Source organism: Pediococcus acidilactici (assembly GCA_024970065.1).
Classification (GTDB): Bacteria; Bacillota; Bacilli; order Lactobacillales; family Lactobacillaceae; genus Pediococcus; species Pediococcus acidilactici_A.
In genome coordinates this window covers 1,095,758-1,153,428 of the sequence record CP103908.1, presented here as the reverse complement: position 1 = coordinate 1,153,428, position 57,671 = coordinate 1,095,758, and the positions used below count along the sequence as shown (strand labels likewise).

Genomic DNA, 57,671 nt, shown 5'->3' with positions numbered 1-57,671 from the left:
CACTTTCAGTACTAAATAGGGGAACGATTACTAAAATTGCGGCAATGAGGAAGCCGACCGATATAATAATTTGTAAGGTGTTTCGTTTAATGAAGTTAAAAATAATCTCTTTGTTCATATTCCGCTCACTTAAACATTTTATTGATTCACTTCATCCATTATATCAAAGATATGACGGAGGTTTATGAAAGAATCTGGCTTGACTAACCAGCGTTTTTTTAGTACTTTTAATAATAAAGTTAATATAAATCGGTGAAAAGGACTATTAAATATTGATTACATGTTGTAGAGAGCTCGGCGGATGGGAAAGAGTACATGGATCGTATTGAAGACACCTTGGAGATGGGTTGGCAGCCGTTATGATGCTATAGAGTACAATCTAAGGTGGTACCGCGTTTAACGCCCTTGTTTATACAAGGGCGTTTTTTATTTTTCTAGAGAAGCGGCTAGAAGGTGATCGCGTTTTTACCACTAAACGCCCTTGACGGCGTTTAAATTTTTGCCTATGTTCCTTATTTACTGACTTAAAAACTAGTTGAGGTGATTTATATGAAGTATCAAAAGCCTAAGGGGACGGCGGATATTCTCCCGCCATACTCCAAAGAATGGCAATTTGTTGAACAAAAAGCGCGGGAAACCTTTGCGCTTTATAATTATGAAGAAATTCGGACACCGATGTTTGAAAAATTCGAAGTCTTTTCGCGTAGTGCGGGGGATACTTCGGATATCGTTACAAAAGAAATGTACGATTTTGACGACAAGGGTGGTCGGCACATTGCCTTGCGCCCCGAAGGTACTGCTGGGGTAGTCCGGGCTTTCGTGGAAAATAAGTTGTACGGTCCTGAACACCAAAAACCAGTTAAGGTTTACTACATGGGGCCAATGTTCCGTTATGAACGTCCCCAATCCGGACGGTTACGCGAATTCCACCAAATTGGGGTCGAAGCCTTCGGTAGTGACAGTCCTAAAATCGACGTAGACACCATTACCATGGCAATGGACTTCCTTAGTCAATTAAAAGTCGCGGGCTTAAAGCTGGTAATTAACACCCTCGGTGACCAAGCCAGTCGGCAACAATACCGGCAAGCTTTAATCGATTACTTAGAGCCGCACTACGAAGAACTCAGTGATGATTCTAAGGAACGGTTACATAAAAATCCGTTGCGGGTTCTAGACAGTAAGGACGCGACTGATCAAGCAATCGTTAAGGATGCTCCAAGCATTTTAGACTATCTAACTGAAGACGCACAGAAGCATTTTACTCAAGTAAAGGAACAACTTGATGCCCTGGAAATTCCGTACGTGATTGATTCATCAATGGTGCGGGGGTTGGATTACTATAATCACACCATTTTTGAAATTATGGTGGCTGATTCTGCCCTTGGAAAGGGTGACGTTACCGTTTGTGCGGGAGGTCGTTATAACGGGTTAGTTAAGGAATTAGGCGGCCCGGAAGTTTCTGGAGTTGGCTTTGGTTTAGGTGTGGAACGGCTTTTATTGCTGTTAAATGAACAAACTCAAGCAGCATTACAAGCTAGTCGCCTAGATTTCTACGTGGTGGGCATTGGCGAAGCTGTCCAAACCGAAACCCTTAAGATTGTTCACGAATTGCGTAAAATGGATTTCGTTACCGAACAAGATTATTTGGAACGGAAGCCAAAGGCGCAGTTTAAGTCAGCAGACAAGCTTAACGCTCGTTATGTAATTACGGTGGGTGAAGCTGAAATGCAAGCGCACGTCTTCAAGCTAAAGGAAATGGCGACGGGGACGGAAAAGACCTTATCACTTGATGAATTAAAAGATTTAAAAAATGATTTAAAGTAAGGCGAGGAGAAAAAGATGAAGAGAACAACGTATGCGGGATTAGTTGATCAACAATATCTTGATCAAACCGTTACCCTCAAAGGCTGGGTACAAAAGAGACGTAATTTAGGACAATTGATTTTTATTGATTTACGGGACCGGGAAGGGATCGTTCAATTAGTTTTTAGTAATGAATTTTCAGCGGATGCCCTTGCCGTTGCGGACCAATTACGTAGTGAATACGTAATTGAAATTACCGGGGTGGTTAAACAACGTAAGCCCAAGGACGTTAACCCAAAGATGAAGACGGGTGAAATTGAAGTCGAAGTTCACGAAGCTAAGATTTTAAACAAGGCTAAAACTCCCCCGTTCGATATTGAAGACGGGGTGAACGCATCTGACGAATTGAAGATGAAGTACCGTTACCTAGATTTACGTCGTCCAGAAATGCTGAAAGGTCTCAAAATTCGGAATCGAATCACTCAGGCGGTACACAGCTACCTAGATGAACAAGGCTTCTTAGATATTGAAACACCAGATCTAACTAAGTCGACTCCGGAAGGGGCACGGGATTACCTAGTACCTTCCCGGGTTTATCCAGGTCACTTTTATGCTTTGCCACAATCGCCACAACTTTTCAAACAATTACTGATGGGAGCGGGAATTGACCGTTACTACCAATTGGCACGCTGCTTCCGTGACGAAGATTTACGTGGGGATCGCCAACCTGAATTTACTCAAATTGACTTAGAAACTAGTTTTTTGACTGCTGAAGAAATTCAGGACATTACCGAAGGACTAATTGCCCGGGTAATGAAGGATACTTTAGATATCGACGTTAAACTACCATTTGATCGGATTTCCTGGCAAGAATCGATGGACCGTTTTGGTACTGATCAACCCGACGTACGCTTTGGAATGGAACTAAAGGATATCAGTGAAATTGTTGCTGATTCTGAGTTTAAGGTGTTTAGTGGAGCAGTTGCAAACGGCGGGGTAGTAAAAGCAATTGCCGTCCCTGATGGGGCTGCTAAACTTTCTCGGAAGGAAATTGATAAACTTGCTAAATACGTAGAACGTTTCGGCGCGAAGGGCTTGGCTTGGTTGAAGATTACGGACCAAGGCTTTAGCGGACCAGTGGCGAAGTTCTTCGATGAAGCTACTGAAAAGCAAATTATGGCTAAGACGGGTGCTAAGGTAGGCGACTTGCTATTATTTGCCGCGGATCGCAAGAAAGTGGTTGCGGATACGTTAGGTTACTTACGGGTAGAACTTGCTAAACGCTTCGACCTCATCGACGAAGACCAATTTGCATTCCTATGGGTCGTAGATTGGCCGCTCTTTGAATACGATGAAGGTGACGAACGCTGGGTTGCGGCACACCATCCGTTTACCATGCCTAACGAAGAGGACTTGCATTATCTAGACGAGGGTGAAGATCCTCATAAAGCACACGCACAAAGCTATGACATCATCTTAAATGGTTTGGAACTTGGGGGTGGCTCCATCCGGATCAACACCCGTGAAGTTCAAGAAAAGATGCTAAAGGCCCTTGGATTTACGTTAGAAAAAGCCAACGACCAGTTTGGTTACTTGCTTACGGCGTTGGACTACGGTTTCCCACCACATGGCGGACTTGCAATCGGGTTGGACCGCTTTGCTCGTTTGCTAGCTAAACGGGATAATATTCGAGACGTAATCGCCTTTCCAAAGAATTCTAAGGCTTCAGAGCCAATGACGGAAGCACCAACTCCGGTATCGGAAGAACAGTTGGCAGAACTATCTTTGGACGTTGACGTGCGTAAACCCGAAAAATAATTAAAAAGGTCGTTAAGGCTTTTGATGTAATGAAAATTCCTGGCTAGGATAGTACGTTGGGTTAGCCTACAGGATGTTTTCATAACTTCAAAGGGGTCTAACGGCCTTTTTTGTTTATAAACGAGGTTAAAATCATTATTGGATTAGCATTTAAAGTCTAAACGGGAAGATATTTTAAAAATATCCAATAACCACTTTAAAACCTTCATTTTAGCCGTAGTAAAATGTTATATTAAATGTTGAATTTAAATAAAATATGAAAGTGATTGATATAGGGAAATGGGTCATCAGATAAATAAAATTGTTAAACGGCATCAATACGTTGCACGAATTTCTACAGCGTTTATTTACGCAGTGTTAGTTTCGATCGCGATGAATTTATTTTGGACACCGGGGCACATTTACGCTTCTGGAGTTACGGGAGCGGCACAGGTAGCGGCAACAGTTTTGAAACGATTTTTTTCGATGGATGTTTCGGTCGCCATTTTGCTTTTCGCCTTAAACGTCCCGCTATTTGTGTTAGCTTGGAAGGCGATTAGTCCGCGTTTTACTATATTTACCATTATCTCGGTTGGGTTAGCCAGTATCATGATTAAATGGATCCATCCGGTCACGTTGACTACCGACCCAATTATTTGTGCCCTCTTTGGTGGAGCGGTCAACGGATACGGCACGGGGTTGGCACTTAAAAGTGGAATTTCAACCGGAGGATTAGATATTTTAGGGATCACGATTCTTCGAAAAACGGGCCACAGCATCGGAAATATCAACATTGCCTTTAATATTTTGATTGTGACGGCCGCGGGTTTCTTATACGGTTGGCCTTACGCGTTTTATTCCGCAATCGGCTTAATTGTTAATGCAAAGGTGATGGACATGACCTATACGCGGCAACAAAAAATGCAGGTGATGATTATTACGGATCGGCCTAAGAGCGTAATTGATAGTATCCAAAATAATATGCGACGGGGGATTACCATTGTCCACGGGGCGGAAGGTGCCTATAACCATAAGGAAAAGACGGTTCTCTTTACGATTGTTTCGCGGTATGAAATGCCGGAGCTAGAAGCGGCGATGGAGGTTTCCGATCCCCACGCTTTCGTAAGTATCACGGATACGATTAAAATTCTGGGTCACTTTTACGAGCCGACCTTATAAGGGGTTATTTTCTTGAAGAAGTTTTATTTACTACTAGTGCGGCTGGTAGATTGGTTGTTCCAACGACGGCCAGCGCGATTTAAAATTGCCTACTTTATGAGTTTTACGGGCAACACCAAGTTTATTAAGCAGCTAACCGCTCACTTTGGTAAGGATGCGGTACTGCTGGTTTACGAACCGGCTGTAAATACAGAGGTACAACGTTTAAAAAAAGCTGGGGTGGTTTGTCACACTCTTGAGTTTCGAAAATTCCAAATAACTAGTTTTGTTAGGGGAATCCGGGCTGCCCGGGTTGCCCTATTTGATAATTATTATCCCGAATTGAGTGCGGTTGCCAAATTAAAGGAACAGTACTTTATTCAAATCTGGCACGCTAATGGAGCGATTAAGGCGTTTGGTTGGGAAGATCCTAGCACGTATCACCGTTCACCAGCTGACCAGCAACGGTTTCAACAAGTTTACGATAGCTTTGACGAAATTGTGGTGGGTTCCGCTAAAATGGCGGAAGTGTTTCAGCGAAGTTGGAAGGTGGGGCCGGCCAAGCTTGCCGAGATTGGCTATCCACGTTCCGACCAGTACTTTGACGAGGATTGGATAAAAAAGGCGCGCACCAAAGTCTTTCAATACCACCCACGGTTTAAAAAACAACGGGTACTTCTATACGCCCCAACGTACCGCAAGGACGTCACGTTTAAATTACCTGCGAACTGGTCGCAATTAGAAGTTCCCGAAGATGCCGTCTTAGTGGTCCGGTTGCATCCTCATTTAAGTGAGTTAGAACAACAACTAGTGGCAAATTCACCAGCTCGGGTTGTTACGGTTGACCGTCGCGTTACCACTCAAGAGTTGCTATGCGTTGCGGATACGGTAATTACTGATTATTCTTCAATTGCGTTTGACTTTAGTTTACTGGACAATGCCAATGCGGTGATTTTTTTTACGTATGATCTTGCGCAATTCGAGCAAACGGTGGGCATCCAAGCAAGTTTTAAACAAATGTTTTTCAACGAATTAATTGGGGACGTGGCGGAATTGAACGCGGCGCTTCAGAACCACCATTCTAGTAAAAATAGCCTGCGAAAAATAAACCAACAGTGGAACGAGTTGAATGATGGACATGCCGGTACCCGATTGATTCAGCAAATTGAAGGGATTTTGACGAATGCGTAAGTTGAAACAAGTACTTAAAATTATAATTCGATACGGGCTAATTCTGGTTAACGACTGTTTGATTCAGTTGCCAGTGCATCGAGGAAGGGTATTATTTGAAAGTTTTAATGGTAAGGGGTTAACGGATAACCCGAAGGCCATTTACGATGAATTGCTTCAGGAATATCCAAATCGACGGCCTGGATTAATTTGGGGAGTTAAGGGCGAGTTTTACCAAGAAATGGTCACCCGGTTTCCGGAAGCTCACGTCGTTAAACGTTGGTCGTTTGCGTGGCTTTGGGCTTCGGCCACTGCAGAATATTGGATTTTTAATTCGCGAATGCCGACCTGGTGGAAAAAGAATCGGCAAACCACTTACGTGCAGACCTGGCACGGGACGCCGTTAAAGCACCTCGCTTTAGATATGGACCAAGTCAAACTCCCTGGAAACAGTCGGGAACGTTACCTAAAAGAGTTTGTTAGGGAATCGGATCGTTGGGACTACTTGGTGGCGGCCAACCAGTACTCGGCAGACATTTTCAAGCGGGCGTTTAGTTTTCACCACCATTTTTTAAAAACCGGTTACCCGCGTAACGACGTGCTATTTCAACAAAATAATACCTCTACAATTGCCCAATTGAAGCAAAAAATTATTGGTAGGCCGGATTGTCGGGTAGTTACTTACGCACCAACTTGGCGGGAGGATGATTTTATTAAGGTGGGACAGTACCACTTTCGTTGGCATTTTGATTTAGGAGAAATGCTGCAAGTTCTCCCAGAAGACGTAGTTCTACTAGTGCGTCCCCACTACCTAGTAACGGACCATATTGATGTTTCAGGATTTGAGGACCGAGTTGTCGTAGATTCTACTAGTGACATGAGTGAAATCTATTTAATTACCGATTTACTGATTACCGATTATTCCTCGGTAATGTTTGACTTTGCTAATTTACGGCGTCCGATGCTATTTTTCGCCTACGATCTGGATTACTACCGGGATGACCTTCGGGGTTTTTATTTCGATTATTACCATGAATTGCCCGGACCGATAGCGACCACGGCGCCCGAGTTATTACAAGAAGTTCGCAAGTTAGCGCAAAATGACTTTGCTATTTTGGATTGGCAGCAGTTTGACCGATTCGCCCAGCGTTTTGTGCAGTGGGAGCAAGGCGATGCAGCGCAACAAATTATTAAGAAAATCCACTACGGGAGGAATTAACCATGATCATCGGATCACACGTAAGCATGAGTGGCAAAAAAATGTTTCTAGGTTCCGTAGAAACTAGCGTTGCCAACGGCGCCAACGCATTAATGATTTATACCGGGGCACCCCAAAATACTCGGCGTAAACCAATTGAGGAACTAAAAATCGCGGAAGGTCGAGCGCTTTACCAACAACACAATTTTCAAGCCACGGTCATCCATGCTCCGTACATTGTAAATTTAGGGAACACCTTAAAGCCCGCGAATTTTAAATTTGCGGTTGAGTTTTTACGGGAAGAAGTTCAACGAGCAGACGCGTTGGGAGCTAGCCAACTAGTACTCCATCCGGGAGCCCACGTCGGGGCGGGAGCGGATGCGGCGATCGCATCGATTATCGAAGGTCTTAACCAAATCATTACGCCGGAACAACGAGTTCAAATTGCATTAGAAACAATGGCCGGGAAGGGTACCGAAGTTGCCACAAATTTTGAACAAATTCGACAAATCATTGACGGGGTAACCCACGCTGAAAAATTGTCGGTATGCTTTGATACATGCCATACTAACGATGCAGGCTACGACGTAAAGAATCACTTTGATGATGTGCTAGCTGAATTTGACCGAATAATTGGGTTAGAACGGTTGGGAGTAATCCACTTAAACGACTCGAAAAACGAACTGGGGAGTCACAAGGACCGACATGCCAACCTTGGATTCGGGACAATTGGTTTTGAAGCCTTGTATCGCATTGCTCACGATCAACGCTTAGCGGAGGTTCCAAAGATTTTGGAAACCCCACAAGTTAAGGATCCGGATGGCAAGAAGCACGCCCCATACCGGCTTGAAATCCAAATGCTCAAATCTGGTGACTTTGATCCTGATTTATTAACGAAGGTTATGCATGAGTAGCAATTGTTTTTAGCGGGTAAGTTTAAATTTGCATGGACCATTATAAAAAAGGAACTAGTTTTCTTTCGAATTGAAAGAAGGCTAGTTCCTTTTTTATGATTGTGAAAATTATCGTGAGTTGCTTTTCAATACACTGTATTTTTTAAAATTCTGTTTCAAATAAATTATGCCAGACTTTCCATAATAATCGTTGCGGTTTCTTCAATTGATTTATTTGCCGTATTAATTACTAGACAGCCAATTTTTTTAAAGAGGTCGTCGGCAAACTGAAGTTCCTTATTGATACTATCCATATCGGCGTAAGAAGAATCGGGATTCAATCCGTAAGAAATCATTCGTTGCCGTCGGATGCCGTTGAGCACTTCCTTAGTGGTGGTCAAGCCGAAGATCTTGTCACGATCAACCTGCCAAATTTCTTCTGGAATTTGGGTTTTAGGTACTAAAGGTAAATTAGCTACCTTGTAACCCTTATTTGCAAGGTAAAGCGACAGAGGTGTCTTAGAAGTACGGGAAACCCCGAGGAGTACAATATCAGCTTTTAAAAAACCAGCAGGGTCTTTGCCGTCATCATAGGTTACGGCAAACTCCATCGCCGAAATTTTGTCGAAGTAATTTTCGTTGAGGGAATGCCGCCTTCCAGGGGTGTTAGAAGAGGTTAAGCCGGTTTCTTCAGCAAAAAGTTCGATAGCTGGGGTTAAAACGTCAAAATATTTCAAATTTTTTTCTTGGCAAAATTCCTTGGTGCGCCGGTTAAGTTTAGGGTCTACAAAGGTAGAAAAGATCATTGCGTGTTCCCGTTCAGCTTTTTTTAAAATGCTATCTAATAAAGAGATGGTCTGGGTGAAGGGGTAACGCGAAAATCGCAAGTGGGCCTCTAAAAATTGGGCAGCGGCGGCCCGGGCCACTTGGTCCCCGGTGTCACCCACGGAATCGGAAATAATAAAAACGTTAGTAGTTTGGCTTTTTTCTGTCATAAGTAAATCGCTCCTGTCGTCCTTTTATATGATAGTAACATAACTTTAAAAGGCAAGAAAACGGTTTCGATAAACAAATTGTTATGCAACTAGTTAATTATTTGTTGTTGACGGTATGATTTAGTTCAGTTATAATGGTTAAGAAACATGAGTACTAAGTACGAATTGTTATTTCAAAGCTCGGAGGGAGGGAATCACATTGTCAAAAACAGTTGTTCGCAAAAACGAGTCACTTGATGACGCTCTTCGTCGCTTTAAACGTACGGTGTCAAAGTCTGGTACTCTACAAGAATATCGTAAACGTGAATTTTACGAAAAACCTAGCGTAAAACGCAAGTTGAAATCGGAAGCTGCAAGAAAGCGCAAGAACAAAAAACGCTTCTAATCCGATCATCGCTCCTGAATTTCAGGAGCTTTTTTTGTATACTAAAAGGAGAATTAAAATGGATTTTACAAAACAAATTAACGACGATTTAAAAGCAGCCATGAAGGCCCACGATAAATTAAGCTTAAGTGTAATTCGGATGATCAAGTCAGAACTTCTAAATGAACAGGGCCGGGTTGGTCACGAATTAACTGAAGACGATTTTGCAACGGTAATTAACCGCGCTTACAAGCAACGGAAAGATTCCATTGCGGAATTTAAAAAGGGTAATCGCGATGATCTTGTAAAGGAAACGGAAGCTGAATTGAAGGTTGTTGAAAAATACATGCCTAAACAACTAAGTGATGACGAATTACAAGAAATCATCAACCAAGTAATTGAAGAGACCGGGGCAACTTCTAAGGCAGATTTTGGAAAAGTAATGTCGACATTGATGCCTAAAGTAAAGGGTAAGGCAGACGGTGCCAAAGTTAATGAAATTGTAAAAAATACCTTAGGTTAGGGGAAGGTAACGTGTCTGAAGAGTTGTTCGAAAAGAATCTCATATTATCAGATCCAAATATAGAAATGTCGCTGCTTGGCAATCAGGAGCGCTTTGTACCGATTATTGAAGAAGGAATGAATGTGAAGGTGCTTCCCTTTGGCGAACGTATTACCGTAAAGGGAGCGCAAGCCAATGTTGAACAAACCATTGCAATTTTGAAAACGCTGGTTCAAGTGTTAAAAACCGGGGTGCAACTTAGCAGCACCGATTTCGTTAGCGCTATGAAGATGGCTGAAAAAGGTACGTTAAGTTACCTTCCGGAACTTTATTCCACCGTTTTGATTAAAGATGCAAAGGGTAAGCCAGTTCGAATCAAAAATTTTGGACAACGACAATATGTGGAATCGGTCAAAAATAACGACGTCACCTTTGGGATTGGTCCAGCCGGGACTGGTAAAACTTATTTAGCGGTGGTTATGGCCGTTGCAGCCTTAAAACGGGGCGACGTTGAACGAATTATTTTAACCCGGCCAGCTGTGGAAGCCGGCGAAAGCCTGGGCTTTTTGCCAGGTGATTTGAAGGAAAAGGTCGATCCGTACCTCAGACCGGTTTATGACGCGTTATACCAAATTATTGGAGCAGAGCACACCACCCGGCTATTAGATCGGGGAGTGATTGAAATTGCTCCACTAGCTTACATGCGTGGACGGACCTTGGATAACGCATTTGTAATCCTTGATGAAGCGCAAAATACCACTAATCAACAAATGAAAATGTTCTTAACCCGTTTGGGATTCGGCTCTAAGATGATTGTTAACGGGGATGTGACCCAAATCGACCTACCACGGGGAACCCGGAGCGGGTTGAAGGAAGCGCAAGTTGTATTAAGCAACGTTAATAAGGTGGCTTTCGTTAACTTTACCGCCAACGATGTTATTCGCCACCCCGTTGTTGCGAAGATTGTTAAAGCTTACGACGAAAAAGAAGCGAAAGGATAATATGATGGATATTCAAATATTTGATCATACTGAAGAAGTACCCCAACAACATTTGGATTTAATTGCGAACATTTTAGACTTTGCTGGAAATTATTTGAAACTAGACGTGGCCACTGAAATTTCAGTCACTTTAATGCATAATGATGAAATTCAAAAAATTAATCGTGAATATCGTAATGTGGACCGCCCCACGGACGTAATTAGTTTTGCGATTAACGACGAAGATGAAGATATCATTATGGACCCTGAGATGGCGGAAGAAATTCCGGATAATATTGGCGATTTAATGATTTCGGTTGATAAAGTTGCTGAACAGGCTGAATTTCTAGGTCACTCTTACGAACGGGAACTGGGCTTTTTATGCGTACATGGGTTTTTGCACCTTAACGGTTATGACCACATGAAGAAAGAAGACCAAGAAAAGATGTTCCCACTCCAAAAAGAGATTATGAGTGCTTATGGTCTTGAAAGATAAACGCCAAACCGAGAAGAATCGCTCGTTAATTCAGTCGGTTGCCCACGCAATGTACGGGGTTAAAGATATTTTTTTGCGTGAACGCAACTTTCGCTACCACTGTGTAATTGCAATATTAGTGGTGGGATGTGGTTTAGCAGTGCATCTATCACTGATGGAATGGATTGCGATCGTGGTTTGTATCGGGGCAATGTTTGTGGCGGAAGCCTTTAATTCAGCAATTGAGCGACTTGCAGATTTTACCTGTAATGGTAAGTACCAGTTCTTAGTCAAACAGGCTAAGGATGCTGCGTCAGCAGCCGTTTTATTAACTGCTGTTTTTACCATTTTGATTGGATTACTAGTCTTTGCTCACCACTTTTTTTAAAACTAAGGAAACGGAATCGTGATTATGGAAGAAAATAAACAAGCTTTTCATTCGGGTTTTGTAGCCATCGTTGGACGACCTAACGTTGGTAAATCGACCTTTTTGAACTACGTTGTTGGTCAAAAGGTTGCAATTATGAGCGACGTGCCACAAACCACCCGGAACAAGATACAAGGTATCTACACTACGGACCGTGAACAGATTGTCTTTATTGATACGCCAGGTATTCATAAAGCTCACAATAAATTAGGGGACTTTATGGTACAATCGGCAATTTCTTCGTTAAACGAAGTTGATGCGGTTATGTTTATGGTTAACGCGGACCAAAAACGGGGTGCCGGGGATAACTACATTATCGAGCGCTTGAAGAAAATTAAGGACCGCCCAATTTACTTGGTGATTAATAAAATTGACCTCGTTCATCCTGACGAACTGTTGCCAATTGTTGATTCATACCGGGACGCTTTAGATTGGACCGAAGTTTTCCCAATCTCTGCTTTACAAGGTAATAACGTTAACGAACTGCTGGCAACGTTAAGTAAACAAATGCCCGAAGGCCCGCAATATTACCCAAGCGACCAAGTTACCGACCATCCCGAACGGTTCGTAGTTTCCGAATTGATCCGGGAAAAGGTGTTGCAGCTAACGCGGCAGGAAGTTCCACATTCTGTAGCGGTAGTCATTGAGTCGATGAAAACTGGAAAAGACGATCTCGTTGACATCAGTGCCACGATTATCGTTGACCGACCAACCCAAAAGGGGATTATTATTGGTAAGGGCGGTCGGATGCTAAAAGAAATTGGCAGCCGGGCGCGAGTGGACATTGAACATTTACTAGGTAGCCGGGTTTATCTTGAACTATGGGTCAAAGTTTCTGAAGGATGGCGCGATAAACAAGGAATTTTGCAATCCTTCGGTTATAAAAAGGACGAATATTAAATATGAGCCAATTGGTGAACGCGGACTTTACTGGCATGGTGATGTTTGCCAAAAATCACCGAGAAAACGATTTGTTGGTTAAATTTCTTACCAGAGAATATGGTAAACGGATGTTTTTCATCAAGAATGCCAAAAAGAAGGATTTTAAGTTGCGTTCGGCAATTTTGCCGTTTACCCATGGTCGTTATTCGGGGTTAATCCGAAGCAACGGGCTGTCGTATATTAACGCCGCCTTAGACGTGAAACAGTTTGAAAATATTTTTCAAGACATTGAATTAAATGCCTACGCCACTTTTTTATTAAATTTGGTAGATGCTGCATTTGACGATAATTTTAAGATTGAAGCTTGGTTTGACCGGTTAGCGCGGGCGCTAACTTTAATCGACGTTGGCAACGATGCGGAAGTGGTTACCGATTTAATTCAAATCCAATTACTGAATTCCTTTGGGATTGCAATCGTTTGGGATCACTGCGTAGTTTGTGGACGTCGCGATTTGGCATTAGATTATTCAGAGTCGCGTGGCGGGATGCTTTGTCAGAATCACTGGCATTTGGACGAACATCGGTGGCATCTCAGCCCTAAAGCTGCAAAGACCATGGCTATTTTAAGTTTAGTTAGTATTTTTAAATTAGGACAGATTTCGGTTTCACCGGAAACTAAGCGAGAAATTTGGCAGTTAACTGAACGGATTTACCAAGATCAGGTGGGGATTAACCTTAAAAGTCGCCATTTTATTGATCAAATGCAAAATTGGGCGCATTAATTATATTGACAACCAATTAAAAGTTTTTTATTATTATCTCTGTTAAATCGGACAGTGAAGAACAAAGCGGATTTTCCGTACTATTAGCGAGACCAGGGTAGTGAAAGCTGGTTAGGAGCGGTTCCGTGGGGCATTTGGAGTCCTTAAGAGATTAAATATTTAAGCTGCCGGTAGAATTGTTTGCCGGAAGTAGGGTGGAACCGCGATAAACATCGTCCCTACGTAGTGTATTTTATGCTACGTAGGGGCTTTTTTTGTCCGTAAAATTTAAAGGAGGAACTTATGAATAAGAAGCTTTCGGTCCAAGAAATTATTTTAACTTTACAAAAATATTGGGCAGATCAAGGCTGCATGTTGATGGAAGCCTACGATACTGAAAAGGGTGCGGGAACGATGAGTCCCTATACTTTTTTGCGGGCGATTGGTCCTGAACCATGGAACGCAGCTTATGTAGAACCATCTCGGCGTCCAGCAGATGGCCGTTACGGGGAAAACCCTAACCGGCTTTACCAACATCATCAATTCCAAGTAGTGATGAAGCCGTCCCCAGAAAATATTCAAGAGCTTTATCTGGGCAGTTTAAAGGCTTTGGGAATTGACCCGTTAGAACACGACATTCGGTTTGTAGAAGATAACTGGGAAAATCCTTCCATGGGCTGTGCTGGTGTTGGTTGGGAAGTTTGGCTTGATGGGATGGAAGTTACCCAATTTACGTACTTCCAACAAGTTGGGGGCCTCGAAGTACACCCAGTTACTAGTGAAGTAACTTACGGACTAGAACGGCTATCCTCCTATATCCAAGACGTTGAGTCAGTTTTTGATTTAGAGTGGGGAAATGGCGTTTCATACGGCGATATTTTTAAAGAACCGGAATACGAGCACTCCAAGTACTCGTTTGAAGAGTCCAACCAAGCAATGCTCGAAACGATGTTTAACGATTTTGAAGCTGAAGCTAACCGTTTAATTGAAAAAGGACTCGTACACCCGGCTTACGACTACATTTTGAAATGTAGCCACACCTTTAACTTACTCGATGCCCGGGGCACGGTTTCAGTTACTGAGCGAGCAGGATTCCTATCTCGGATTCGGAACATGGCTCGTAAAGTAGCTCGAGCATTCGTCGAAGAACGGGAAAAACTTGGTTTCCCATTATTGAAAAATGACGACAAGGAGGCAAAATAATGGCTCACAGTTATTTATTAGAAATTGGTTTGGAAGAAATCCCTGCGCACGTGGTGACGCCAAGCATTCAACAGCTAGCGCAAAAAGTTGCTAAATTTTTGAAGGAAAACCGGCTTAGTTACGATTCAATTGAGCAATTCTCTACGCCTCGTCGTCTAGCAATTCGGATTAACGGACTTGGAGATCGGCAACCAGATATTGAAGAAGACGCTAAGGGACCGGCTCGAAAGATTGCCCAAGATGCAGACGGCAACTGGACTAAAGCAGCAATTGGTTTTACTAGAGGACAAGGTCTGACGGTGGATGATATCACCTTCAAAACTATTAAGGGTACGGAATACGTTTACGTCCACAAGTTAATCCAAGGGAAGACTACCAAAGAAATTTTGCCTGGTATTAAGGACGTGGTGGAATCTTTGAATTTTCCAACCATGATGAAGTGGGCAAATTACGACTTTAAGTTTGTAAGACCAATTCGTTGGCTGGTTTCCATTTTGGATGAAGAAGTGCTGCCTTTCCAAATTTTGGACGTTCCCGCGGGAAGAGAAAGTCAAGGTCATCGTTTCTTAGGTAAAGCCGTTGAATTGGCTAACTCAAGCGAATACGAAGAAAAATTACAAGACGAATTTGTGATTGTTGACGCGCAAAAGCGGAAGGCATTGATTCGGGAACAAATTCAAGCAATTGCTCAAAAAGAAAACTGGGAAGTAACGCCTAATCCGGACTTGCTAGAGGAAGTAAATAATCTAGTGGAATGGCCAACGGCATTTAGCGGGAAATTTGATCCTAAGTACTTGGCAATTCCTGAAGAAGTATTGATTACTTCCATGCGGGACCACCAACGGTTCTTCTTCGTACGGGATCACGATGGCAAGCTATTGCCAAACTTTATCTCCGTTCGGAACGGTAACAAAGAATATTTAGAAAACGTTGTTCGCGGAAACGAAAAGGTTTTAACTGCCCGACTTGAAGATGCCGCCTTCTTCTATGACGAAGACCAAAAGAATTCGATTGATTACTACGTTGATCGGCTTAAAAAAGTTAGTTTCCACGATAAGATCGGAACCATGGCGGAAAAAATGGCGCGGGTCGGTTCGATTACTCAGGTAATTGCTAAAATGCTTAACTTGGATACGGTCGTAGCGGAAGACCTGCAACGGGCTGCTGCAATTTACAAGTTTGACTTGGTTACCGGGATGGTAGGAGAGTTCCCTGAATTACAAGGAGTAATGGGTGAAAAATACGCCTTACTAAAGGGTGAAAAACCAGCCGTAGCCCAAGCTATTCGGGAACACTACATGCCAAATAGTGCGGAAGGCGAGCTTCCTGAAAGCACCGTTGGGGCAGTGTTGGCCCTAGCAGACAAGTTTGACAATATTTTCAGCTTCTTTAGTGCAGGGATGATTCCAAGCGGTTCAAACGACCCGTACGCTTTACGTCGTCACGCATACGGAATTGTTCGAATTCTCGCCCAACGGAACTGGTCATTAGATTTAAATGCATTTGAAGGGGCCGTTAAGCAAGCATTGACGGACGATCAAACTAGCTTTGGGGTAGACGTAGATCAAAACTTTGCCGAAGTAGTGGAATTCTTCAACGATCGCATTAAGCAATATCTTGACCATCAATCGGTGAGCTATGATATCGAAGACGCCGTGCTTGCGGGAAGTCAACATAACGTAACGACAATCATTGCGGCTGCTGAAGTACTAACAAGTGCGAAGTCTGCAGATTCCTTCAAAGATGAGATTGAAGCATTAACTCGTGTACAGCGAATTGCTACCAAAAATGCTGCAGATGGTGACTTAACGGTTGATCCACAATTGTTCAATAACGAAACTGAAGGTAAGCTCTTTGACTTAATCACTAAGATTGAAGCAATGAATGATGCAGATATGGCCACCTTCTTTAAGGGATTGACTAGTTTAACGCCAGCAATTACCGAATATTTTGACGCTACCATGGTAATGGACAAGGATGCAAAAATTAAAGCTAACCGCTTAAACATGATGAGCCGTTTGGCAAACCTAGTTTTACGTGTTGGAGACTTAACTAAGGTAATGGTTAAATAAGTTTAAGCAAACCATGAGTTTGTTAATTGATTCAGCAGTAATAGTCTTTATAAATCTGTTATCAATAATCGATATTTGATTATTGATAACAGATTTTTTGGTGGGGTGAAAAAATTAGTAGGTCTGCCGGTGTTTTTACTAATTTTTAGAATTTTTTGTGGGATTTTTGTGGGATTTTGAGATAGCTTAGTCTATAAATGAAGGAGTCCCAATGTTCAGGTATTTATTTTACATACTTGACAAAAGTGTTAAATATAGGTGCATTTCGATTGCTTATTAATAGGGAGTGCTGTAATATACTATCGTATGAGTCTATCTTACGGAAGTGGGTGATAGAATGGCTGGTATGATTCCAGAAGAAGTCATCGACAACGTCCGGTCCGCCGTGAACATTGTTGATGTGGTTAGTCGATACGTTCAGTTAAGAAAAGCTGGAAAAAATCTGTTTGGCATTTGCCCATTTCACGATGAAAAAACACCTTCTTTTTCAGTGTCCGAAGATAAGCAAATTTTTCACTGTTTCAGCTGTGGACGCGGAGGAAACGTATTTAAATTTTTGATGGATTTGGAAAAAATCAGTTTTCCAGAAGCTGTTCGGCGCGTAGCTGAGTTTGGTAACGTTCCGCTAGATGATAAATACGTTAAAAAGGCATCCAAATCAGCATATTCAGCTGCCCAAAGTGAAATGATCACTTTATATGAAAAGGCTGCTGAACTTTACCACCACGTGTTGGTAAATACGCAACTAGGTGAAAAAGCGCTGGCTTATTTAAAAAAACGCGGAATTACTGAAGCAGAGATGGAGGATTTTGAGCTCGGGTTCGCGCCCGCGGATCAAGACCTATTACTAAGCTTCCTTAAAGAGCAACGGGTCGAGCAAAAACAAATGCAAGATTCGGGTTTATTTATCGAGACGGCAGACGGTTCGTTAAAGGACCGGTTTTTTAATCGCATCATGTTTCCGATTAAGGATAATAATGGTAAGATTGTTGCTTTTTCAGGAAGGAGTTTGGTTAAGGATGACCAACATCCGAAATATTTAAATAGTCCCGAAACCAGTATTTTTAACAAAGGAAAGGTACTCTATAATTTTTCGCAAGCACGTTCTGAGATTGTACAACAAAAAACCGTCATTTTATATGAAGGGTTTATGGACGTAATTGCCGCTCACCGGGCTAAAGTAACTAATGGAATCGCAACAATGGGAACGAGTTTGACGGAGGATCACGTTAAAGCTCTCCAACGGGTGGCTTCCCGAGTGGTAATTTGCTTTGACGGTGATGAACCCGGGCAACGGGCCATTGCTAAGGCGATTGCGTTAATTAAGCAAACCAGTGATTTACAAATTAGCGTAATTTTTATCCCGGATAATCGAGATCCTGACGAATACGTGCGGGATAAAGGGATTGAATCTTTCCAAAGGTTAATGAAGCAAACTGGGGAATCTAGTACGGCATTTTTATTGCAATATGACCGAATCGGGTTAAACTTAGCTAACGAAAACGATCAGTTGGAATACCTTAAAAAAGCACTTCGGCGAATTGCGGAGTTAAATGACGCTTTGGAACAGGATTTATACCTTAACCAGTTGGCCGAAGAGTTTAACATCGATAAACGAGATCTAAAAAATCAGCTGCGCGAAAGCGTGGCTGATCGAATTGCACACACGCCTCGGCAGTTTGATCCGGGACCGGCTCCTGCGCCGCCACCCACTTTTGAAAATCAAGTTGAGAAAACTGAAAATACTCCTAAAAAATTATCGTGTGTTGATATTTCACAGTACCGGTTATTAGCCCGGGCGCTTAACCACCATGACGTATGGTTAAAGTTGCAAAGTTTACCGGACTTTTATTTTCCAAATGAACAGTTGGAAACCATTTATATGTTGGCCGGGGGGTATTTAGCTAAAAATCAAGCATACGACGCGGCAGATTTTATGGATTATTTGAAGGAGCCGGAGTTACAGTCGGTAGTTGCTAATATCGAGTCGATTAATTTAAGCCCCGATTATACGGAAGAAGAAATTGAAGACTACATTAGTTTGATTAAGGACGTGGCCCCGCTCAGTGAACAAATTTCAAAAGTTAAGGCAGATTTAAATGAAGCTACCAGATTAGGTAACCAGGAGTTACAGCAGCAATTAACGCTAAAACTTATTTCTCTTTATCAAAAACAACAACAGCTCCAAAATTAGAGGGGGAACAGCTAACTATGGCAAGTAAAAAGAGTGAAATCAAACGCAAGAAGAGTGAAAGTATCATTTCTTCACCAGAATTCAAAAAGGCAGTTAACCAAATTATTAAGGCACAAAAGAGTGAGCATAAGGTTAAGTACACCAAGCTTACCCGAGATTTGATTGATAAATTTAAGTTAACGGATGAAGACGTGGACGACTTGATCCAACGCATTGAAGACGCGGGAATCAGCGTAGTTGATGAAAACGGTGATCCAAGCGAAAAAGCTTTGAAAGCACAAGAAATTTCAAAAGAAGAACTAGACGATACTAAGGCTCCTGCCGGTGTTAAGATTAATGATCCGGTACGGATGTATCTGAAAGAAATTGGTCGAGTTTCACTATTAACTGCCGATGAAGAAGTTGCCCTTGCCCTCCGAATTGAAAAGGGCGACGAACGTGCAAAGCAAGAACTTGCCGAAGCAAACTTACGGTTAGTAGTTTCCATTGCTAAACGGTACGTTGGCCGGGGAATGCAATTCCTAGACCTCATCCAAGAAGGAAATATGGGCTTAATGAAGGCCGTTGAGAAGTTCGATTACCAAAAGGGATTCAAATTCTCCACTTACGCAACATGGTGGATTCGTCAAGCAATCACCCGGGCCATTGCTGACCAAGCACGGACCATTCGAATTCCAGTTCACATGGTGGAAACCATTAATAAATTAATTCGGATCCAACGGCAACTACTCCAAGACTTAGGTCGGGAACCGATGCCTGAAGAAATCGGTGCAGAAATGGACATGCCTTCGGATAAGGTACGTGAAATCCTTAAGATTGCACAAGAACCAGTTTCATTGGAAACTCCAATCGGTGAAGAGGATGATTCACACCTAGGAGACTTCATTGAAGACCAAGAAGCAACTAGTCCTGCTGACCATGCGGCTTACGAGTTGCTTAAAGAACAGCTGGAAGGCGTCTTGGATACCCTAACGGACCGGGAAGAAAATGTTTTACGACTCCGCTTTGGGTTAGATGATGGTCGGACCCGCACTCTTGAAGAAGTAGGAAAGGTCTTTGGCGTAACTCGTGAACGGATTCGGCAAATTGAAGCAAAAGCCTTACGGAAACTTCGTCATCCATCACGTTCAAAACAATTAAAAGATTTCTTAGATTAACTTCTTAAAGAGGTTCCATACAGGTCACGGATTTGTATAGGGCCTCTTTTTGGGTTAGCATAAAATAAATACAAAAAATACCGGGAGTTTATTTTCATGAATTCAAATAATTTATCACCGCGACTAAAGGTGGTTGCAAGTTTAGTTCCAAAGGGATCAAAAATTGCCGATATTGGTTCGGATCATGCGTATTTAGCGATTAACTTAGTAAAAAATCAAATTGCCACCGCGGCAATTGCTGGAGAAGTAGCTCCAGGCCCGTTAACTAATTCCAAAGTAGAAATTGAAAAAAATCAGGTTAGCGACTTGATCGATGCGCGATTAGGCGACGGATTGGCAATTTTAAACCCGGAAGACCAAGTTGACGTAATTTGCATTGCGGGAATGGGTGGACTGTTAATTCGACGAATCCTTGAAGAGGGGCAATCAAAATTGTCCGGCGTGCGACGATTAGTGCTCCAGCCTAACGTTGGCGAATATGAGTTGCGGGAGTGGCTTATTAATCACCACTACCGAATTGTCCACGAAGATATTGTGGCTGAAGATTACCATCTTTACGAAATTATCGTTGCGGAACCAGGTGAAATGAAGTTGACGGAATCTGAATTGACGTTTGGTCCGATTTTGATGCAAACCACCAACGCCACTTACATGCGGAAGTGGCAACGAGAGTTGAACCGCTTAAGGGGGATCAAAGATAATTTAGAACAACATCCGCAGCACGGCGGTGATAAATTGACCGAAGTAACGAAAAAAATTGCGCAAATTGAGGAGATGTTGACCAATGTTGGCAAAACAATTAATTGAACGCTTTGAAGAAATGGCTCCTAAGGAAATCGCTTTTCCTAAGGACCCGGTTGGGATACAAATTGGGGATTTAAACCAGCCAGTTCACCGCGTGTTAGTGACCCTAGATGTTCGTCCAGAAGTTGTGGAAGAAGCAATTGACAAACGGTGTGACTTTATTTTTTCTCACCATCCGCTGATTTTTCGGCCGGTCCGCAATTTAGACTTGACCGTACCGCAAAATCAAATGTACGCAAACTTAATTAAACATTCAATTGGGGTCTATTCTGCACACACTAACTTAGACGTTGCGGCGGGAGGAATGAACGATTGGCTATCCCGTGCAATGTCCCTTGCCGAAGTGCAACCCGTTTATTCTGCTCACTACGACCGCAACATCGGCCGAATCGGTAAGTTACCCCAACCCCAAACGGTGAGGGAATTTGCTCAGACTTTAAAAAAAGCTTTCCAACTTGATGGTTTACGGGTGGTTGCCGAAGATAATCAGGCATTGGTCCAGAATGTAGCGGTTGTGGGCGGTGATGGAGGTAAATTTTACCCAGAAATGATGGCAGCCGGAGCGGACGCGTTCGTTACTGGTGATGTTTATTACCATACTGGTCATGATATGCTAGCGGACCACCTTAACGTTTTTGACGTGGGTCATAACGTAGAAAAAATTTGCATTAAAGAATTAACAAAATTGTTTAGCGAATGGAAGGCGGACAACCAATGGGAAGTGGAGGTTTGTCCATCGACGGTAAATACTAATCCTTATCAATTTATGTAGGGGGTAATCGTATGAATCCTGAAAAAATGACTACTGCATTGCAAGAAGCACTTGGCGAAGCCCAGCAAATTGCGGTTAACCGCCAACACCAAGAAATCGGGATTCCCGAATTATTTAAATTTTTAACTCAACCAGATCAAACGGTGGGGACTTTGCTGTCAGAGTTGGGGATTAACAACCAGGCGATCCAAAGTGAGTTAGATCGTGAATTGGATCAAATCAGCATCGTCAGTGGTAGCCAAGTTAGTTATGGTCAATCAATATCTGCTGAGCTAAACCAGTTATTAATTCAAGCAGAACAACGTCGCCAGAAGTTACAAGATGAATTTATTGCGGTGGATACGGTGTTTTTAGCGTTATTTGATTTGAGCAATAACGAACTAGTTAACTTTTTTCAACGACAAGGAATTACCGCTAAAAAAGCACTTGCAAAAATTGAAGAATTTCGTGGGGGTGAAAGAGTGACGTCCAAAGAACAAGAAAGTGGCTACAAAGCATTAGAAAAGTACGGGACGGATTTAGTAAAGCGAGCGCATAACGAAAATCCAGATCCGGTAATTGGTCGTGACGAAGAAATTTTAGACGTAATTCGAATTTTGTCACGGAAAACTAAAAACAACCCGGTTCTAATTGGGGAACCCGGCGTTGGAAAAACGGCGATTGTTGAAGGGTTGGCACAACGGATCGCCAAAGGGGACGTGCCTAGCAATTTGGCCAACAAGACCATTATTTCCTTAGATATGGGATCTTTGATTGCCGGAGCAAAATATCGGGGTGAATTTGAAGAACGGTTAAAGACGGTCCTCAAAGAGGTCGCAAAAGCGGACGGCCAGATTATTTTGTTCATTGACGAAATTCATACAATCGTCGGCGCAGGTAAGACCGAAGGCAGCATGGATGCAGGGAATTTACTTAAGCCGATGTTGGCGCGCGGTGAGCTTCACCTAATCGGAGCTACAACGTTAGATGAATACCGGGAAAATATCGAAAAGGATAAAGCTTTAGAACGGCGGTTCCAGCGGGTCTTAGTAAAGGAGCCTTCGGTCGAAGACACCATCAGTATTTTACGGGGGCTAAAAGAGCGCTTTGAAATCCACCATGGTGTGCGAATCCATGACAATGCTTTGGTAGCGGCAGCTAAATTGTCCAGTCGTTACATTACTGACCGTTATTTGCCAGATAAGGCAATTGACCTAATTGACGAAGCTTCCGCAAAGATTAAGGTCGAAATGAATTCCAACCCTACCGAGCTCGACCAAGTTAATCGCCAATTGATGCGGTTGCAAGTTGAAGAACGGGCGTTAAAGAACGAGACTGATGAAGAATCTGCCAAACGGTTGAAAGCCTTGCAAAAGGAATTAGCAGCTACTAAAGAGGAAAAGGTTAAGTTAGAATCTCGTTGGGCTGCCCAAAAAGCAGAAATTAAAAAGATCAGTGATAAGAAAAACGAACTTGATAAGGCTAAGCATGATTTACAAGAAGCAGAAAGTGCTTATGATTTAGACCGGGCAGCGGTTCTCCAACACGGTACCATTCCAACTCTAGAAAAAGAATTGCAAGATTTGGAAAATGAATCCGAGAATACGCATCAAGAATGGCTCGTAGAAGAATCGGTTACCGATAAGGAAATCGCGCGGGTAATTAGTCAAATGACGGGGATTCCCGTAGCTCGGCTAGTGGAAGGTGAAAGGGAAAAGTTGCTTCACTTAGCTGACAAATTGCATCAACGGGTAATTGGTCAGGACGAAGCAGTTCAATCCGTAGCGGATGCGGTTTTGCGTTCTCGTGCAGGATTACAAGACCCCAACCGGCCCATTGGTTCGTTTATGTTCCTAGGTCCAACTGGAGTAGGGAAGACCGAATTGTCGAAAGCTTTAGCAGAGGCATTATTTGATTCGGAAGACAACATGGTGCGCATCGACATGTCCGAATACATGGAAAAAGAATCGGTTTCCCGGTTGGTGGGGGCAGCTCCAGGTTACGTTGGTTATGAAGAGGGTGGCCAGTTAACTGAAGCCGTTCGTCGGAACCCATATTCGATTGTCCTCTTTGATGAAATTGAAAAGGCTCATCCAGAAGTTTTCAATATTTTACTGCAAGTCCTTGATGACGGTCGTTTAACGGACGGTCAAGGACGCACGGTTAACTTCCGGAACACAATCCTAATTATGACTTCAAACCTAGGGTCGGAACTCCTGCTAAAGAATCAATCGGAAAATTCCATTGACGCAGATATTCGACAACAAGTTCGTGACGTCTTACAAAGCTATTTTAAGCCAGAATTTCTTAACCGGGTGGACGATATCATCATGTTTACGCCGTTGAGTAAGACGGACGTACGGAAGATTGTTCAAAAACTAGTTACTCAACTATCTGATCGGTTGGCAGATCAGGAAATCAAGCTGAATATTTCAGAACCTGCCCAAGATTACATTGTGCAACAGGCTTACGACCCGGCATTCGGGGCACGACCGTTACGGCGCTACATCATTAAAAATGTAGAGACTCCGTTAGCTAAGGAAATCATTAGTGGCCGGGTAAAACCGAAGTCAGCCGTGATGATTGACGTGCTTAATGACCAACTTGTTTTCCAAAACGAAGCACAAAAATAAAGCCAAGTGGAATAAAAAACAGGCTAGAATTATTGCATTCCAGCCTGTTTTTTGCGTTTTATAGGGTTGCTATCCGGATTTTTAAAGATAGCTCTTTAGCTTAATTACCGATATTTTTTAGAAATCCACGGAATTAAGTTAGAGGTGATGAGGGCGGTAATGGCAGCCATCGTACCAATTTCAAGGCTACTGTAAGGTAGTACTTCTAGGGCACCACCGATATAACCAAGTACTTCGCCAAAAATAAATGCCCAAAAAATAACTACGATTTGTTTCATCATTATTAATTGACCCCTTTCTCGAACAAAGCTATTCTAGCACAAACTTAGCGGAAAATAAATTAATCTTGAATTTTGGATATGGTGAATACATTTAGTATAATTAAGAAAAACACGGGAGGGAAAATAATGGCTTTTGTACCGCTACATGTCTTGAGTTCGTATAGTTTGTTGACGAGTCCAACAAAAATTGCTGAACTGGTTAAAACTGCCAAAGATCGCGGATATTCCGCGATGGCCCTCACTGATAATAATACGATGTATGGCGCGATTGAATTTTACCAAGCCTGTTTAAAAAATGATTTGAAACCGCTCGTTGGTTTGACAATTTGGCTTGATAGTACTCGCGGCATCGATAATCAATTTGCATTAGTTTTACTGGCCAAAAACCTTAACGGCTACCACAATCTGTTGCGGATCAGTTCCGCACGGATGACGGGAGGCGCGGCAAAAGCTACGCTCACGTTTGATGATTTACGGAAATATTGGCAAGACTTAGTGGTGATTGTACCGCCGGTTCGTTCTGAGGTTAACGAGTTGTTAGAGCGGGGAATGGCAAATGATGCTCAGTCTTTAATTGAAGAATATCAGCAGACAATTACACCAGAAAATTTATTTTTGGGAATTAATGGCCAACAAACGCACGTGATGCGACAAACGTTGACGCAGATGGCCCAAAAGGCGGGAATCGGTTGTTTACCACTGCCTAGCGTAGAATATTTAAATGAGGAAGATCATTTTGCAACCCAAGTATTGCGTGACATTGAGTCTGGGAAGGTTTTGCAACATCCAGAGCTTTTAGCAAATGGTGGGGGTAATAACTGGTTAAAACCGCCAACTGAATTTGTTCGTGAATACACCCCGATGGTTGACGTAAAGGTATTCGAGCAACTCGATAAAGTGGTCGCAGAAATTAATTTGGAGATTCCGATTGTTAATCCACGGCTTCCCCAATTTGCAACCCCCAATCATCAAGATTCCATTACGTACTTGACCCAACTGTGTCAGCGAGCTTTAGAGCCGCTCAAAAAAACGTTGCAGGATGGCGAACGTTATCAAGCACGCCTAGATCATGAGTTGGCCGTCATCAAGGAAATGGGGTTTGCCGACTATTTCTTAATCATTCATGACGTGGTCCAGTTCGCGCATCAAAATCAAATCCTCACGGGGCCGGGGCGGGGATCTGCCGCTGGTTCCCTAGTAGCGTATCTATTAAAAATTACGAGCGTGGATCCTTTGCAGTATGGCCTCTTGTTTGAACGATTTTTGAATCCGGAACGGGCCCAAATGCCCGATATTGACCTTGATATACCTGATGATCAGCGTGAAGTAGTTTTGCAGTACGTCCACGACCGCTATGGTCACCAACATGTAGGACAGATCATTACTTTCGGTACTTTAGCTGCCAAACAAGCTATTCGGGACGTGGCCCGGGTGTTTGGCGAGATGCCCAATAAGATTAACCAAATTAGCGCGTTGATTCCAAACAAATTAAACATCACGTTAAAACAAGCGGCCCAAACTTCCCACCGGTTGCGGGACTTTATTGAGAGTTCACCGAAAAATCGATTTATGTTTGAGACGGCGTGCCGCCTAGAGGGACTTCCGCGCCATTTTTCAACGCACGCTGCCGGAATCGTTTTAAGTCAGGATGAACTGGTGGAAAGTGTGCCCGTGCAGGATGGTAACGAAGGGATGCTGATGAGTCAGTATTCTAAAAATTTTGTTGAACAAGTAGGGTTGTTAAAAATGGACTTCTTGGGCCTCCGTAACCTGTCTTTAATGAACAATATCTTGCAATTAGTTCGTCGTACGGAGCCCAAGTTTGAAATTGAGCAAATCGATTTAAACGATCCGCAAACCTTACAACTATTCCAACGGGGCGACACTAGCGGAGTTTTCCAATTTGAGTCTGCAGGGATTCGTAACGTTTTACGAAAAGTACACCCAACTAATTTTGGCCTTGTGGTAGCAGTTAACGCTCTTTATCGGCCAGGGCCGATGGAAAATATTGACCGGTTTGTTAAGCGCAAGGACCATTTAGAACCGTATCATTTCCCAAATCAAGTACTAGAACGGGTATTAGGGGAAACGTATGGAATTTTGGTTTATCAAGAGCAGGTAATGGAGGTGGCCTCTGCGATGGGAGGCTTAAGCCTTGGTCAAGCGGATTTGCTGCGGCGGGCAATGAGTAAGAAAAAGCACGCCGTAATTGAGCAAATGCGGACCAATTTTATTCAAGGAGCTCTGCAAAAGGGTTACAGCGAAAAAATTGCTCAACAGGTTTACCGGTATATTGAAAACTTTGCTAACTACGGTTTTAATAAATCTCACGCAGTTGCCTATAGTAAGTTGGCATTTCAGTTAGCCTACCTAAAAGCGCACTATCCGGGAGATTTTTACACGGCGCTATTAAATTCCGTGGTGGGAAACGACGCAAAAACCAAAACCTACATTCAAGAGCTAAAACGTTTAGGCATTTCTACCTTAGCTCCGGACATTAACCAAAGTAGTGCCACCTACACCTATCAAGGCGGGCAAATCCGGATGGGGTTCACCGCAATTAAAGGACTGCGGCGTGACTTTATTCAACACTTGTTGGCGGAACGCGAACGTGGTGGACGTTTTAAAACGGTTGACGACTGGTTACGTCGAATGGGCGACCAGGGCATTGACGAAGATGTGATTGACAAATTGATCTTTGCGGGCGCTTTAGATAGTTTTGGCTATAACCGGGCGGAACTGGATGAATATTTGCCAGAGCTGCTTAAGGGAATTACCTTTAGTGGACAAAATGTTGACCTCTTTCAAAAATTAATGCCAACGATTAAAAGTCGTCCAGATTTACCGTTAGACGAAAAACTGGACCGCGAAGAAGAGCTCCTGGGAACTTACGTATCTGCCCATCCGGTAGAACGATTTGCCGCATTAATTAAACAACGGCATTTTATCCCGATTCAACAGTTTAAAGCGGGAGAAAAGGTAACTTCCATAGTCTACATCCGCAGTATCCGCACAATTCGAACGAAGAAGGGTGAACCGATGGCGTTTGCCAAAATCAGTGACCAGACTGATGAATGCGAGGCGGTAATTTTTCCGCGCGTTTTCCAATCTAACCAACTTTTGGAAAGTAAACGCGTCCTTCAGTTAACGGGAAAAGTCGAACAACGCGAGGATCAACTGCAGTTAATTGTTGACCAAATTGCAGCGCCCCAACAACGGTCGCACCGACAGACACATTGGGTGATTAAGGTACCGAGCCGCAAAAATCCCGCCGATTTTCAAAGAAGGTTATTCGAAATGTTCAAGGAATACCATGGACAAGTTCCGGTGACGTTAGTTTACCAAGATACCAATCAGCAACGAGCGTTATCAGAAAAATTTAGTTTGCAGGGAACTCCAGAAGTGAAAAAAGCGTTTGAAAATTTACTTGGATTGGACCAAATTTCATTGGTTGAAAAATAAAGCGTGAATTAAAGCACTTACATTGAAAGAATTGGCAAAATGGTACAGACAACTGATTTTAAAAGTGATAGAATCAACAATGAAGTTTTGAAAAAACTCAATATTTCTATTTGAGGTGAAAAAATGAAGCGTATTGGTATCATGACAAGTGGTGGGGATGCTCCGGGCATGAACGTAGCCATCCGCGCCGTTGCACGAAAGGCCATAAGCTCAGGTCTTGAAGCTTATGGAATTAATTATGGTTTCGCTGGTTTAGTAGCTGGTGATATTCATGAATTCAAGGCAGCGGATTTAGATGACATGGTTTCGCAAGGTGGAACCATGCTTTACTCGGCCCGTTACCCTGAATTTGCTCAAGAAGAAAGCCAATTAAAAGGTATCGAACAACTTAAGAAGTTCGGTATTGATGCGTTGGTTGTTATTGGTGGAGATGGTTCATACCATGGTGCTCTTCGCTTAACAGAACACGGATACAATACAATCGGTCTTCCAGGAACGATCGATAACGACATTCCGTTTACCGACTTCACTATTGGTTTTGATACAGCGTTGAACACAGCGGTAGACGCAATTGATAAGGTTCGTGATACTGCTAAGAGTCACCAACGGGTGTTCGCAGTTCAAGTAATGGGACGCCACGCTGCTGATATTGCTCTTTGGGCAGGAGTTGCTTCGGGAGCTGATGCAGTAATTGCACCTGGTTTCGATTACGATGTGGAAGCAATTGCTAACAAGCTTAAGAGAAACCGTGCCAACGGTAAAGATTATGGAATTATCGTAATCGCCGAAGGGGACGCAAACTCGGAAGCTGCACCAGAGTTTATCAAGAAGCTTAAGCAATACGGTGACTTTGACGCCCGCGCTACGGTAATTGGCCACGTTCAACGTGGGGGTGTTCCATCTGCTAAAGACCGTGTCTTGGCAAGCAAGATGGGTGCTTACGCTGTTGAATTACTTCTTGAAGGTAAGGGTGGTTTAGCGGTTGGAATCTTGGATAACAAGGTTCAAGCACACGACATCACGGACTTGTTTGATGCAAAACATCAAGCAGACGACTCACTTTATCAATTGAGTGAGGACTTATCGTTCTAATTTTTTATTTTATTAATTTGGTATAAAATGATCTAAAAGATCTTTTATAATTTAAAATCAAGGGAGAGATTCTGTAATGAAGAAAACCAAGATTGTTTCAACACTTGGTCCTGCAAGTACATCAGTTGATACGATTGTTAAGTTAATCGAAGCTGGTGCAAATATTTTCCGTTTTAACTTTTCACATGGTGACCACGAAGAACATTTAGGCCGCTACAACATGGTTAAGGAAGCAGAAAAGATTACTGGTAAATCAGTAGGTATTTTGCTTGACACAAAGGGTGCTGAAATTCGGACAACCGTCCAAAAAGATGGTAACCAAGAATATCACACAGGGGATAAGGCTCGTATCTCAATGGATGCTAGCTTAGAAACTACTAAGGAAAAGATCGCGGTTACATACCCTGGTCTTTACGACGATGTTCATGTTGGTGGACACGTTCTCTTTGATGATGGATTACTTGATTTTAAGATTGACGAAAAAGATGACGAAAACCGCGAATTAGTTGTGCACGCTACAAACAACGGTGTGCTTGGTTCACGTAAAGGTACTAACGCACCTGGCGTATCAATCAACTTGCCAGGTATCACTGAAAAAGATGCTAGCGACATTCGTTTTGGTCTTGAATCAATGAACATTAACTACATTGCTGCAAGTTTTGTTCGTAAGCCTCAAGACGTTCTTGATATTCGTGAATTACTTGAAGAAAAGAACATGGAAGACGTTCAAATCTTCCCTAAGATCGAATCTCAAGAAGGTATCGACAACACTGACGAAATCTTAAAAGTTTCTGATGGTATCATGATCGCTCGTGGTGACATGGGTGTTGAAATCCCAGCAGAAAACGTTCCGTTGGTTCAAAAGACATTGATCAAGAAGTGCAACGCACTTGGTAAGCCAGTTATTACTGCTACTCAAATGCTTGACTCAATGATTGAAAACCCACGCCCAACTCGTGCGGAAGCTTCTGACGTTGCTAACGCTGTTTGGGATGGTACTGACGCAACTATGCTTTCTGGTGAAAGTGCTAATGGTGACTACCCAGTTGAAGCTGTTGCTACAATGGCTAAGATCGACCAAAAAGCTGAAAATGCTATGGCTGATGACGGTAACCTTCAAATCAATACTTTTGATCAAAGTGACGTTACTGAAACAGTGGCTGCTGCCGTTGCTCGCGCTGCTAAGAACTTGGGCGTTAAGACAATCGTTGCTGCAACTCAATCAGGTTACACAGCACGGATGATTTCTAAGTACCGTCCAGATGCAGACATCTTGGCAATTACTTTCGACGAACGCGTACGTCGTGGCTTAATGGTTAACTGGGGTGTTCACCCAATCGTTGCTGAACGTCCTGCAACTACTGACGAAATGTTCGAATTGGCTGCTAACAAGGCAGTTGACCTTGGCTTTGCTAAGGAAGGCGACCTAATCCTTGTTACGGCTGGTGTACCAGTTGGTGAAAGTGGTACAACTAACATGATGAAACTTCAATTAATTGGTTCTAAGTTGGCATCTGGTCAAGGTGTTGGCGACGAAACCGTAATTGGTAAAGCAGTTGTTGCTACATCAGCTGACGAAGCTAACCAAAAAGCTGTTGAAGGTGGAATCTTAGTTACAAAGACAACTGACAAAGATTACCTACCAGCAATTGAAAAATCAAGTGCTTTGGTTGTTGAAAATGGTGGTTTGACATCACACGCTGCAGTTGTTGGAATCTCAATGGGTATTCCAGTAATCGTGGGTGTTCAAAACGCTACATCAATTCTTTCTGACGATGAATTAATTACGGTTGATTCACGTCGTGGAATTATCTACCATGGTGCTTCAAACTCACTTTAAGATTTAAAGTGAATCGTTAAAGACTTGGGGTCTTGAGGACCCTGAGTCTTTTTTGTTGTCTTGAAAAAGTGATTGAGAAAAATGTAGATTTTCAAATGGAATAGCAATCAAATTTGAAAAGAAAAAATATCACAAAATCTTTGTGAAAATAGGTTGAAAAAGGGGGATTTGCATTTTTCGTGCCAGCTAAAATAGTGTACAATAGTATAATAATAAACTTTTAGATTAAAAATGTATGCGAAGCTGCTTTAAGGGCTTCGTATTAAATTAAAATCAAAATTTTTTATGTAAACTGAAACGTTCGGAGTGAAAATGTTGGAAAGTTGGCTTTTTTTAGCAGGTATTTTGTTAGTTTCTTGGTTAGGAAAAAACCAGTCTTTAATGATTGCCACGATTGCCGTTTTGCTATTTAAATTGATCCCTAATTCAGATAAATTATTTAGCATTATTGACAAGCAGGGGATCAACTGGGGAGTCACCATTATTTCAGTTGCCATTCTGGTCCCCATTGCTACGGGAAGAATTGGCATTATGGATTTGATCAATTCCTTTAAATCGCCAGTTGGTTGGATTGCGGTTGCTTGTGGGATTTTAGTGTCGTTGTTATCCTACCAAGGGGTCGGCTTTTTGTCGGCTAGTCCAGAAGTAACGGTTGCGTTGGTTATGGGAACAATCATTGGGGTTGTTTTCATGAACGGAATTGCCGCTGGTCCAATCATTGCTTCCGGGATCGCATACTTAATTATTCAACTACTACAAATACAGATTAAATAAACGGGTGGAAATATGGAAACATTATTAGGAAAAAAGATACAGGCTAAGGTTATTGATGAAAATGACCAGTTTTACTTTGCACAAGCTGAAGATGGACTAACCTACCGAATTGATAAAAAAGAAATAAAGAAGCCGCTAAAAAAGGACAGTAATTTTAAGGGTTTTGCCTATGAAAATGCTAATCATGAACGTCAAATGACGCGGGAAGCTCCCAAGGCCACTACCGGAAAATACGGCTGGGGCACGGTGGTTAAAGTCCGTAAAGATTTGGGAGTTTTCGTGGATATCGGGTTAAATAACAAGGACGTGGTGGTTTCGTTAGACGAATTGCCAACGGAAACCAAAATCTGGCCCCATGTAGATGACCAACTACTAGTTTGTCTTACGGTCGATAATAAGGAACGGATGTGGGCCCATCCAGCTGACTCCACCGTTTTTAAGGCAATTTCCGTGCGGGCAAATAAAAAGATGATTAACCAAAATGTTTCGGCAACGGCGTACCGACTTAAATTAGCTGGTACTTTGGTAATTACCGACCAATTTCATCTAGGTTTTATTCACCCTTCGGAACGGGATCGGGAACCTCGTTTAGGCGAAAAAGTACAGGCCCGGGTAATTGGAATCCATCCAGACGGAACGCTAAACCTCTCGTTGAAACCTCGTAATTATGAAGCACTTGGGGACGATGCCGCGATGATTTTAGCGTTATTGCAACACCGCGCAGACCGGCAACTGCCGTTTAACGATCACAGTAATCCTAGTGATATTAAAGAACATTTTGGGATTAGTAAAAGTCGTTTCAAGATGGCAATTGGTCACTTGCTTAAAGCGGGCGTAATTGAACAAACCGCCGATGGGATTGTTTTAAAGGAGCAATAGGGTAATGGATGACTTAATTAACGATTATCTCCACGCTCTAAAAGTTGAGCGAGGACTTTCAGATAATACGATTGTGAGTTATCGTCAGGAATTACGTCATTTGCAAAACTTTTTGCAAGAACAAAATATTTCCGATATTAAAGATGTTGACCGTTATACCATATTAAACTACCTTAACGCTTTAAAGCAGACCGGTCGGGCTCGAAGTTCTTCAATTCACACGATTTCCAGTTTGCGAAAGTTTTTTAAGTATTTATTGCTTAACGAACGAATTCAAACGGACCCGATGACTAATATCGATCCGCCCAAGCGTGCGCAACACTTGCCATCAGTTTTAACCACTGAAGAGGTTGAACGTTTGCTTAAGGTTCCGGATACTACGAAACCTTTAGGAATTCGGGACCGGGCGATTTTAGAGGTCATGTACGCAACGGGATTACGAGTTAGCGAACTGATTGCCTTAAACCTCAACGAATTGCATTTAGAGATGGGGCTTATTGAAACGGTTGGTAAGGGAAATAAACAGCGGATCATTCCGATCGGCGACGTGGCGATTGATTGGCTAGAGCGTTACATTAATGGTCCACGAAGAGCGTTATTAGGATCAAAACGGTATAACGAAATTTTTCTTAACCAACACGGACACCCTTTAACCCGTCAAGGAGTTTGGAAAAACTTGAAGGCACAGGTTCAAAAAGCGGGGATCGAAAAAAATATTACTCCACATACGCTACGGCATTCTTTTGCAACGCATTTATTGGAAAATGGCGCGGATTTACGAATTGTGCAAGAACTACTTGGTCATGCAGATATTTCAACTACCCAAATTTATACGCACATTACTCAACAGCGGTTAGTGGATGTATACGACAAGTACCATCCGCGAGCCTGATAACAGGGGAGCAAAATGTTAGTTAAATACACAGAATCAAAAAGACAAATTGCAATGGGCTTACTCTCAACGATTGACGAGTTTCACTCAATCGATGTGGTACAGCAAGTTTTAGAGCGATATACCAAAAAGAACCGCCAGATTTACTTGGAACGCAGAAACGGCACATACATTGGACTAGTGTTGATTGTTTTGGAAGCCGATTGCGTAGTTGTGGAACGGATGGCCTTCATCGCAAATGAAGAAACGGTTTTTAACGAAAACGAAATCTTTCGATCATTGTTATCGATTTTTCCGGATCGACGGTTAATGGGATCGCTGAAGACAAGCGCAATGGTTGAACGTTTTGAAATGGGGCAAGTTGATGAAAACTAAAGTGTATAATTTACCGGACGTGAAGTTAGCTGACTTTGAAGGACCGCTCGATTTATTATTACATTTGATTCGACAGTCGCAAATGAGTATTTACGACATTCGCATTTCAGAAATTACAAGTCAATATTTACAATATTTGCATACTCAGAAAACGTTAAAGCTAAACATTGCCGGAGAGTATCTAGTAATGGCAGCTAAGCTGACGGAGATTAAGGGTAAGATGTTGTTGCCTCATGAAGAAGATGAAGAGCTAGTTGACGAAGACCCCCGTAATGACTTGGTAGATCAGTTAATTGAATACCAGATTTTTAAAACGGCTTCTGAAAATTTGCGGGGATTAGAAATAGAACGGCAACGTTCGTTTTCGCGTCCAGAGATGGAAATTGATCCGGCGGCGGTCACCCGGTTAGCCCCGGGAATTGAACTTACCGACTTACAAAAGGCTTTACAAAAAGTGCTCGCTCGCCAAGCCTTACTAGAACCGGTTTCTCGGACAGTGCAAACGGAAGAAGTTTCAATTGAAGAACAAATGGCTTTTGTGCAAAAGATGGTTCACCAACAGACAGTTTGCCGTTTTGAAGAGCTGTTCAGTGCTCGGGTTAACCGCGAAGTTCTGGTGACCACCTTCATGGCAATTTTAGAGTTAGCAAAAAAACAACAAATCAAACTGTCCCAAGATTCCGCAGACCAGTCAATTATAATTAAGATAGGTGAGGTTAATGAACAAGGAACAAAAAGTTGAAGGGCTACTTTTTGTGGCGGGTGCCGAAGGAATTACACTGGCCAACTTAGCAGAGTTAACTGGCTTCGCTAAGCCGGCGGTCACCACCATTTTGGAAGAGTTAGCTGAAAAGTATCGTCAAGACCCAAGTTCGGCATTAAGCTTGATTCAAACGGGAGGAACCTATAAATTAGTTACCAAGCCTGAGCTAGCGGTGCTGATTAAAAAATATTTTGCCCGGTCTAATCAAGCGGGGTTGTCAGCAGCAGCTTTGGAAATTCTAGCAATTGTGGCGTATCGGCAGCCCATTACCCGGATTGAAATTGATCAAATTCGGGGCGTTCACAGTGGAACCACCTTACAGAACCTAGTTTTAAGAAATTTAGTCAAGGTCACCGGGCGGTTGAACGAGCCAGGAAGACCGAAAACATACGGCACAACTGCAGAATTTTTGGACTATTTTGGGTTACAAGATCTTACGGAATTGCCGGCGTTGCCTGAAGACTCCGAGAATGCCGAAGGAGATCCAGATGATAATGAAGACCTATTTTTACAAGAGTTTGAATCAAAAATGACAACGAATAAGGAGTAACTATGGCAGAAGAAAGATTACAGAAAGTAATGGCCGAGGCTGGAGTGGCTTCGCGGCGAAAATCCGAAAAACTAATTGCCGAAGGGCATGTAAAAGTTAATGGGCAAGTGATTAAGGAATTAGGAACTAAGGTAGACCAACATGCCCGGATCGAAGTTGATGGGGTGCCTATCCAACGCGAGCAAAACGTCTATTTCCTATTAAATAAACCGCGGGGAGTGATCACGTCGGTTAGTGACGATAAAAACCGGAAAACGGTTATGGACTTTTTCCCAGACGTTACCGAACGTATTTACCCAGTCGGAAGGCTGGACTACGATACTTCTGGTGCAGTCTTGATGACCAACGATGGAGAATTGGCTAACCGATTGATGCATCCTAAGTTTAAATTTGAAAAGACGTACACCGCTAAGGTCAAGGGCCTAATTAATGGAACGGCACTGAAACGGTTAGAAGAAGGGATCGTAATTGACCACCGGAAAACCGCTAAAGCCAAGGCTAAGGTGATTAGTACTGACCTAGAAAAAAAGACTTCGATTGTGCAATTAACGATTCACGAAGGGCGCAATCATCAAGTTAAAAAGATGTTCATGGCGGTTGGTCATCCGGTACAAAAATTGCACCGGAATAGCTACTCGTTTTTGTCGATTGACGACGTGCAGTCAGGAAAATGGCGCGCCTTAAAATTAAGCGAAGTTAAACGGTTAAAACGGCAGACGGATAAATGAAACCAGCAGACGGATTGATTTTTTTTGACCGTCAACAAAGTCGGCGGCCGAAAGTGATTTTAAATTTGTTGAAGAATAAATTAACGGTCTCATCGCTTTATGGTGGGCTAGAATACGGTTTGCTAAATTATATTGGTTTTTGGAAAAAATTAGACCGCCAGGAATTTTTGAACAGCGTAGATCAAGCGGTTAAAATGGGGTACTTGGCTAGGGAAGACGATGCGCTGAAATTAACCGATCAAGGCGCACAACAGCAGACTAATCTTCCAATGCCGCCAGCGGGGAGTTTGCGAATCAAACTTGATTCGGCCATTAGCCTGTGGTTAATGGCTACTCAAGTAGTTTCCGAATACAGTTTTCAAAACTCGCGGTACGTACCGGTGAACGAAGACCGGCATATTAATTTCATGATCAAAAAATGGTTCGCCGCTTTGAAGCAGGGTGGGCAATCTCGTTTGCAATTAGTTCAGGAGTACCAGCAAGCTTTGACTAAGCTCTGTGAGGTGCTTCCTCAAGACGAAGCCGATTGGTTTGTAAATTATTTACCTAACCACGGCGATTTAGGATTAACGGTGGAGCAACTTGCGCGAATTAGTGAAGTTAGCCCGTTTCAAATGGAATTGAGACTTCGACTAATTTTTAGAAAGATTTTTGCTCAAGTGCTCTATGACCGGGTCGCTCCTTTTGACCAATTAATTGAGATGGTGGCCCAGCCTTCCGTCTTACCTGAGAGTACGTGGCAAACTTTACAGCTATTACGAAAGGGCTATGACGTCTCAAAAATTGCGGAATTACGGCGGGTAAAGCCTAACACCATTAAAGAACATTTACTGATGATGGCAATCTTACTTGATGACTTTCCTTATCAACAATTTTTAAACCCGACCGTTGCTCAAATGAATTTGGAAGAAATTGATTTCCAAACGGCACTACAAAAGTACCCAGCATTAACTTTTTTTGATTTTCGGCTTAGTCAGATTAGATACATTAAGGAACGGCAAGGACAATGACGATTTCAGATCGGTTGATTTACAATAAGTTAAGGGAGCAGTTTGGTTTTCAGGAATTTCGACCAGGTCAGCTAGAAATTTTACATAAATTGCTGGCCGGACAGAGTACTTTAGCGATTTTACCGACGGGGGCGGGAAAAACTTTAATTTATCAAATGTATGGTTTGTTATGCCCCGGCACGGTGGTGGTAGTTTCGCCGCTGCTTTCCCTGATTAAGGACCAAATCCAACGTTTGCGGTTGAGTGGTGAACGTCAAATTGCAGAACTAACTTCTCAAGTGGCGTACACTGACCAACGGTACGTTTTAAACCACTTAGCGGACTATAAATTCATTTTTTTATCACCCGAAAGCTTGCAAAAACCGGAAGTTCAGGCGCGAATTAACCAGTTGAAGATTGCGTTAATGGTAGTTGACGAGGCCCACTGCATTGTGCAATGGGGGAAATCGTTTCGGCCGGATTACTTGAGAATTGGGCAAGTCCGGAAGCAGTTCGGGAATCCACTAACGTTAGCACTAACGGCCACTGCGAGCCAAAATACCCGATCGGAAATTTTGCGGTACCTCGCTTTGGATGCTCAAACAACTGAGCAATACGTCGCTTCTGTAGACCGGAAAAACATCTTTTTGGATTTTTTAACAACGGATAGCGTCGGCGATAAGGAAGAACTGTTGTTGAATTTAATCGACGAGCTGCCAGGAGCGGGCATCGTGTATTTCTCTAGTCGGAAAGTTGCAAGCCAAGTGAGTGAGCTAATTAATCGCCAACTTGAGTGCTCGGCAGCGCCTTACCATGCGGGAATGTCTACTTATGATCGGTTGCAAGTCCAAAGTCAATTTCAAAAGAACCAACTTGACGTAATTTGCGCTACGAGTGCTTTTGGGATGGGAATCGATAAAGCAGATATCCGGTACGTAATTCATTACCACATGCCGGGCGATATTGAAAGCTACGTCCAAGAAATTGGACGTGCTGGGCGTGATGGACAGCCTAGCGTTGCAATTACGCTGTATGCTGCGGGCGACGAGATGATACCGAGCGTTTTAAATAGTTACTCGCTTCCTAACGTTGAAGAGCAATCGCTAATTAGTGCCGACCAACAAACTGAAGAACAACGAGCTTTAATTGAATATTACCGAGAATTTGGGCTTAGTGAAGCGCAATTAAAAAGTTTATTCAAAAAACAAGCGCAACAAAAGGAACAACAGATTTTAGAAATGTTAAAATTAATTCGGACTACGGGATGTCACCGACGTTTTTTGTTGCAACACTTTGATGAACAATTTACGGCACATGACGACCAATGCTGTGGTTCGATAAATGATTTTACGGCGTTAGGGTTGCAACCACCTCGTGATGCTAGCCAGTTAGCAATGGCGGACTGGCGAGTAAAGTTAGCACAAATTTTTGCGACCGAGTAGCCCATTTTACGTAGTCATTCTAAATAAAATATTGTAAAATACATCATATTGGTATGCATTAGGAGGACGAACATTGAGTAGCAAAAACAAGAAAAACAAAAAGGCAATCAAAAAGACTTCGTCAGACGAAGTTACTGAGGAACAAACCGCAAATGAAAAAGCAGCGGATACGCAAAAAGAACCGGCTGTTGACCAAACTACGACTGCTGAAAAAGCAGCTCCTGCCGAAGAAACGGCAAGCAAGTCGGAACGTGGTGAATTTCATAAACAGAAAAAACGTACTAAAACCATTGTCGGTTCAATGATTTGGGTGGTAATTATTTTGGCGATTGCGTCGTTAGCTTATTACATGACTCAACGGCAAGATTTCCAACAAAAGACGGCTAACACCACTACCACGCAAGTTGCTAAATCAAGTAAGAAACACTCGGCAAGTAAGGCTAAGTCATCTTCGAAGAAAGCTGAAAAAGAGGCGTCATCTGCTAAGAGTTCAACTTCATCAGTGGATAAGCAAAGTGAAGCTAAATCTAAATCGGCGGCATCATCAGCCTCAACGGAAGCTTCATCAAGCAGTACGACTACAGAATCTTCAAGTAGCGTAAGCTCTGCAGAAGGTGCTTCTTACGCAACGGTACAAGCTGGTCAAGGAATGTACCGGGTCGCGGTTAATAACGGAATTTCTGTTCAGAAGTTAATGGAATTAAACGGATTAAGCAGCAACTCCGAAATTGAACCAGGACAACAATTAAGAGTAAGGTAGGTCGTTAGTTAGTTTATGGACAAGAAATTACAAATTGCAATCGACGGACCCGCATCAGCAGGAAAAAGTACGGTTGCTAAAATTGTCGCAAAAGATTTAAGTTATGTTTATTGTGATACGGGAGCAATGTATCGAGCAGTTACTCTAAAAGCAATGCAAAATCATTTTGACTTGAATGATGAAGAAAAAATTGCGGCAATGTTGAAGGAAACTAAGTTAAATTTTGAACCCGGTGATCCCGTACAGAAGGTCTTTTTGGATGGTCAAGAAGTAACGGAAGCGATTCGGCGAACGGACGTAACTAATGCCGTTTCCACCATTGCAGCTCAAGAGCAAGTGCGAAAAGTACTGACGGACTGGCAACGTGATTTAGCTAAAGATGGTGGTATTGTAATGGATGGTCGGGACATTGGCTCGGCCGTATTGCCTAATGCGGAAGTAAAGATTTTTCTCGTGGCTAGTGTCCAAGAAAGGGCTGAGCGCCGTTACAAGGAAAATATTGCAAAAGGCATGAATACAGATTTAGAACAATTGAAAAAAGAAATTGAAATTCGGGACCATAAAGATTCTACCCGTGAAATTTCTCCACTTACTAAAGCTGACGACGCAATCGAGGTAGACACTACTGCCATGTCGATTGAAGAGGTGGTTCAAAAGATTTTAGACATTGTTCATGAAACTGTATTCAGAAAGTAATAACAATTACTAGCAATTATGCAATTTTTTCGATATTATATAAGTATAAGTGCTGTAAAAGGGGGATTATTCGGATGGCCGAAAATGATGTTAATCAAAACAGTGATTTACTCAACGCAATTAACAGCGTTGAAGAAGTAAAAGTTGGTGACGTAGTTACTGGCGAAGTGCTTGATATTGATGACGATCGTCAAGTGATCGTTGGAATTCAAGGTGCTGGTGTGGAAGGTGTCGTACCTTTACGTGAACTTTCTACGCAACATATCGACAATATTAACGACGAAGTTAAAATTGGTGACGAACTAGAACTTGTAGTTATTTCACGGATTGGCGACGATAAGGAAGGTGGCAGTTACCTACTTTCTCGTAAGCGTCTCTTAGCTCGTAAGGTTTGGAAAGAAATCGAAGAAAAGGCTGCTAACGACGAAGAACTTGAAGTACCAGTTACTCAAGTTGTTAAGGGTGGTTTAGTAGTTGATGCAGGAGTACGTGGATTTATCCCTGCTTCAATGATTGAAAACCGCTACGTTGATGATCTAAATGCTTACAAGGGTCAAACTCTTAAAGTTAAGATTATTGAAATCAAACCAGAAGACAACCGTTTGATTCTTTCACACAAGGCAGTTATCAATGCTGAACGCGCTGAAAAACGCCAAGAAGTATTGAGCTCATTAAAGGAAGGCGAAGTTGTTACTGGTAAAGTAGCTCGTTTGACTAACTTTGGTGCTTTTGTTGACCTTGGTGGAATTGATGGACTTGTTCACATTTCAGAAATTTCATACGAACGGGTTGAAAAACCTTCTGACGTCCTCAAGCCTGGCCAAGAAGTTCAAGTGAAAGTTTTAAGTGTTGATCCAGAAAGAGAACGGATTTCACTTTCAATCAAGCAAACTCAACCAGGTCCTTGGGAAAATATTGCAGAAAAGGCTCCAGTAGGTGCTGTTTTAGATGGTAAAGTAAAACGGTTAACTGATTTCGGTGCATTCGTTGAAGTCTTCCCTGGTGTTGAAGGATTAGTACACATTTCTCAAATTTCTCACAAGCACATCGCTACTCCAGCAGATGTTCTTGAAGAAGGTCAAGACATTAAGGTTAAGGTACTTGAAGTACACCCAGAAGAACGCCGTTTGGCATTATCAATCAAGGCTTTAGAAGAAGCTCCAAAGAACGAAAAGAAGGCTTCTAAAGCTCCTGCAACTGACTACAGCAAGGATATGCCAGAAGAAACAACTGGTTTCACACTAGGTGATATCATTGGTGACAGTCTTAAAGATTCAGATAAATAATTCAAAAAATTGTTAGGATTAATAATTTAACATGTCAAGTGCTAGATTATGCCTATCAACTCAGTTAGAAAGGTCTTGGCGGAGAATGATAGTCTGTCCAAGACCTTTTTAATGTTGTATTTAGAAAGGGGGCCAATTGATGGGAAATCCAACTGTAGCAATCGTTGGCCGACCAAACGTCGGAAAATCAACAATTTTTAACCGCATTGCGGGGGAACGGATCTCGATTGTTGAAGATACACCGGGTGTGACCCGTGATCGGATTTACACCCATAGTGAATGGTTAGGCCGGAAATTCAACTTAATTGATACCGGTGGAATTCAAATTGGTGAGGAACCATTTTTAGAAGAAATTCGGGATCAAGCCGAATTAGCAATTAACGAAGCGGACGTGATTATTTTTATTGTAAGCGTGCGTGAAGGGGTTAGTGACGCGGACGAAGCGGTTGCTAAGATTTTATATAAAGCTGATAAACCAGTTATCCTAGCGGTTAATAAGGTTGATAACCCGGAATTACGCCAAGACATTTATGACTTTTATAGTTTAGGATTCGGCGATCCGTACCCACTATCCGGAAGTCACGGGCTTGGTTTAGGGGACTTACTAGACGCAGTAATTGCTAATTTTCCAGATAAAGAAGAGCAAGAAGACGATGAAGCGATCCGCTTTAGCTTGATCGGACGGCCAAACGTGGGAAAATCTTCGCTAGTAAATGCCATCTTGGGCGAACAACGGGTGATTGTTTCTGACATCGCGGGTACGACCCGGGATGCAATCGATACGCGTTTTACCAGTAATGGTGATGAATTTGTGATGGTCGACACTGCCGGGATGCGGAAAAAAGGTAAAATTTACGAAAATACCGAACGTTATAGCGTAATGCGTGCGATGAAGGCCATTGATAACAGTAACGTAGTTTTAGTGGTGCTGAACGCCGAAGAAGGTATTCGCGAACAGGATAAGCGAATTGCTGGCTATGCCCACGAAGCCGGGCGGGCAATCGTAATTGTGGTAAACAAATGGGACAAGCTTAAAAAGGATAACCATAGCCTTTCTAACTTTGAACAGTCAATTCGACAAGAGTTTGCCTACCTTAGTTACGCACCGATAATCTTTGTTTCTGCCGTTACAAAACAACGTTTATCGCAACTTCCTGCGTTAATTAAACGGGTCGACGAAAACCACCGGCGACGCGTCCAATCTTCTAGCCTAAACGATGTCCTTATGGACGCAATCGCGGTGAACCCTACGCCTAGTGAAAATGGCAAACGACTACGGGTTTACTATGGAACGCAAGTTAGCGTGCAACCGCCAACTTTCGTGATTTTTGTTAACGATCCAGACTTAATGCACTTTTCATACGAACGCTTTTTGGAAAACAAAATCCGCGAGGCATTCGACTTTGAGGGAACACCTGTGCATTTAATCGAGCGTCGTCGAAAGTAATTCTTAAATAAGTATTATAGATGCCGTTTTTAATGCAAAAAGCGCAAAAAAGCTTGTCACAGCGGTCTCTGTGTGATATATTTCAAGTTGAAATAATAACAGATTATTGTTTCACCGTTTTTGATTTTTCAAAAATGACAAAACACCTTGTTTTGATAAACAAAATTCAGGAGGTGAAATATACATGGCAAACAAAGCAGAATTAGTTGAAAATGTTGCTAAGAAAACTGGTTTAACCAAGAAGGATGCAACAGCGGCTGTTGAAGCTGTATTTGGCTCAATTCAAGATGACTTGAAGAAGGGCGACAAAGTTCAATTGATCGGTTTCGGTACTTTCGAAGTACGTAATCGTGCAGCTCGTAAGGGTCGCAACCCACAAACTGGTAAAGAAATTGAAATCGCAGCAAGCAAAGTTCCAGCATTCAAGCCTGGTAAGGCTTTGAAGGACGCTGTTAAATAAGCGGATTTCTGAACTTGGGTCAGCATAGCTCTGTTATGCTGGCTTTTTGTTTGCCTGTAAAAATTATGAATCACGAAGATGCAAATTATTCCCAAAGAGCACTCGATGCCCTAGAATCGGGTCAAATTGATGAATTTAATCGGCTATACGGTTGGGCATTAAGAAAAGATGATGATGAAACCCTTTATAATTTAGCGGGAGAGCTCTATGCTTTGGGGTTTGATGGCAAAGCACTCCGCATCTACGAAAAATTGATTGATCGGTATCCTAGTGATCACGAGCTACCAGTGTTGGCGGCTGAAATTTTAGTAGATCAAGGGGAAAATGACCGGGCTTTAGAAAACTTGGAAAAAATTCCCGAAGATTCAGAATTTTACGTTTCGGCGTTAATGGTGGAAGCGGATCTTTACCAAACGGAAGAGTTATACGAAGTTTCGGAAAGAAAGCTTTTAGCGGCCGAACAACTTGCACCAGACGAGCCAGCCATCCAACTTGCCTTAGGAGAGCTCTATTACACCATTCAAGACTATCCTAAGGCCGTAGCGTACTATCTTAAGCTGATTAAGCAAGGAATCCCCATGATGAGTCAGATTAACATTGTCGAGCGTTTAGCGGCTTCCTATGCAGCTTCTGGCAAGTTTGAAAAGGCAATCGCCTATTATGAACAGATTCATGAAGAAGATTTGACTCCCGACATTTTGATGCAAGAGGGGATCACCTACTTACAACTTGACGAAGTACAACGCGCACAGACGGTGCTGGAAAAAGTTGTCGATATGGACTCATCGTATAGCAGTGTTTACCCTTACTTGATCGATGCATACCGGCGTGATGAAGAATGGGATAAAGGGTTAACTGCGGCCCAAGAAGGATTGGCAGCTGACCAATATAATCCCGACCTTTATTTATTAGCCGCTGAAATGGCAGAACACGCGCATGATGATGAGTTAGTTGAGAAGTACTTGCAAAAAGCAGTGGAATTGGCACCAGATAATCAGGCAGCCGTAATTCGGATTACTGACTTTTATAACCGGCAAGGACGTTATGCAGACACGTTAAGTTACGCTACGGATGAAATCACGGATGCCCAGTTAAATTGGAACGTGGCGCTTGCCGAGTGGAAAACCGAAGACTTTGCGGGAGCGCAAAAGCATTTTGCCGCAGCCGCGACGGATTTAGCGGATTCGGCTCCGTTCTTATTGGACTGGTACCACTTTAGTAAGGAAAATGGTCAACTTGAACAGGCGGTGGACGTGGCTCGTAAGTACGTCAAGCTAGTTCCAACCGATTTGAATATGCAAGATGAATTAGAAGATTTGGAGGTGCAGGGCTATTAACCGTTGGCAAGATAATTATAAAATTAAGGACTGGGCGCCTAAATTTAATAAAAAAATGGTGGAAGTTATGCGCAAAAATCAGTTTACGGCTGACCAACCAGCAGATTTTACGGATTTCAACGCCGCAAGTTTTAACGAACAACAAACGCTAATGAAGAACGTGATCGCCAAAAATTACCAAATCAAATTGTTAACTAGTTTCAACGAACGGACCGTTTACGGAGTCGTTGGTAAGAACGCAACCAACCAGTTTTTTTACGCGCTCGATAAGAACCTTCCCGAAAAAATTTCGGATGTGGAGTTAAAAACATTGCTCTAAAATGCCCTTAGCTATGTTATAGTTTTATTACACAAGGCTAAAGGAGTGATTGGAAGAATGGCAAATTCAGTATATTTAGCAGCACCTTTCTTCAGTGATTTACAAATTGAACGGGTACGGAAGGTTGAAGAACTTTTAAAGAAAAATTCGACAATTGACGGCGACAACATCTACGTTCCAATGGACCACCAGTACGAGACGGAGAAATTTGGTTCGTTTAAGTGGCAAGTTGGCGTGTTTGAAGCAGACGTTCGTCAAGTTCGCAAATCGGACGTAGTGGTCGCAATTCTTGATTATGCTAAACAAGGTGAAGAAGTAATTTCAGATCCTGGAACGGTATTTGAAATTGGCGCCGCCTTTGAAAATGGAAAACCAGTTATCCTAGTTCAATTTGACGATACCGACAAGATTAACCTCATGTTGGCTCGCAGTCACGCAGCATTCTTCCATGGAGAAGATATTGAAAAGTTAGCAACTTACAATTTTGACGAGCTAACTCCAATGTATTCTGATTTAACGGTATTTTAATTGCTAGTTAAACACTGATAATAAAAATGCAGGAATTGCCAATTGGCAACTTCTGCATTTTTTGTATTTATTCAGGTTGTTTATCAGAATCGTAAGTGAACCCTTCGCCAATGGCTTCATGCACGTCGATTACGGAAGTAAATGCACGCGGATCGACACGTTCAATAATTCGTTTAGCTAAGTTAAGTTCGTTAGGGCCGATTACGCAGTAAACCATTTGCCGTTCGTTATTAGAATAAGCACCCGTCATTTTTATGTAACTAGCGCCGCGTCCCAGCTCATCCATAAGCGCTTCTGCGATCTCTTCATTCTGGTCGCTAATGATGATTAAACCGTGCCCGGCGTAAGCCCCAACTTGGGTTAGAGAAACTAAGCGAGAGAAAACGTAGGCGGCTAACAGCGTATACATCATATGCAAAACGTCAATATAACAAAGCGAAACCGTTAAAACAACCGCGTCGAGTGCAAAAAGGGTATGACCCATTGCAATTCCGCGGCGTTTTTCCAAAATCCGGGCAACCACGTCAGTGCCGCCGGTGGTGCCTCCAAAACGGTAGACGACCCCGCTTCCAAAGCCCCCCGCAATCCCGGCTAGAATACCGGCAATGAACATATCGTGGTGGATGTCTAAGCTAATGGGGATGCGTTGCCAAAAGTACAACCAAAACGAAAGTGCTAACGTTCCAAAAATGGTGTAGATTAGGGAGCGTTTGCCTAAAAAACGGTACCCAATTAAAATCAGTGGAACGTTGATTAACAACGTTGAAAGCGCGGGGTCAATTCCTAGCAAGGCGCGCAATATTAGAGTTACCCCGGTGATTCCACCTTCCGCAAGGTGATTGGGGATGTTGACCACTGCAAGGCCCAATCCGTACAGACAGCAGCCTAGCGTGATCATGACGAAATCTAACAACCGAATTGATTCATCTTTTTGCATAAACAACCTCCTTATTTCTTATGCAGTACTTGCAAATATCATACCATAGAAGTGGAACTTCCTTTTCAAAATCCGGGCGGTTTCTGGTAGTATTAAATGTGGATTGGATGTGAGAATGGTGCAGTTAGAAAAAATGCCACAAGAGTTTGAAGAGGCACGAAACGTGTTACAACAAATCGAAGAAGCTGGATATGAAGCTTATTTTGTGGGCGGTAGCGTCCGGGATACGTTGCTTGGTAAGCCCATTCACGACGTGGACATTGCGACGAGTGCTTATCCCGCTGAAATTAAACAAATTTTTAAACGAACCGTTGATACGGGAATCGAACACGGAACCGTAATGGTTTTAACTGGCGAACATAGTTACGAAATCACCACTTTTCGAACGGAAAGTGGTTACCAAGATTTTCGGCGGCCTGATCAGGTTACGTTTGTCCGGTCACTAAAGGAAGACTTAATGAGGCGTGATTTTACCATCAACGCCTTTGCCTTACGGGAAGATCGAACCGTTATCGACGTTTTTGACGGTTTAACTGACCTTAAACAACACAAAATTCGCGCGGTCGGCGATCCTAAGGCCCGTTTTCATGAAGACGCCTTACGGATGATGCGCGGGGTGCGGTTTGCTAGTCAATTAGATTTTGTGATTGAACCTCAGACGCTAGCGGCCATTAAAGTGAATAGTAGTTTGTTAGCTAAGATCTCGGTGGAACGGACCTTAGTAGAGTTTCAAAAAATGATGTTAGGAACCAACCCTAACCGGGGGTTAGCTGACATGGTAGCAACGCGGCTCAATGAATATTGTCCAGGATTGGCTGGCAAGGGAGCCGTATTACAGTCCATGCTAGCTTATCCGCTAAGCCAGTTAGAAAACGAAACCCAAGTTTGGGCGCTTTTAGCATGGATGTTGCAGCTACAGGGCGCACAAATCAACCACTTTTTAAAGCAGTGGAAGACCTCTAACGAATTGATTCGCCACGTTACGGCGACCGTCCGGGTACTTACCATGTTGAAAAATGACGGGATAGACCGAATGATTTTATTTGAAGCCGGGGCTGAGAACGTTGCTAACGCAGTCCGGGTGGCGCAAATCTTAGGACACGACGCCCACGAATGGTTGGATACCTACCAAACACTACAAATTAAATCCCCTAAAGAATTAGCAGTGACCGGTAAAGATTTGATTGCAAACCAGATTGTCACTCCGGGACCTCAAATGGGTCGGATTTTAAATGCCTTAAAAACCATGGTAATTAACGATCAGTTACCAAACCAACCAGAGGCGTTGTTTACAACAGCACGAAAATTAGGGAAAGATGATTGAGAATGAAAACATTAAAGGCTAAAAATTTAACCAAAACATACGGAGAAAAGCAGCTCTTTCAATCGATTAATTTCACCATCAACGAAAACGATCGAATCGGGTTGATCGGGACGAATGGATCGGGAAAAACCAACCTCTTAAACGCGGTGGCCGGAATTGACCCAGCTGATAGCGGCGAATTTGAAGCCCCTAACGATTACCGAATTGCCTACTTAAAGCAAAGTTCGGAGATTAACCAATACGAAACGGTCCGGGACTTTATTTATAGTGGTGACCAAGAAGTTTTTCGGGTAATCAAACGTTACGAACAGGTTTTAGCGGAATATACCGATAATCCCACCTCGAGCACGATTTTTGAGAAGTTTACCAAAGCAGAAGACGAAATGAACCGGCTGGACGCCTGGAATACCGAAAGTAATATCAAGACGATTTTAACGCAGCTCCACGTAGATATGCTGGATGCGCCGATTAACCAACTATCAGGGGGCCAGGTAAAGCGGATCGCGTTAGCACAGGCTTTGTTAGAACCCGCGGATTTGTTGCTACTGGACGAACCCACTAATCACTTGGATTTTGACTCAATTGAGTGGCTAGAAAAGTATTTAGCCGATTACAAGGGCGCTCTCTTACTAGTTACCCACGACCGGTACTTTTTAGACCGGGTAACCAACCACATCTGGGAACTAAGTTTTGGGCACCTTTACGAATACGAAGGTAATTATGCTAAATACGTGGAACAAAAGGCGTTACGCGAACAGCAAAACGAAGCTAGTCAAGAAAAGAAGTACAAGATTTATAAGCAAGAACTGGAATGGATTAAACGAGGTCCTAAAGCCCGAGGAACAAAGCAACAAGCTCGGATTAATAAGTTTGAGAAACTTGATCAAGACGTGCACGCGCCTAAAGAAATTGACCAAGACGTTGAGATTGGTCTAACTCAACAACGATTAGGTAAAAAAGTCATTGAAATCAAGCACCTTGACTTGCAAGTGGGGAATCACCCGATTGCTCATGACTTTACTAAGTTGATTCAAGCTGGTGACCGAATTGGAATTACCGGAGCTAATGGAGCGGGCAAATCTTCCTTCCTCAACGCGATTGCTGGGAAGCTCCCCATTCAGGGCGGAACGATCGACATTGGTGAAACGGTTAAAATCGGTTACTATACTCAAAAGATGGAACCCATTCCGGAAGACAAACGGGTGATTAACTATATTAAGGAAATTGGTCAAGAAGTTGTTAACCGGGACGGTGAAAAAATTAGCGTCACTAGTTTATTAGAACAATTCCTCTTTCCAAAGTTTATGCACGGAAGTTTAATCAAAAAACTTTCGGGCGGTGAAAAACGGCGGCTGTACTTGATTAAGGTCTTAATGCAGCAACCGAACGTCTTATTACTAGACGAACCGACGAACGATTTGGATATTGCCACCCTAACCGTGTTGGAAAACTACCTCGAACATTTCAACGGGACCGTTTTAACGGTTTCTCACGACCGCTATTTCCTTGATAAGGTTAGTGATCAGTTGTTGATTTTTGATGGTAACGGGCAAATTGAACAATACACTGGTCAAATTAGTGACTACCTTAAACAGCGGGCGCAAACCACGGCTACTAACGCTGCCACACCTAAGTCCCGAACGGAACCAACTCCCGTGGCCAACAAACCGAAAAAGAAGAAAAAAAGAACCTATGCCGAAGAAAAAGAATGGCAGACAATTGAAGCAGAAATTGATAAACTAGAACAAAAATCTAAATCAATCACGGAACAAATGAACGAATACGCCGCGGATTATGGCAAACTATCGGAGCTTCAGGCCGAACTCAACCAGGTATCTGATGAATTAGAAGCTAAAATGGCGCGTTGGGAGTATTTGGAAAGTTTTGAAGAAGGGGAGTAACGGGATGCTCGAAGAACAATACCTAAATCTAGAAAGATATGTTTTAGAAAATGGTCACCAAAAAAATGACCGGACGCAGACGGGAACCTTGAGTACCTTTGGTTACCAAATGCGGTTTGACCTCAGTGAAGGATTCCCACTTTTAACTACCAAACGGGTACCGTTTGGCCTAATTAAAAGCGAATTAATGTGGTTTTTGAAGGGCGATACGAATATTCGCTATTTGTTACAACATAAGAACCATATTTGGGACGAATGGGCCTTTAAAAAGTGGGTTGAAAGTAGCGAATATGACGGGCCAGATATGAGCGATTTTGGGCACCGTTCCTTGACCGACCCGGCTTTTAACGACCAGTACCAAATCCAAAAAGAACGGTTTACTAAGTTGATTTTGGAAGACGACGACTTTGCCGCTAAGTATGGCGATTTGGGGAACGTGTATGGAAGCCAGTGGCGGGCGTGGAAAACCAGCACTGGAGAAACAATCGACCAAATCGAAAACGTAATTGATTTGATTAAGAACCATCCTGACTCCCGCCGGATGATCGTGACCGCTTGGAATCCGGAAGACGTGCCGACGGCTGCTTTGCCACCATGTCACTCGTTATTCCAATTTTACGTAGCCGATGGCAAGCTAAGTTGTCAACTCTACCAACGGAGTGGTGACATTTTCCTCGGGGTGCCGTTTAACATTGCTAGCTATGCATTGTTAACGGAAATGATTGCTAAAACTTGCGGCCTCGAAGCGGGTGAGTTTGTGCATACTCTTGGAGACGCGCACATTTACAGTAACCACATTGCCCAGGTTAAAGAACAATTAACTCGCGATCCCCGGCCAGCTCCGCGGTTGAAATTTAACCAGGTGCACGAAAATATTTTTGATTACGAACCGGCGGATATTGTGGTGGAAGGCTACGATCCGCACCCAACCATTAAGGCTCCGGTAGCCGTTTAAAATTAGGAGAAATGCATGATTACAATGATTTGGGCGGAAGATGACTGCCATGGAATTGGGCGCCAACAAGCTATCCCGTGGCACATTCCGGATGATATGGCTTTTTTCCGGCAAACCACGCTGGACCATGCGGTAATTATGGGGCGCAAGACCTTTGAGTCGATTGGTCGACCATTACCGCGGCGTACCAATTTTGTACTAACCCATCAACCAGAACAGCTGCCTTCTGGGGTTCGGGGCTTTTCTTCTTACGAAGAACTATTAGCCAGTCTCGAAAAAACGGAAAAGTATTACGTGATTGGTGGTTCCACGGTGTACCGTAGGCTAATGGTGGTTGCCGATGAACTATTGATCACGAAGGTGAAGGGCGATTTTCAGTGTGATGTTTTTGCTCCCGAAGTGGATGAACAAAAATTTATGCTACAAGAACAACGCCCCGGAACGAGTTCCTCCGCGGTTCCAGACCATGTTTTTCAGCGGTGGATCAAACGCAATTAAGTTGCAAGTAAAATAACCTTCAAAAATCACTGGCAACAGTGGTTTTTATTAAAAAACGGCATTATTCAGCCAAAAATTAACAGAGATTGGTATAATGATATTATTAAGCAAGCGAGTTTTACTAACTTAACCAGAAGTGTTGATTGACGTTGGTTAGCTCGCAATAATTATGATACAAGGGAAAGTGGAAGCAAATGACTCAAATTAAAATTGTCACCGATTCATCCTGTGGAGTAACGGATGAAGAAATCAAAAAATATAATATCTCAATCGTACCATTGAGCGTGATGATTGATGACACCGTGTACGTAGAAAGGGAGACCATTTCTAACGAAGAATTTATCCAAAAAATGGCCGAGTCAAATTCACTCCCTAAAACTAGCCAGCCCCCATTGGGTAAATTCGTTGAAATGTTTGACCGGTTAGGTGCAGACGGCAGTCAGGTGATTAGTTTTAACATGCTTGCGGCAATTAGTGGAACGGTGCATACTGCACAGCAAGCTGCGGAACTAAGTAAATCTGACGTGACGGTGGTTGATAGCCAATTTACCGACCGGGCGTTAGCTTTTCAAGTCATTGAAGCGGCAAAGATGGCCCAAGCTGGGGCAACTAAAGAAGAAATTCTTGACCGGGCTGCTTATATTCGGGACCATACCAAGCTATACCTAGGCATTGTTAACCTAGAAAACCTGGTTAAGGGTGGCCGACTTAGTAAAGTTAGCGGGATGCTTGGTGGATTGTTGAACATCAAGCTATTATTACAGGTAAAAGACGGTAAACTCGACGTAGCTAACAAGGTTCGTGGTATGAAGGCCATGAAGAAGGTTTGGCTGGATATTTACGAAGAAATGAAACAAAGTGGCAAAATTAAATCAGTGGGAATCTCACACGTACACGCCAATGAAATGGTTGAAGACATGAAGAAACATGTGGGAGAACTTTTCCCCGTAAAAGATATTGTGGTTCGTGAAACCGTACCGATTATTGCCACCCATACCGGGATGGGCGCATTTTGTTTATTATATTACAGTGAAGACTAACCTTTAGGGCTAAAATCGAACAAGCGGTTTTGGCCCTAATTTGGTTTAAGAGTGAGGAAAAATGAAAAAAGTTTTAAAAGAAATCATGTTCAGCATCGTGGGATTGCTTTTAATCACTACGCTTTTTTTGTGGGCCATGGGCTTCTTTAAAGCTTCACCGTCCCACCACCCGGCTAACCCTACGCCCGTTACTGTTAAGAAGAAAGTAGATTTAAAAACCAAAAAGACTCAGCCTGCAACGGCTCAGGTAAAGATCCTTGCCCTGGGAGATTCTTTGACTCAAGGAGTGGGGGACACCCAGGATAAAGACGGTTATCAAAAGCGGTTGAAAAAGCAGATTGTACAAAATCAGTTAGCAGGTAAGGCAACCGTCTACGACGAGGGGGTCAGTGGCGAGCGCAGTGATGAAATTTTACACCGTTTGCAAAGTACGAAGCGGATTCAAAAAGAGGCCGCTAAAAGTGATGTTTTGGTGGTAACCGCTGGCGGCAACGACCTTTTTCAAAATTTACAAAAAAACGTTAGTGAATCAGAAAGCCAAATTCAAGTGCGGGTTAATAAAGTTAGTTTGGAATATCAAAATAATTTACGGAAAATTTTTGAAATTGCCCGGAAAAACAACCCCAAAATAAAGATTGTGATGGTGGGAATCTACAACCCGTTTTACGTGTATTTCCCAAACGTTACTAGCATCTCCCAAGCAGTCACCACGTTTAATACGACTGCTAAGGCAACGATTGATGAGTTTGACGACGCCGCTTTTGTTAACATTGATGCCTTATCAAAGGGACAATTTACCACCAAGCAACAAATTAAAAAGTTGAAAAAGCAAAGTACCGAAGATAATATTGCGGTGGTGGAAAAGAGTCGGGTTGAAGCTCGAAAAGTAGATAGCAAAGAAAAAAATGCATACCTATCAGATGAAGATCATTTCCACCCAAATGACAAAGGGTATGATATGATGACTAATAAAATCAAATCCGCTTTGCAAAAATTAGACGTTTTTGATTAGGGGGGCGGAATGAACAAATATTTATATAATTTTTGGAAATGGGGTTTTTTGTCTCTGTTAGCTTTATTATTAGCGGGGAGCGTATACGTGGGCTTCAAGGCTAGTTTGCCAGTGCCTCAGTATGAAAAAACGGCTAAAAAGGATCCTCATAAATACGATCAAGTGCCGATCACGCTAAATAAAACACAGCTAAATGACTTAAGTGCCGCATATCTAACTCAATTTCAGAAAAGTAAGGATTTTACTTACCAATTTAAAATTGGTAAACGATACGCCATTTTAGGTGGTCAAATCGAAGTTTTGGGACAAAAGGTTCAATTTGCCTTAACGATGGTGCCTTCGGTCACTAAAGGTGGCAACATCCGGCTCAAGGCACATAGCCTATCCGTAGGGACGTTAAAGCTGCCCGCTAAGGTAGTTTTAAAATATATTTCCCGCAATTATGAGTTGCCTAAATGGGTAATCATTAATGGAGACCAAGCCTTATTAAGGTTAGACCAGATTAAGACAACCAATAAGGTTAGTTTCCAAGTTGAAAAAATTGATATTACGCACGATCAATTTAAGTTTATTATTAACGTGCCCAAGTCAACGAATTAGCGTTAGGACGCTAAGGATAAGGAGGAATATTTTGAGGAAAACATTTTACCAGTTTTTAATAACCCAACGGAATCCGGAACCTAACGATGAAGTTGAAGAATTTGCAAACCAAGCTTTTTTTGACCAATCATTTCCTAAACAGGACCGTGATTTTGAAGAAATTAGTAAGTATCTGGAGCTCAACGGGAGCTACTTGCAAAGCATGACCATTTTTGATCAGGCTTGGCAACGATACTTGGAAAGTGAACAAAATTAATGAAAAAATTTATTAATCGACACCCGTTCCTTACCGTAGTCGGCTCGGTAATTTTTGGGAGCGTCATTACTTTAGCAGGCGTGATGACTTTTTTGTTCGGGTTTACGAATTCGACAGCTAACCACCAAACCGATCTTAATCGAATTGCGAGTGTTTATAATCAAATTAACTCCAACTACTATCGCAGCGTGGATTCTGATAAGTTAGCTACTGGGGCAATTAACGGAATGCTGGCTACTTTAGATGACCCGTTTTCTGATTACCTCACGGATAGCGACGCTTCTTCACTGAATGATAGTGTGGCGGGCTCCTTTGGAGGAATTGGGATTCAAGTGATTAAAAAGGATGGCCACATTGAAATAATGTCCACAATTGATGGAACCCCTGCCCAAAAAGCAAAACTTAAGGCTGGGGATCAAATTACCAAGGTCAATGGTAAATCAGTCGCTAACCAGTCATTATCAAAAACGATGAACGCAATGCGGGGAAAGGTTGGAACCACCGTCGAGATTGAACTGCAACGGGGGAACACGACCTTTACCAAAAAACTTAAACGGGCGAAAATTCCGGTTGAGACAGTCACCGGGAAAATGTTAAAGAACAAGGTTGGCTACATTACGATCTCATCCGTAGCAGAAAAAACAGCTAGTGAATTAAAGAAGAACCTTAAAAAATTAGACCAGCAGGGTGCCAAATCATACATTATTGACGTCCGTAATAATCCGGGGGGACTCATGCAACAAGCGTTGAAGATGTCTTCAATGTTCTTAAAAGACGGCCAACCAATCATGCAAGTAAAGACCCGGAACGGAAAGCCGGAAGTTTATAAGGCTAGCCATAAGTTAGACGGGGGCTACAAAGTTAAGAAACCGGCCGTAGTCATTATTAACGGTGAAAGTGCCAGCGCTGCCGAAATTTTTGCGGCGGCTTTGCATCAATCAGCGGGAATTCCGTTGGTGGGTGCACAAAGTTATGGAAAGGGAACCGTGCAAAACATCACCCAGTACACGGATAATGACGAACTTAAGCTAACGATTGCCAAGTGGTTGACTCCGGATGGAACCTGGATCAATAAAAAGGGCTTGAAGCCGGATTATAAGGCTGACTATCCTGAGATGGCCTATATCACCACGTTTAATCACCACAAGACCTATCAAGTTGGTCAAAGTGGCACCGATATTAAGAATTTACAAATTGCCTTGAAAGATTTGGGATACTATTCTGGTAAAGTTACCAAAAACTACACGAACGATGTTGCGCAGGCCGTAAAAGATTATCAACAGGCTAATCATCTAGCGGTTACCGGAAAAACTGACGCGAAGACCATTCGTTCTATTGAACAAGCGGTAATCGACGCACTTTCAAAGAGTGACCCCGCCCTAAATAAAGCGGAGCAAGTGCTCGCTAAGCAAAATAAGCGTGTATAAAAATCCTTTAACAGGAGCTCTAGTTAGTAAACATAATTAGGATCGAGCCATTAAGTTGGCAAGATCCTTTTTTAATACCGATTTTCAAAATAATAGGGGATTTTTTAATAAAAGCGATTGAAGTCTGGTGCTCTAGATAAAAATTGTAGTATCATGAGTTAAAGTTTAGATATGCCTTAGGAGGTTATTATGCCCACTTTTTATTGTTATTCTAAGTGTAGTACGTGTAAAAAGGCCGAAAAATGGCTGAAAGAACGTGATGTTTCCTATAAAAAAATTGATTTGGTTGAGCAGCCCCCAACTAAAGCTCAATTACTGGATGTTTTTGCTAAAAGTGATCAAAGTCTGCGTTATTTTTTCAATACCAGTGGAATGGACTACCGTAAGATGAAACTTAAAGATAAGGTAGATACGATGTCAAAGGAACAAGCGGCGGAATTAATGTCGCAGAATGGCAAATTGATTAAACGTCCGCTAATGGTGGACGATACCAAGGTTACCTGTGGGTTTAACACTACGGTATATGAAGAAAATTGGCTTTAAACTGAAAAAATTTATACAAGCTGGAATAAAAACTAGGTTAGGAAAATGATCCGACAGCTCTGCCACTCCTAGTTTGGTCCCACGTAAAAAAGGGAAACCAATTCATTTGCGAATTGATTTCCCTTTTATTTTTACATTAGCTGGTTTACTTTTTGACGCGGTTATTAACCTCTCGTGCATTACCAAACGAGACAGTGATAATTCGGCTGCGCATTCCCCAAACGTAAAAAATAAACGCCGCCACAATAATTATTATAAAGTCAAATGGGTAATGAATTATATTCTTACCGTTAAAATCAGCACTACCAATGTAAGACATGATGGAAAGAAAGATTAGATACACAATTAACCAAAGACTACTACGTAGCTGGCTAAGGGTTTCTTTCCAATGTAAACGCCACTCGTAATATATGAAAATTGGTAAGCCAAGTAAAATAACCAGGATAACTTCTACCGTCGTGGGCCACATTGCCCAGTAAATAGCTAAGGAAGCTAAGATGAAGGCTAACGGAGCCATGAATTGAATTGCTTTTAACCGGACGGGCCGGTTGAAACGCGAGGCCATCTTTCTTAACGAAACCACCGTAATCGGGCCCGTTAGGTAAGCAATTAAGGTCGAAGTTGAGATGACACTTGCTAAAGTACCCCATGACCTAAAAATCGAAACCATTACCATACTTAAAACGGCATTGAAGGCCATTGCAATCCGTGGAATTCCATACTTAGCATTGATCTTCCCTAAAATTTTGGGGAAATGCTTATTACTCGACATGGCGGCTAAGGCCCGTCCCGTTGAAGCAACGAAGGAAACCCCGGTACCAAACGGTGAAATAAAGGCGTCCAGGTAAAGTAAGACCGACAGCCAGTGAATCCCTAGGAGGATTGCTAAATCGGCAAAGGGAGATTCAAAATTAATCCCGTGCCAACCTGATTGAGCGATCAATGAACTTGGAATCGAAGTAATGTAGGTGCTTTGTAAAACTAAGTAAAGTACGGCACTAATCAAAAGGGAGATCCCCACACCCAAACCAACGTTTCTTTTAGGGTTCTTAACTTCATTGCCCATATTAATTACCGTCTGAAAGGCATTGAAGGAAAAAATAATTCCAGAAGCCGAGGTGGCAGCAAAGATTGAAGCCGATCCGTACGGCATAAATTCGGTTAAAGAATGGCCGTAATTTTCTGGATGAAAACCGCTTAACGTTAAAAAGATGATGGTGATTAAGGGCACGGCAATTTTAAAGATTGAAATTAAGCTTGTAAATCGGGTTAATAAGGATACCGACCAGTAATTTAGGAGGGTGAAGATTAGAATAAAGCAGAACACTACTAACAAACCACTGGTGGTAATCGTCCCATTTTTGAAAAAGTGATGAGTCCATTTAGCCCAAGCCCACGGCCAAGTACTCATGTATTGGACCGAAGCGACGGCTTCAATGGGAATTAAAGTTATTAAAGAAATCCAATTGGCCCAAGAGGCAATAAAGCCTACTAACGATCCGTGACTGTATTGGGCAAATTTACTCATTCCTCCGGATTCAGGAAACATCGTGCCTAGTTCGATGTAATTATAGGCAATTACTGCAATCACGATAAAACCAATTATCCAAGAAAAGATTGCTGCCGGGCCAGCCACCGAAGCGGCTTCCATTGATCCAAAAAGCCATCCGGAACCAATTAGAGAACCAAGTCCGAGCATTACTAGCTGAAAAAGATTTAGTTTTTTAATAAAAAATACGCTCCTTAATTTTTTGATTAATAAGGAAAATGTTAACGTATTTGTAGGTATAAATCAAATTGGTATAGGGTGTTTTAACGTTGGCAGCAAAACGATCTTCGCAACGGGTAGGAAAATTTTGATGGCTATTCGTCAAGCTAGTCGTTGATTTTGGTGTCTTGGAAGCGTAGCTAAATTAGAAACGGGATAGTTTTGTTATTTACAGGTTAGGGAGTTGCTCCTTGAACAGTGGAATTTGAAAAGAATCACCCAAAAAATACATTAAGAAACCATAAAGAATATTGCGGCTTGGCTCCTAGTTGAAGTGTGGTGTTAAAATTC

General features: G+C 42.5%; 55 protein-coding genes (1 of these 55 cut by a window edge). 50 read left to right on the top strand and 5 right to left on the bottom strand.

Features of this window, described 5'->3' with window-relative positions; genetic code table 11:
* Nucleotides 1-118: the start of an N-acetylmuramoyl-L-alanine amidase gene (locus NYR25_05380; protein UWF33038.1), read on the bottom strand. The gene continues 752 nt to the left of window position 1, outside the view; 118 of the gene's 870 nt are visible here — the first part of the coding sequence; the start codon lies at nucleotides 116-118; the stop codon falls past the left edge of the window.
* A gap of 431 nt (nucleotides 119-549) precedes the next feature.
* Here NYR25_05380 and hisS point away from each other — a divergent pair, with 431 nt between their 5' ends.
* From hisS to NYR25_05350, 6 genes are all read left to right on the top strand, one after another.
* Nucleotides 550-1,824, top strand: coding sequence for a histidine--tRNA ligase (gene hisS, locus NYR25_05375; GenBank protein ID UWF33037.1), 1,275 nt, complete (start codon nucleotides 550-552; stop codon nucleotides 1,822-1,824).
* Between the two features lie 15 nt (nucleotides 1,825-1,839).
* Entirely contained in the window at nucleotides 1,840-3,621 is a 1,782-nt protein-coding gene (aspS, locus tag NYR25_05370) for an aspartate--tRNA ligase (GenBank protein ID UWF33036.1), read from the top strand.
* 279 nt (nucleotides 3,622-3,900) lie between these two features.
* Nucleotides 3,901-4,779: a YitT family protein gene (locus NYR25_05365; protein ID UWF33035.1), complete on the top strand. Its 879-nt coding sequence runs from the start codon at nucleotides 3,901-3,903 to the stop codon at nucleotides 4,777-4,779.
* 12 nt (nucleotides 4,780-4,791) lie between these two features.
* Nucleotides 4,792-5,949, top strand: coding sequence for a CDP-glycerol glycerophosphotransferase family protein (locus NYR25_05360; GenBank protein UWF33034.1), 1,158 nt, complete (start codon nucleotides 4,792-4,794; stop codon nucleotides 5,947-5,949).
* A complete protein-coding gene (locus NYR25_05355) occupies nucleotides 5,942-7,147 on the top strand; it encodes a CDP-glycerol glycerophosphotransferase family protein (GenBank protein UWF33033.1) in 1,206 nt (401 codons plus the stop codon). Before NYR25_05360 ends, NYR25_05355 begins: the two co-directional genes overlap by 8 nt.
* A gap of 2 nt (nucleotides 7,148-7,149) precedes the next feature.
* Nucleotides 7,150-8,040 carry a deoxyribonuclease IV gene (locus NYR25_05350; GenBank protein UWF33032.1) on the top strand — a complete coding sequence of 297 codons (891 nt, stop codon included), beginning with the start codon at nucleotides 7,150-7,152 and terminating at the stop codon, nucleotides 8,038-8,040.
* 164 nt (nucleotides 8,041-8,204) lie between these two features.
* On the opposite strand, the gene NYR25_05345 is transcribed toward NYR25_05350, so the two are convergent.
* Nucleotides 8,205-9,014 carry a kinase/pyrophosphorylase gene (locus NYR25_05345; protein UWF33031.1) on the bottom strand — a complete coding sequence of 270 codons (810 nt, stop codon included), beginning with the start codon at nucleotides 9,012-9,014 and terminating at the stop codon, nucleotides 8,205-8,207.
* A 199-nt stretch (nucleotides 9,015-9,213) separates the two neighbouring features.
* Here NYR25_05345 and rpsU point away from each other — a divergent pair, with 199 nt between their 5' ends.
* The 14 genes from rpsU to clpB all read left to right on the top strand — a co-directional run bounded on the left by rpsU (nucleotide 9,214) and on the right by clpB (nucleotide 24,219).
* The gene (gene rpsU, locus NYR25_05340; protein UWF33030.1) at nucleotides 9,214-9,399 is read left to right on the top strand and encodes a 30S ribosomal protein S21; all 186 of its coding nucleotides are present in this window, start codon (nucleotides 9,214-9,216) and stop codon (nucleotides 9,397-9,399) included.
* 58 nt (nucleotides 9,400-9,457) lie between these two features.
* Entirely contained in the window at nucleotides 9,458-9,901 is a 444-nt protein-coding gene (locus NYR25_05335; GenBank protein UWF33029.1) for a GatB/YqeY domain-containing protein, read from the top strand.
* 11 nt (nucleotides 9,902-9,912) lie between these two features.
* A complete protein-coding gene (locus NYR25_05330; GenBank protein UWF33028.1) occupies nucleotides 9,913-10,881 on the top strand; it encodes a PhoH family protein in 969 nt (322 codons plus the stop codon).
* A gap of 4 nt (nucleotides 10,882-10,885) precedes the next feature.
* Nucleotides 10,886-11,356 carry an rRNA maturation RNase YbeY gene (gene ybeY, locus NYR25_05325; GenBank protein ID UWF33027.1) on the top strand — a complete coding sequence of 157 codons (471 nt, stop codon included), beginning with the start codon at nucleotides 10,886-10,888 and terminating at the stop codon, nucleotides 11,354-11,356.
* Nucleotides 11,340-11,723: a diacylglycerol kinase family protein gene (locus tag NYR25_05320; protein UWF33026.1), complete on the top strand. Its 384-nt coding sequence runs from the start codon at nucleotides 11,340-11,342 to the stop codon at nucleotides 11,721-11,723. The genes ybeY and NYR25_05320 overlap by 17 nt, the downstream gene beginning before the upstream one ends.
* A gap of 24 nt (nucleotides 11,724-11,747) precedes the next feature.
* Nucleotides 11,748-12,662 (top strand): GTPase Era, encoded by a 915-nt coding sequence (era, locus tag NYR25_05315; protein UWF33025.1) that lies wholly within the window; start codon nucleotides 11,748-11,750, stop codon nucleotides 12,660-12,662.
* A 2-nt stretch (nucleotides 12,663-12,664) separates the two neighbouring features.
* A complete protein-coding gene (gene recO / locus NYR25_05310) occupies nucleotides 12,665-13,426 on the top strand; it encodes a DNA repair protein RecO (protein ID UWF33024.1) in 762 nt (253 codons plus the stop codon).
* A gap of 282 nt (nucleotides 13,427-13,708) precedes the next feature.
* Complete coding sequence (glyQ, locus tag NYR25_05305) at nucleotides 13,709-14,608, top strand: glycine--tRNA ligase subunit alpha (GenBank protein UWF33023.1); 900 nt, start codon at nucleotides 13,709-13,711, stop codon at nucleotides 14,606-14,608.
* Complete coding sequence (gene glyS, locus NYR25_05300; protein UWF33022.1) at nucleotides 14,608-16,680, top strand: glycine--tRNA ligase subunit beta; 2,073 nt, start codon at nucleotides 14,608-14,610, stop codon at nucleotides 16,678-16,680. The genes glyQ and glyS overlap by 1 nt, the downstream gene beginning before the upstream one ends.
* A 337-nt stretch (nucleotides 16,681-17,017) precedes the next feature.
* On the top strand, nucleotides 17,018-18,874 hold the full coding sequence (gene dnaG / locus NYR25_05295; GenBank protein UWF33021.1) for a DNA primase: 1,857 nt from the start codon (nucleotides 17,018-17,020) through the stop codon (nucleotides 18,872-18,874).
* Nucleotides 18,875-18,891: 17 nt separating this feature from the next.
* A complete protein-coding gene (gene rpoD, locus NYR25_05290; protein ID UWF33020.1) occupies nucleotides 18,892-20,031 on the top strand; it encodes an RNA polymerase sigma factor RpoD in 1,140 nt (379 codons plus the stop codon).
* A 96-nt stretch (nucleotides 20,032-20,127) separates the two neighbouring features.
* Nucleotides 20,128-20,838, top strand: a complete 711-nt coding sequence (locus NYR25_05285) for a tRNA (adenine(22)-N(1))-methyltransferase TrmK (protein ID UWF33019.1) — start codon at nucleotides 20,128-20,130, stop codon at nucleotides 20,836-20,838.
* The gene (locus tag NYR25_05280) at nucleotides 20,816-21,607 is read left to right on the top strand and encodes a Nif3-like dinuclear metal center hexameric protein (protein UWF33018.1); all 792 of its coding nucleotides are present in this window, start codon (nucleotides 20,816-20,818) and stop codon (nucleotides 21,605-21,607) included. The genes NYR25_05285 and NYR25_05280 overlap by 23 nt, the downstream gene beginning before the upstream one ends.
* A gap of 11 nt (nucleotides 21,608-21,618) precedes the next feature.
* Entirely contained in the window at nucleotides 21,619-24,219 is a 2,601-nt protein-coding gene (gene clpB / locus NYR25_05275; protein UWF33017.1) for an ATP-dependent chaperone ClpB, read from the top strand.
* A gap of 104 nt (nucleotides 24,220-24,323) precedes the next feature.
* On the opposite strand, the gene NYR25_05270 is transcribed toward clpB, so the two are convergent.
* Nucleotides 24,324-24,500 (bottom strand): YjzD family protein, encoded by a 177-nt coding sequence (locus NYR25_05270; protein UWF33016.1) that lies wholly within the window; start codon nucleotides 24,498-24,500, stop codon nucleotides 24,324-24,326.
* A 126-nt stretch (nucleotides 24,501-24,626) separates the two neighbouring features.
* On the opposite strand from NYR25_05270, the gene dnaE reads away from it, so the two are divergent.
* The 20 genes from dnaE (at nucleotide 24,627) to NYR25_05170 (ending at nucleotide 45,119) form a co-directional block, all read left to right on the top strand.
* On the top strand, nucleotides 24,627-27,962 hold the full coding sequence (gene dnaE / locus NYR25_05265; GenBank protein UWF33015.1) for a DNA polymerase III subunit alpha: 3,336 nt from the start codon (nucleotides 24,627-24,629) through the stop codon (nucleotides 27,960-27,962).
* Between the two features lie 123 nt (nucleotides 27,963-28,085).
* Nucleotides 28,086-29,054 (top strand): 6-phosphofructokinase, encoded by a 969-nt coding sequence (pfkA, locus tag NYR25_05260; GenBank protein ID UWF33014.1) that lies wholly within the window; start codon nucleotides 28,086-28,088, stop codon nucleotides 29,052-29,054.
* A 76-nt stretch (nucleotides 29,055-29,130) separates the two neighbouring features.
* Nucleotides 29,131-30,894: a pyruvate kinase gene (gene pyk, locus NYR25_05255; protein ID UWF33013.1), complete on the top strand. Its 1,764-nt coding sequence runs from the start codon at nucleotides 29,131-29,133 to the stop codon at nucleotides 30,892-30,894.
* A 315-nt stretch (nucleotides 30,895-31,209) separates the two neighbouring features.
* Nucleotides 31,210-31,668 carry a DUF441 domain-containing protein gene (locus tag NYR25_05250; protein ID UWF34720.1) on the top strand — a complete coding sequence of 153 codons (459 nt, stop codon included), beginning with the start codon at nucleotides 31,210-31,212 and terminating at the stop codon, nucleotides 31,666-31,668.
* Between the two features lie 12 nt (nucleotides 31,669-31,680).
* Nucleotides 31,681-32,547, top strand: coding sequence for a S1-like domain-containing RNA-binding protein (locus tag NYR25_05245; GenBank protein ID UWF33012.1), 867 nt, complete (start codon nucleotides 31,681-31,683; stop codon nucleotides 32,545-32,547).
* Nucleotides 32,548-32,551: 4 nt separating this feature from the next.
* Nucleotides 32,552-33,439 carry a site-specific tyrosine recombinase XerD gene (xerD, locus tag NYR25_05240; protein UWF33011.1) on the top strand — a complete coding sequence of 296 codons (888 nt, stop codon included), beginning with the start codon at nucleotides 32,552-32,554 and terminating at the stop codon, nucleotides 33,437-33,439.
* 15 nt (nucleotides 33,440-33,454) lie between these two features.
* Nucleotides 33,455-33,814 carry a riboflavin biosynthesis protein RibT gene (locus NYR25_05235; protein ID UWF33010.1) on the top strand — a complete coding sequence of 120 codons (360 nt, stop codon included), beginning with the start codon at nucleotides 33,455-33,457 and terminating at the stop codon, nucleotides 33,812-33,814.
* Entirely contained in the window at nucleotides 33,804-34,556 is a 753-nt protein-coding gene (locus NYR25_05230; protein ID UWF33009.1) for a segregation/condensation protein A, read from the top strand. The genes NYR25_05235 and NYR25_05230 overlap by 11 nt, the downstream gene beginning before the upstream one ends.
* Entirely contained in the window at nucleotides 34,534-35,127 is a 594-nt protein-coding gene (gene scpB, locus NYR25_05225; protein UWF33008.1) for an SMC-Scp complex subunit ScpB, read from the top strand. Before NYR25_05230 ends, scpB begins: the two co-directional genes overlap by 23 nt.
* Nucleotides 35,128-35,129: 2 nt before the next feature.
* Nucleotides 35,130-35,855 (top strand): rRNA pseudouridine synthase, encoded by a 726-nt coding sequence (locus NYR25_05220; protein ID UWF33007.1) that lies wholly within the window; start codon nucleotides 35,130-35,132, stop codon nucleotides 35,853-35,855.
* The gene (locus NYR25_05215) at nucleotides 35,852-36,865 is read left to right on the top strand and encodes a helix-turn-helix domain-containing protein (protein ID UWF33006.1); all 1,014 of its coding nucleotides are present in this window, start codon (nucleotides 35,852-35,854) and stop codon (nucleotides 36,863-36,865) included. Before NYR25_05220 ends, NYR25_05215 begins: the two co-directional genes overlap by 4 nt.
* Complete coding sequence (locus NYR25_05210) at nucleotides 36,862-38,286, top strand: RecQ family ATP-dependent DNA helicase (GenBank protein ID UWF33005.1); 1,425 nt, start codon at nucleotides 36,862-36,864, stop codon at nucleotides 38,284-38,286. Before NYR25_05215 ends, NYR25_05210 begins: the two co-directional genes overlap by 4 nt.
* Nucleotides 38,287-38,359: 73 nt before the next feature.
* Complete coding sequence (locus NYR25_05205) at nucleotides 38,360-39,046, top strand: LysM peptidoglycan-binding domain-containing protein (GenBank protein UWF33004.1); 687 nt, start codon at nucleotides 38,360-38,362, stop codon at nucleotides 39,044-39,046.
* 15 nt (nucleotides 39,047-39,061) lie between these two features.
* Complete coding sequence (gene cmk, locus NYR25_05200) at nucleotides 39,062-39,742, top strand: (d)CMP kinase (GenBank protein UWF33003.1); 681 nt, start codon at nucleotides 39,062-39,064, stop codon at nucleotides 39,740-39,742.
* Between the two features lie 74 nt (nucleotides 39,743-39,816).
* Nucleotides 39,817-41,028: a 30S ribosomal protein S1 gene (gene rpsA / locus NYR25_05195; GenBank protein ID UWF33002.1), complete on the top strand. Its 1,212-nt coding sequence runs from the start codon at nucleotides 39,817-39,819 to the stop codon at nucleotides 41,026-41,028.
* Between the two features lie 139 nt (nucleotides 41,029-41,167).
* A complete protein-coding gene (der, locus tag NYR25_05190; protein ID UWF33001.1) occupies nucleotides 41,168-42,475 on the top strand; it encodes a ribosome biogenesis GTPase Der in 1,308 nt (435 codons plus the stop codon).
* Nucleotides 42,476-42,659: 184 nt separating this feature from the next.
* On the top strand, nucleotides 42,660-42,935 hold the full coding sequence (locus NYR25_05185) for an HU family DNA-binding protein (GenBank protein UWF33000.1): 276 nt from the start codon (nucleotides 42,660-42,662) through the stop codon (nucleotides 42,933-42,935).
* Nucleotides 42,936-42,970: 35 nt separating this feature from the next.
* The gene (locus tag NYR25_05180; protein UWF32999.1) at nucleotides 42,971-44,272 is read left to right on the top strand and encodes a tetratricopeptide repeat protein; all 1,302 of its coding nucleotides are present in this window, start codon (nucleotides 42,971-42,973) and stop codon (nucleotides 44,270-44,272) included.
* A 67-nt stretch (nucleotides 44,273-44,339) separates the two neighbouring features.
* Nucleotides 44,340-44,591, top strand: a complete 252-nt coding sequence (locus NYR25_05175) for a hypothetical protein (protein UWF32998.1) — start codon at nucleotides 44,340-44,342, stop codon at nucleotides 44,589-44,591.
* 57 nt (nucleotides 44,592-44,648) lie between these two features.
* On the top strand, nucleotides 44,649-45,119 hold the full coding sequence (locus tag NYR25_05170) for a nucleoside 2-deoxyribosyltransferase (protein ID UWF32997.1): 471 nt from the start codon (nucleotides 44,649-44,651) through the stop codon (nucleotides 45,117-45,119).
* Nucleotides 45,120-45,186: 67 nt separating this feature from the next.
* Here NYR25_05170 and NYR25_05165 read toward each other — a convergent pair whose 3' ends face one another.
* Nucleotides 45,187-46,056 (bottom strand): YitT family protein, encoded by an 870-nt coding sequence (locus NYR25_05165; GenBank protein ID UWF32996.1) that lies wholly within the window; start codon nucleotides 46,054-46,056, stop codon nucleotides 45,187-45,189.
* Between the two features lie 115 nt (nucleotides 46,057-46,171).
* Here NYR25_05165 and NYR25_05160 point away from each other — a divergent pair, with 115 nt between their 5' ends.
* From NYR25_05160 to NYR25_05115, 10 genes are all read left to right on the top strand, one after another.
* Nucleotides 46,172-47,380 (top strand): CCA tRNA nucleotidyltransferase, encoded by a 1,209-nt coding sequence (locus NYR25_05160; GenBank protein ID UWF32995.1) that lies wholly within the window; start codon nucleotides 46,172-46,174, stop codon nucleotides 47,378-47,380.
* Nucleotides 47,381-47,382: 2 nt separating this feature from the next.
* Nucleotides 47,383-49,281, top strand: coding sequence for an ABC-F family ATP-binding cassette domain-containing protein (locus NYR25_05155; GenBank protein ID UWF32994.1), 1,899 nt, complete (start codon nucleotides 47,383-47,385; stop codon nucleotides 49,279-49,281).
* 4 nt (nucleotides 49,282-49,285) lie between these two features.
* Nucleotides 49,286-50,236: a thymidylate synthase gene (locus NYR25_05150; GenBank protein UWF32993.1), complete on the top strand. Its 951-nt coding sequence runs from the start codon at nucleotides 49,286-49,288 to the stop codon at nucleotides 50,234-50,236.
* A 15-nt stretch (nucleotides 50,237-50,251) separates the two neighbouring features.
* A complete protein-coding gene (locus NYR25_05145) occupies nucleotides 50,252-50,734 on the top strand; it encodes a dihydrofolate reductase (GenBank protein UWF32992.1) in 483 nt (160 codons plus the stop codon).
* 194 nt (nucleotides 50,735-50,928) lie between these two features.
* On the top strand, nucleotides 50,929-51,774 hold the full coding sequence (locus tag NYR25_05140) for a DegV family protein (protein ID UWF32991.1): 846 nt from the start codon (nucleotides 50,929-50,931) through the stop codon (nucleotides 51,772-51,774).
* A gap of 61 nt (nucleotides 51,775-51,835) precedes the next feature.
* On the top strand, nucleotides 51,836-52,786 hold the full coding sequence (locus NYR25_05135; protein ID UWF32990.1) for an SGNH/GDSL hydrolase family protein: 951 nt from the start codon (nucleotides 51,836-51,838) through the stop codon (nucleotides 52,784-52,786).
* A 9-nt stretch (nucleotides 52,787-52,795) separates the two neighbouring features.
* Nucleotides 52,796-53,386 (top strand): YpmS family protein, encoded by a 591-nt coding sequence (locus NYR25_05130; GenBank protein UWF32989.1) that lies wholly within the window; start codon nucleotides 52,796-52,798, stop codon nucleotides 53,384-53,386.
* Between the two features lie 31 nt (nucleotides 53,387-53,417).
* A complete protein-coding gene (locus tag NYR25_05125; GenBank protein UWF32988.1) occupies nucleotides 53,418-53,642 on the top strand; it encodes a YozE family protein in 225 nt (74 codons plus the stop codon).
* The gene (locus NYR25_05120) at nucleotides 53,642-55,069 is read left to right on the top strand and encodes a S41 family peptidase (protein UWF32987.1); all 1,428 of its coding nucleotides are present in this window, start codon (nucleotides 53,642-53,644) and stop codon (nucleotides 55,067-55,069) included. Before NYR25_05125 ends, NYR25_05120 begins: the two co-directional genes overlap by 1 nt.
* Nucleotides 55,070-55,258: 189 nt before the next feature.
* Nucleotides 55,259-55,612, top strand: coding sequence for an arsenate reductase family protein (locus NYR25_05115; GenBank protein UWF32986.1), 354 nt, complete (start codon nucleotides 55,259-55,261; stop codon nucleotides 55,610-55,612).
* A gap of 145 nt (nucleotides 55,613-55,757) precedes the next feature.
* Here NYR25_05115 and NYR25_05110 read toward each other — a convergent pair whose 3' ends face one another.
* Complete coding sequence (locus tag NYR25_05110) at nucleotides 55,758-57,311, bottom strand: APC family permease (protein ID UWF32985.1); 1,554 nt, start codon at nucleotides 57,309-57,311, stop codon at nucleotides 55,758-55,760.
* Nucleotides 57,312-57,671 lie beyond the last annotated feature (360 nt).

Excerpts from the sequence above, each read along its gene's own strand:
- hisS (UWF33037.1), top strand. The coding sequence starts at position 550 with ATGAAGTATCAAAAGCCTAAGGGGACGGCGGATATTCTCCCGCCATAC.
- aspS (UWF33036.1), top strand. The coding sequence starts at position 1,840 with ATGAAGAGAACAACGTATGCGGGATTAGTTGATCAACAATATCTTGAT.
- NYR25_05365 (UWF33035.1), top strand. The coding sequence starts at position 3,901 with ATGGGTCATCAGATAAATAAAATTGTTAAACGGCATCAATACGTTGCA.
- NYR25_05355 (UWF33033.1), top strand. The coding sequence starts at position 5,942 with ATGCGTAAGTTGAAACAAGTACTTAAAATTATAATTCGATACGGGCTA.
- NYR25_05350 (UWF33032.1), top strand. The coding sequence starts at position 7,150 with ATGATCATCGGATCACACGTAAGCATGAGTGGCAAAAAAATGTTTCTA.
- NYR25_05345 (UWF33031.1), bottom strand. The coding sequence starts at position 9,014 with ATGACAGAAAAAAGCCAAACTACTAACGTTTTTATTATTTCCGATTCC.
- NYR25_05335 (UWF33029.1), top strand. The coding sequence starts at position 9,458 with ATGGATTTTACAAAACAAATTAACGACGATTTAAAAGCAGCCATGAAG.
- ybeY (UWF33027.1), top strand. The coding sequence starts at position 10,886 with ATGGATATTCAAATATTTGATCATACTGAAGAAGTACCCCAACAACAT.
- NYR25_05320 (UWF33026.1), top strand. The coding sequence starts at position 11,340 with ATGGTCTTGAAAGATAAACGCCAAACCGAGAAGAATCGCTCGTTAATT.
- era (UWF33025.1), top strand. The coding sequence starts at position 11,748 with ATGGAAGAAAATAAACAAGCTTTTCATTCGGGTTTTGTAGCCATCGTT.
- recO (UWF33024.1), top strand. The coding sequence starts at position 12,665 with ATGAGCCAATTGGTGAACGCGGACTTTACTGGCATGGTGATGTTTGCC.
- glyQ (UWF33023.1), top strand. The coding sequence starts at position 13,709 with ATGAATAAGAAGCTTTCGGTCCAAGAAATTATTTTAACTTTACAAAAA.
- glyS (UWF33022.1), top strand. The coding sequence starts at position 14,608 with ATGGCTCACAGTTATTTATTAGAAATTGGTTTGGAAGAAATCCCTGCG.
- dnaG (UWF33021.1), top strand. The coding sequence starts at position 17,018 with ATGGCTGGTATGATTCCAGAAGAAGTCATCGACAACGTCCGGTCCGCC.
- rpoD (UWF33020.1), top strand. The coding sequence starts at position 18,892 with ATGGCAAGTAAAAAGAGTGAAATCAAACGCAAGAAGAGTGAAAGTATC.
- NYR25_05285 (UWF33019.1), top strand. The coding sequence starts at position 20,128 with ATGAATTCAAATAATTTATCACCGCGACTAAAGGTGGTTGCAAGTTTA.
- NYR25_05280 (UWF33018.1), top strand. The coding sequence starts at position 20,816 with ATGTTGGCAAAACAATTAATTGAACGCTTTGAAGAAATGGCTCCTAAG.
- clpB (UWF33017.1), top strand. The coding sequence starts at position 21,619 with ATGAATCCTGAAAAAATGACTACTGCATTGCAAGAAGCACTTGGCGAA.
- NYR25_05270 (UWF33016.1), bottom strand. The coding sequence starts at position 24,500 with ATGATGAAACAAATCGTAGTTATTTTTTGGGCATTTATTTTTGGCGAA.
- dnaE (UWF33015.1), top strand. The coding sequence starts at position 24,627 with ATGGCTTTTGTACCGCTACATGTCTTGAGTTCGTATAGTTTGTTGACG.
- pfkA (UWF33014.1), top strand. The coding sequence starts at position 28,086 with ATGAAGCGTATTGGTATCATGACAAGTGGTGGGGATGCTCCGGGCATG.
- pyk (UWF33013.1), top strand. The coding sequence starts at position 29,131 with ATGAAGAAAACCAAGATTGTTTCAACACTTGGTCCTGCAAGTACATCA.
- NYR25_05245 (UWF33012.1), top strand. The coding sequence starts at position 31,681 with ATGGAAACATTATTAGGAAAAAAGATACAGGCTAAGGTTATTGATGAA.
- xerD (UWF33011.1), top strand. The coding sequence starts at position 32,552 with ATGGATGACTTAATTAACGATTATCTCCACGCTCTAAAAGTTGAGCGA.
- NYR25_05235 (UWF33010.1), top strand. The coding sequence starts at position 33,455 with ATGTTAGTTAAATACACAGAATCAAAAAGACAAATTGCAATGGGCTTA.
- NYR25_05230 (UWF33009.1), top strand. The coding sequence starts at position 33,804 with ATGAAAACTAAAGTGTATAATTTACCGGACGTGAAGTTAGCTGACTTT.
- scpB (UWF33008.1), top strand. The coding sequence starts at position 34,534 with ATGAACAAGGAACAAAAAGTTGAAGGGCTACTTTTTGTGGCGGGTGCC.
- NYR25_05220 (UWF33007.1), top strand. The coding sequence starts at position 35,130 with ATGGCAGAAGAAAGATTACAGAAAGTAATGGCCGAGGCTGGAGTGGCT.
- NYR25_05215 (UWF33006.1), top strand. The coding sequence starts at position 35,852 with ATGAAACCAGCAGACGGATTGATTTTTTTTGACCGTCAACAAAGTCGG.
- NYR25_05210 (UWF33005.1), top strand. The coding sequence starts at position 36,862 with ATGACGATTTCAGATCGGTTGATTTACAATAAGTTAAGGGAGCAGTTT.
- cmk (UWF33003.1), top strand. The coding sequence starts at position 39,062 with ATGGACAAGAAATTACAAATTGCAATCGACGGACCCGCATCAGCAGGA.
- rpsA (UWF33002.1), top strand. The coding sequence starts at position 39,817 with ATGGCCGAAAATGATGTTAATCAAAACAGTGATTTACTCAACGCAATT.
- der (UWF33001.1), top strand. The coding sequence starts at position 41,168 with ATGGGAAATCCAACTGTAGCAATCGTTGGCCGACCAAACGTCGGAAAA.
- NYR25_05185 (UWF33000.1), top strand. The coding sequence starts at position 42,660 with ATGGCAAACAAAGCAGAATTAGTTGAAAATGTTGCTAAGAAAACTGGT.
- NYR25_05180 (UWF32999.1), top strand. The coding sequence starts at position 42,971 with ATGCTGGCTTTTTGTTTGCCTGTAAAAATTATGAATCACGAAGATGCA.
- NYR25_05175 (UWF32998.1), top strand. The coding sequence starts at position 44,340 with ATGCGCAAAAATCAGTTTACGGCTGACCAACCAGCAGATTTTACGGAT.
- NYR25_05170 (UWF32997.1), top strand. The coding sequence starts at position 44,649 with ATGGCAAATTCAGTATATTTAGCAGCACCTTTCTTCAGTGATTTACAA.
- NYR25_05165 (UWF32996.1), bottom strand. The coding sequence starts at position 46,056 with ATGCAAAAAGATGAATCAATTCGGTTGTTAGATTTCGTCATGATCACG.
- NYR25_05160 (UWF32995.1), top strand. The coding sequence starts at position 46,172 with ATGGTGCAGTTAGAAAAAATGCCACAAGAGTTTGAAGAGGCACGAAAC.
- NYR25_05155 (UWF32994.1), top strand. The coding sequence starts at position 47,383 with ATGAAAACATTAAAGGCTAAAAATTTAACCAAAACATACGGAGAAAAG.
- NYR25_05150 (UWF32993.1), top strand. The coding sequence starts at position 49,286 with ATGCTCGAAGAACAATACCTAAATCTAGAAAGATATGTTTTAGAAAAT.
- NYR25_05145 (UWF32992.1), top strand. The coding sequence starts at position 50,252 with ATGATTACAATGATTTGGGCGGAAGATGACTGCCATGGAATTGGGCGC.
- NYR25_05140 (UWF32991.1), top strand. The coding sequence starts at position 50,929 with ATGACTCAAATTAAAATTGTCACCGATTCATCCTGTGGAGTAACGGAT.
- NYR25_05135 (UWF32990.1), top strand. The coding sequence starts at position 51,836 with ATGAAAAAAGTTTTAAAAGAAATCATGTTCAGCATCGTGGGATTGCTT.
- NYR25_05130 (UWF32989.1), top strand. The coding sequence starts at position 52,796 with ATGAACAAATATTTATATAATTTTTGGAAATGGGGTTTTTTGTCTCTG.
- NYR25_05120 (UWF32987.1), top strand. The coding sequence starts at position 53,642 with ATGAAAAAATTTATTAATCGACACCCGTTCCTTACCGTAGTCGGCTCG.
- NYR25_05115 (UWF32986.1), top strand. The coding sequence starts at position 55,259 with ATGCCCACTTTTTATTGTTATTCTAAGTGTAGTACGTGTAAAAAGGCC.
- NYR25_05110 (UWF32985.1), bottom strand. The coding sequence starts at position 57,311 with ATGCTCGGACTTGGTTCTCTAATTGGTTCCGGATGGCTTTTTGGATCA.